Annotated in this window: 53 protein-coding genes and 2 tRNA genes; 13 read left to right on the top strand and 42 right to left on the bottom strand. The window is 31.6% G+C overall.

The genetic code is table 11. From position 1 onward, the window contains the following. Positions 1–3: 3 nt before the first annotated feature. The gene (locus WDZ41_03910) at positions 4–378 is read right to left on the bottom strand and encodes an SUF system NifU family Fe-S cluster assembly protein (protein ID MEX0940480.1); all 375 of its coding nucleotides are present in this window, start codon (positions 376–378) and stop codon (positions 4–6) included. Positions 379–742: 364 nt separating this feature from the next. Here WDZ41_03910 and WDZ41_03905 point away from each other — a divergent pair, with 364 nt between their 5' ends. Together WDZ41_03905 and WDZ41_03900 are read left to right on the top strand one after the other, a co-directional pair. Next, positions 743–1,585, top strand: coding sequence for a hypothetical protein (locus WDZ41_03905; protein ID MEX0940479.1), 843 nt, complete (start codon positions 743–745; stop codon positions 1,583–1,585). A gap of 76 nt (positions 1,586–1,661) precedes the next feature. Then, positions 1,662–2,501: an HAD-IA family hydrolase gene (locus WDZ41_03900; protein MEX0940478.1), complete on the top strand. Its 840-nt coding sequence runs from the start codon at positions 1,662–1,664 to the stop codon at positions 2,499–2,501. On the opposite strand, the gene WDZ41_03895 is transcribed toward WDZ41_03900, so the two are convergent. From WDZ41_03895 to WDZ41_03885, 3 genes are read right to left on the bottom strand one after another with little or no spacing between them, the layout of a single operon-like run. Continuing rightward, positions 2,498–3,298, bottom strand: a complete 801-nt coding sequence (locus WDZ41_03895; GenBank protein MEX0940477.1) for a hypothetical protein — start codon at positions 3,296–3,298, stop codon at positions 2,498–2,500. The genes WDZ41_03900 and WDZ41_03895 overlap by 4 nt on opposite strands. Before the next feature lie 4 nt (positions 3,299–3,302). Next, positions 3,303–4,082: a hypothetical protein gene (locus tag WDZ41_03890; GenBank protein MEX0940476.1), complete on the bottom strand. Its 780-nt coding sequence runs from the start codon at positions 4,080–4,082 to the stop codon at positions 3,303–3,305. After that, positions 4,072–4,824 (bottom strand): ABC transporter ATP-binding protein, encoded by a 753-nt coding sequence (locus WDZ41_03885; GenBank protein MEX0940475.1) that lies wholly within the window; start codon positions 4,822–4,824, stop codon positions 4,072–4,074. The genes WDZ41_03890 and WDZ41_03885 overlap by 11 nt, the downstream gene beginning before the upstream one ends. Positions 4,825–4,980: 156 nt before the next feature. On the opposite strand from WDZ41_03885, the gene WDZ41_03880 reads away from it, so the two are divergent. After that, on the top strand, positions 4,981–5,772 hold the full coding sequence (locus WDZ41_03880; GenBank protein ID MEX0940474.1) for a hypothetical protein: 792 nt from the start codon (positions 4,981–4,983) through the stop codon (positions 5,770–5,772). A gap of 46 nt (positions 5,773–5,818) precedes the next feature. Here WDZ41_03880 and WDZ41_03875 read toward each other — a convergent pair whose 3' ends face one another. From WDZ41_03875 to WDZ41_03865, 3 genes are all read right to left on the bottom strand, one after another. After that, on the bottom strand, positions 5,819–6,421 hold the full coding sequence (locus WDZ41_03875; GenBank protein ID MEX0940473.1) for a hypothetical protein: 603 nt from the start codon (positions 6,419–6,421) through the stop codon (positions 5,819–5,821). 82 nt (positions 6,422–6,503) lie between these two features. After that, on the bottom strand, positions 6,504–7,253 hold the full coding sequence (locus tag WDZ41_03870; protein ID MEX0940472.1) for a hypothetical protein: 750 nt from the start codon (positions 7,251–7,253) through the stop codon (positions 6,504–6,506). An 85-nt stretch (positions 7,254–7,338) separates the two neighbouring features. Continuing rightward, complete coding sequence (locus WDZ41_03865; protein ID MEX0940471.1) at positions 7,339–7,719, bottom strand: hypothetical protein; 381 nt, start codon at positions 7,717–7,719, stop codon at positions 7,339–7,341. Positions 7,720–8,019: 300 nt separating this feature from the next. On the opposite strand from WDZ41_03865, the gene WDZ41_03860 reads away from it, so the two are divergent. After that, entirely contained in the window at positions 8,020–8,454 is a 435-nt protein-coding gene (locus tag WDZ41_03860; protein ID MEX0940470.1) for an HAD-IA family hydrolase, read from the top strand. Here the strand turns inward: WDZ41_03860 and WDZ41_03855 are convergent. Genes WDZ41_03855 through WDZ41_03845 form a run of 3 tightly spaced genes read right to left on the bottom strand, consistent with a single transcriptional unit; the run spans position 8,449 to position 11,384 of the window. Then, positions 8,449–9,231 (bottom strand): TVP38/TMEM64 family protein, encoded by a 783-nt coding sequence (locus tag WDZ41_03855; protein ID MEX0940469.1) that lies wholly within the window; start codon positions 9,229–9,231, stop codon positions 8,449–8,451. The genes WDZ41_03860 and WDZ41_03855 overlap by 6 nt on opposite strands. Further along, a complete protein-coding gene (locus WDZ41_03850) occupies positions 9,231–9,932 on the bottom strand; it encodes a TVP38/TMEM64 family protein (GenBank protein ID MEX0940468.1) in 702 nt (233 codons plus the stop codon). Before WDZ41_03850 ends, WDZ41_03855 begins: the two co-directional genes overlap by 1 nt. A 15-nt stretch (positions 9,933–9,947) precedes the next feature. Next, a complete protein-coding gene (locus WDZ41_03845) occupies positions 9,948–11,384 on the bottom strand; it encodes an NAD(P)/FAD-dependent oxidoreductase (GenBank protein MEX0940467.1) in 1,437 nt (478 codons plus the stop codon). 138 nt (positions 11,385–11,522) lie between these two features. Here WDZ41_03845 and WDZ41_03840 point away from each other — a divergent pair, with 138 nt between their 5' ends. Continuing rightward, positions 11,523–12,107, top strand: coding sequence for a CDP-alcohol phosphatidyltransferase family protein (locus tag WDZ41_03840; protein ID MEX0940466.1), 585 nt, complete (start codon positions 11,523–11,525; stop codon positions 12,105–12,107). Between the two features lie 2 nt (positions 12,108–12,109). Here WDZ41_03840 and WDZ41_03835 read toward each other — a convergent pair whose 3' ends face one another. The 5 genes from WDZ41_03835 to sufB all read right to left on the bottom strand — a co-directional run bounded on the left by WDZ41_03835 (position 12,110) and on the right by sufB (position 22,849). Beyond that, a complete protein-coding gene (locus WDZ41_03835) occupies positions 12,110–13,606 on the bottom strand; it encodes a hypothetical protein (protein MEX0940465.1) in 1,497 nt (498 codons plus the stop codon). Positions 13,607–13,738: 132 nt separating this feature from the next. After that, positions 13,739–14,929, bottom strand: a complete 1,191-nt coding sequence (locus WDZ41_03830; GenBank protein ID MEX0940464.1) for a cysteine desulfurase — start codon at positions 14,927–14,929, stop codon at positions 13,739–13,741. Then, on the bottom strand, positions 14,926–20,499 hold the full coding sequence (locus WDZ41_03825) for a tetratricopeptide repeat protein (GenBank protein ID MEX0940463.1): 5,574 nt from the start codon (positions 20,497–20,499) through the stop codon (positions 14,926–14,928). The genes WDZ41_03830 and WDZ41_03825 overlap by 4 nt, the downstream gene beginning before the upstream one ends. Positions 20,500–20,562: 63 nt before the next feature. Further along, on the bottom strand, positions 20,563–21,522 hold the full coding sequence (locus WDZ41_03820; protein MEX0940462.1) for a SufD family Fe-S cluster assembly protein: 960 nt from the start codon (positions 21,520–21,522) through the stop codon (positions 20,563–20,565). Continuing rightward, a complete protein-coding gene (sufB, locus tag WDZ41_03815) occupies positions 21,515–22,849 on the bottom strand; it encodes a Fe-S cluster assembly protein SufB (GenBank protein MEX0940461.1) in 1,335 nt (444 codons plus the stop codon). The genes WDZ41_03820 and sufB overlap by 8 nt, the downstream gene beginning before the upstream one ends. A 190-nt stretch (positions 22,850–23,039) precedes the next feature. Here sufB and WDZ41_03810 point away from each other — a divergent pair, with 190 nt between their 5' ends. From WDZ41_03810 to WDZ41_03800, 3 genes are read left to right on the top strand one after another with little or no spacing between them, the layout of a single operon-like run. Next, positions 23,040–24,056, top strand: coding sequence for a hypothetical protein (locus WDZ41_03810; GenBank protein MEX0940460.1), 1,017 nt, complete (start codon positions 23,040–23,042; stop codon positions 24,054–24,056). 35 nt (positions 24,057–24,091) lie between these two features. Then, the gene (locus tag WDZ41_03805) at positions 24,092–24,775 is read left to right on the top strand and encodes a hypothetical protein (GenBank protein MEX0940459.1); all 684 of its coding nucleotides are present in this window, start codon (positions 24,092–24,094) and stop codon (positions 24,773–24,775) included. Between the two features lie 46 nt (positions 24,776–24,821). Then, positions 24,822–25,286 carry a hypothetical protein gene (locus WDZ41_03800; protein MEX0940458.1) on the top strand — a complete coding sequence of 155 codons (465 nt, stop codon included), beginning with the start codon at positions 24,822–24,824 and terminating at the stop codon, positions 25,284–25,286. 14 nt (positions 25,287–25,300) lie between these two features. Here WDZ41_03800 and sufC read toward each other — a convergent pair whose 3' ends face one another. Beyond that, entirely contained in the window at positions 25,301–26,044 is a 744-nt protein-coding gene (gene sufC / locus WDZ41_03795) for a Fe-S cluster assembly ATPase SufC (protein ID MEX0940457.1), read from the bottom strand. A gap of 119 nt (positions 26,045–26,163) precedes the next feature. On the opposite strand from sufC, the gene WDZ41_03790 reads away from it, so the two are divergent. Beyond that, positions 26,164–26,889 carry a hypothetical protein gene (locus tag WDZ41_03790; protein ID MEX0940456.1) on the top strand — a complete coding sequence of 242 codons (726 nt, stop codon included), beginning with the start codon at positions 26,164–26,166 and terminating at the stop codon, positions 26,887–26,889. 302 nt (positions 26,890–27,191) lie between these two features. Beyond that, positions 27,192–27,875, top strand: a complete 684-nt coding sequence (locus tag WDZ41_03785; protein ID MEX0940455.1) for a hypothetical protein — start codon at positions 27,192–27,194, stop codon at positions 27,873–27,875. Between the two features lie 2 nt (positions 27,876–27,877). On the opposite strand, the gene WDZ41_03780 is transcribed toward WDZ41_03785, so the two are convergent. The 16 genes from WDZ41_03780 to WDZ41_03705 all read right to left on the bottom strand — a co-directional run bounded on the left by WDZ41_03780 (position 27,878) and on the right by WDZ41_03705 (position 40,288). Continuing rightward, the gene (locus WDZ41_03780; protein MEX0940454.1) at positions 27,878–29,038 is read right to left on the bottom strand and encodes a GspE/PulE family protein; all 1,161 of its coding nucleotides are present in this window, start codon (positions 29,036–29,038) and stop codon (positions 27,878–27,880) included. Further along, a complete protein-coding gene (locus WDZ41_03775) occupies positions 29,039–29,581 on the bottom strand; it encodes a hypothetical protein (GenBank protein MEX0940453.1) in 543 nt (180 codons plus the stop codon). A 12-nt stretch (positions 29,582–29,593) separates the two neighbouring features. Next, entirely contained in the window at positions 29,594–29,992 is a 399-nt protein-coding gene (locus WDZ41_03770) for an FUN14 domain-containing protein (protein MEX0940452.1), read from the bottom strand. 129 nt (positions 29,993–30,121) lie between these two features. Continuing rightward, the gene (locus WDZ41_03765) at positions 30,122–30,421 is read right to left on the bottom strand and encodes an HU family DNA-binding protein (GenBank protein MEX0940451.1); all 300 of its coding nucleotides are present in this window, start codon (positions 30,419–30,421) and stop codon (positions 30,122–30,124) included. Positions 30,422–30,629: 208 nt separating this feature from the next. Then, positions 30,630–30,716 (bottom strand) — tRNA-Leu (locus WDZ41_03760). A gap of 14 nt (positions 30,717–30,730) precedes the next feature. After that, positions 30,731–30,805, bottom strand: a tRNA-Cys gene (locus WDZ41_03755). A 26-nt stretch (positions 30,806–30,831) separates the two neighbouring features. Beyond that, a complete protein-coding gene (locus tag WDZ41_03750) occupies positions 30,832–31,332 on the bottom strand; it encodes a rhodanese-like domain-containing protein (GenBank protein MEX0940450.1) in 501 nt (166 codons plus the stop codon). A gap of 73 nt (positions 31,333–31,405) precedes the next feature. Next, positions 31,406–32,278: a signal peptidase I gene (lepB, locus tag WDZ41_03745; GenBank protein MEX0940449.1), complete on the bottom strand. Its 873-nt coding sequence runs from the start codon at positions 32,276–32,278 to the stop codon at positions 31,406–31,408. A gap of 53 nt (positions 32,279–32,331) precedes the next feature. Beyond that, positions 32,332–32,982, bottom strand: coding sequence for a M23 family metallopeptidase (locus WDZ41_03740; GenBank protein ID MEX0940448.1), 651 nt, complete (start codon positions 32,980–32,982; stop codon positions 32,332–32,334). Between the two features lie 126 nt (positions 32,983–33,108). Then, positions 33,109–33,834 carry a hypothetical protein gene (locus WDZ41_03735; protein ID MEX0940447.1) on the bottom strand — a complete coding sequence of 242 codons (726 nt, stop codon included), beginning with the start codon at positions 33,832–33,834 and terminating at the stop codon, positions 33,109–33,111. Then, entirely contained in the window at positions 33,831–35,543 is a 1,713-nt protein-coding gene (locus WDZ41_03730) for a BatD family protein (GenBank protein ID MEX0940446.1), read from the bottom strand. Before WDZ41_03730 ends, WDZ41_03735 begins: the two co-directional genes overlap by 4 nt. After that, entirely contained in the window at positions 35,524–36,717 is a 1,194-nt protein-coding gene (locus WDZ41_03725; protein ID MEX0940445.1) for a tetratricopeptide repeat protein, read from the bottom strand. The genes WDZ41_03730 and WDZ41_03725 overlap by 20 nt, the downstream gene beginning before the upstream one ends. Continuing rightward, on the bottom strand, positions 36,714–37,715 hold the full coding sequence (locus WDZ41_03720) for a VWA domain-containing protein (protein ID MEX0940444.1): 1,002 nt from the start codon (positions 37,713–37,715) through the stop codon (positions 36,714–36,716). Before WDZ41_03720 ends, WDZ41_03725 begins: the two co-directional genes overlap by 4 nt. Continuing rightward, entirely contained in the window at positions 37,712–38,707 is a 996-nt protein-coding gene (locus WDZ41_03715; protein ID MEX0940443.1) for a VWA domain-containing protein, read from the bottom strand. The genes WDZ41_03720 and WDZ41_03715 overlap by 4 nt, the downstream gene beginning before the upstream one ends. Next, positions 38,704–39,435, bottom strand: coding sequence for a lysophospholipid acyltransferase family protein (locus WDZ41_03710; protein ID MEX0940442.1), 732 nt, complete (start codon positions 39,433–39,435; stop codon positions 38,704–38,706). The genes WDZ41_03715 and WDZ41_03710 overlap by 4 nt, the downstream gene beginning before the upstream one ends. 25 nt (positions 39,436–39,460) lie before the next feature. Next, the gene (locus tag WDZ41_03705) at positions 39,461–40,288 is read right to left on the bottom strand and encodes a hypothetical protein (protein ID MEX0940441.1); all 828 of its coding nucleotides are present in this window, start codon (positions 40,286–40,288) and stop codon (positions 39,461–39,463) included. A 243-nt stretch (positions 40,289–40,531) separates the two neighbouring features. Here WDZ41_03705 and topA point away from each other — a divergent pair, with 243 nt between their 5' ends. Next, a complete protein-coding gene (topA, locus tag WDZ41_03700; protein MEX0940440.1) occupies positions 40,532–42,808 on the top strand; it encodes a type I DNA topoisomerase in 2,277 nt (758 codons plus the stop codon). Beyond that, positions 42,789–43,427 (top strand): FkbM family methyltransferase, encoded by a 639-nt coding sequence (locus WDZ41_03695; GenBank protein ID MEX0940439.1) that lies wholly within the window; start codon positions 42,789–42,791, stop codon positions 43,425–43,427. The genes topA and WDZ41_03695 overlap by 20 nt, the downstream gene beginning before the upstream one ends. Positions 43,428–43,441: 14 nt before the next feature. Here WDZ41_03695 and WDZ41_03690 read toward each other — a convergent pair whose 3' ends face one another. The 5 genes from WDZ41_03690 to WDZ41_03670 form a co-directional block, all read right to left on the bottom strand. Beyond that, positions 43,442–44,050: a hypothetical protein gene (locus WDZ41_03690; GenBank protein MEX0940438.1), complete on the bottom strand. Its 609-nt coding sequence runs from the start codon at positions 44,048–44,050 to the stop codon at positions 43,442–43,444. A gap of 375 nt (positions 44,051–44,425) precedes the next feature. Next, positions 44,426–45,052 carry a hypothetical protein gene (locus WDZ41_03685; protein ID MEX0940437.1) on the bottom strand — a complete coding sequence of 209 codons (627 nt, stop codon included), beginning with the start codon at positions 45,050–45,052 and terminating at the stop codon, positions 44,426–44,428. 5 nt (positions 45,053–45,057) lie between these two features. Further along, the gene (locus WDZ41_03680; protein MEX0940436.1) at positions 45,058–45,693 is read right to left on the bottom strand and encodes a hypothetical protein; all 636 of its coding nucleotides are present in this window, start codon (positions 45,691–45,693) and stop codon (positions 45,058–45,060) included. A 50-nt stretch (positions 45,694–45,743) separates the two neighbouring features. Beyond that, entirely contained in the window at positions 45,744–46,385 is a 642-nt protein-coding gene (locus WDZ41_03675) for a hypothetical protein (protein MEX0940435.1), read from the bottom strand. A gap of 3 nt (positions 46,386–46,388) precedes the next feature. After that, entirely contained in the window at positions 46,389–48,347 is a 1,959-nt protein-coding gene (locus WDZ41_03670; GenBank protein ID MEX0940434.1) for a hypothetical protein, read from the bottom strand. 597 nt (positions 48,348–48,944) lie between these two features. Here WDZ41_03670 and WDZ41_03665 point away from each other — a divergent pair. Next, entirely contained in the window at positions 48,945–49,535 is a 591-nt protein-coding gene (locus WDZ41_03665) for a hypothetical protein (GenBank protein ID MEX0940433.1), read from the top strand. Here the strand turns inward: WDZ41_03665 and WDZ41_03660 are convergent, their stop codons facing one another. From WDZ41_03660 to WDZ41_03640, 5 genes are all read right to left on the bottom strand, one after another. Beyond that, on the bottom strand, positions 49,536–51,422 hold the full coding sequence (locus tag WDZ41_03660; protein ID MEX0940432.1) for a heparinase II/III family protein: 1,887 nt from the start codon (positions 51,420–51,422) through the stop codon (positions 49,536–49,538). 106 nt (positions 51,423–51,528) lie between these two features. Beyond that, positions 51,529–52,803, bottom strand: a complete 1,275-nt coding sequence (locus WDZ41_03655) for a right-handed parallel beta-helix repeat-containing protein (protein ID MEX0940431.1) — start codon at positions 52,801–52,803, stop codon at positions 51,529–51,531. 50 nt (positions 52,804–52,853) lie between these two features. After that, the gene (locus WDZ41_03650; protein ID MEX0940430.1) at positions 52,854–54,134 is read right to left on the bottom strand and encodes a right-handed parallel beta-helix repeat-containing protein; all 1,281 of its coding nucleotides are present in this window, start codon (positions 54,132–54,134) and stop codon (positions 52,854–52,856) included. Positions 54,135–54,141: 7 nt separating this feature from the next. Continuing rightward, a complete protein-coding gene (locus WDZ41_03645; protein MEX0940429.1) occupies positions 54,142–55,449 on the bottom strand; it encodes a hypothetical protein in 1,308 nt (435 codons plus the stop codon). Between the two features lie 7 nt (positions 55,450–55,456). Further along, on the bottom strand, positions 55,457–57,671 hold a 2,215-nt coding region (locus tag WDZ41_03640), incomplete at its 5' end, for a hypothetical protein (protein ID MEX0940428.1).

Here is a 57,671-nt window from a genome sequence, read left to right as displayed (position 1 = left end):
AATTTAAAGCGATTTTTTATAATTCTGCAAGCCTTGCTGTAATGCTTCTAAAGGCAGTAAAGCACATTTTAAACGCATAGGCCCTAATTGCATACCAATTAATTTTTGCATATCTTCTTTATTTAATGCAAGTGCATCTTCAATAGATTTGCCTTCAATCAATTCAGATAATAAGGAAGCACTTGCTTGACTAATGACACAACCTTTTCCCGTAAATTTTACTTGAGTAATTATATCATTATTAACCATGCCTTCAAAAGAAACTTGATCTCCACATGAAGGATTAAATTGCCCAGATGAAAAATCAGGCTTTTCTAACTGCCCTCGATTGCGTGGATGTCGATAATGATCCATTAAAATTTCGCGGTATAAATTCATAAGCTCACTTTTATTCTACTATGCCAAAAAATCCACGGCTTTAAAACTATTAGCCGCTATCCATAGACTTTAATATCTCACCTCAAACAATCTATTGATCAATTTAGGTTAAACCCTGTACAAACTTAAATCAATCTTATTATAATCTATCTGTAATTATTTAAAAGTGTTTTATCTGACGGAGAGAGACAATGGAGAAGGTGCGTCCAATTTCGCTCCTTATTAAATTAGGACTATTGCTTTTACTTGCCTACATCACTCATAATAATTCTGACAATTACGATGTAAAAAAACAACAAAATCCACACTTTATTTATAAAAACAACAAAATTCGACAGAGTTAGCTACAAAAGAAGGAAGCATTGTGTCAAAAAAAATTATTTGTATAGTATTATACTCTTTGTTTTTGTTCCATACTAATAATTCAATGGATTCAATTGATAAAAAAGATATTATAGTTGATCTAATGAATTTTTTAATTGAACCAAACCATTTGCAAGCAGCACGTGAATTTGGGCTTATCAATTCATTAAGTATATTAACTTCTTGGATCAATTCGAAAATAGGTTTTGCTGAACGAACACCAGAAGAATTATTACCTGATTTTTTTTCTTTATTGCAACAAATTGATAATCGTATTCCTCCAATGTCAATTCAGTGGGAGGGTCATCCAGCACCTTACATTCTTTATCAATCATTAATTGGTGAATGCACAAATACTGAAATCTTATCATCTATAAAAGAAGAAATTAAACAGCGAACACCTAAAAATAGTGAACTATTTGTAAAATGTGCCGAAATTATTTTTGACCCTAAAAAAAATACTCAAATTATGCAAATAATTCCTGCTTCGCTTATGTTGCTCAGGCAATTAAAAACGGAAGGGTATACCATTCATATTTTAGCAAATTGGAATCATGAAGCATTTCAAGAGCTACAAAAGCAATTCAGATCTTTATTTGAAGAAATTAATGGTTCAATTAATCTTTCGGGCAAATTCAAAATAATAAAATGCGTATCAATGTATAAAAATTTTTTTTCTAAACGTAATATCGATCCACAAAAAACAATCACTATTGAAACAGAAGAAAATCGAATAAAAGAATTAAAGACTGCTTATCCAATGCTTACTACTTTACTTTGTAAAAATAAAAATTTAAGTCAATTAACCATCGATTTGCAACACTTAAAAGTCCTTTCCAAATAACTAGCCCAGTTGCTTTTCTAAAAGCCTTCCATTAAACTAAATATACTATCAATTACTCTAATGGAGGCTTAAAAGCATGCGCTTTATTACAATAAGAAAATATTTTATTTTCACTATTTTACTATTTTCTGTTTTTTCAAGTCAGGCTGCAATTATTATTTTTGATATGGACGGTGTGCTCGTCAAAAAAAGCAGTTTAATGAGTTGCTGGTATATTGGAATACGAAATTTTTTCGGTTTTTATAACCCTTTCAGTATTCAAGAAAAATTATTTTCTTTCTTAGATCTGCTTGAACCGCGTACTGAGACTACACCAATAGCCATACATAACAATCTAATATTACCACCAATTATGTGTGATTGGTTATGCGGTAGTAAATCAACCCTTGAAATTCGCAATAGTATTGTACAAGGATTACATGATCATCAAGATTTTTTTTATTCAGATACCGAACGCAATCTAATAAGTGCAACTGCCCAATTTATTTTTGATCCTAATATGCTTGCAAAAGTAATTTATCCGGTAAAAGACGGCATTAAGCTCATAAAACAATGCTTTAATAAAAAAGATAAAAATGGCAACCGTACAAATCAAATTTATATACTTTCTAATTGGGATAAAGAATCTTTTGCCTTAATTTATAGTAAGCCAAAAATTAAAAAGATTTTTAAATACATCGATGGCATGGTAATTTCTGGTGAAGTTGGCCTTATGAAGCCTGATCCTGCTATTTTTCATTATTTATTCAAGGAATATAATCTCAATCCTGATGAACAATTGACTGTTTTTATCGATGATCAAAAAATAAACTTGCAAGCAGCCCAACAATTAGGCAAACAAATGCATACTATTCAGTGCAAAAAACTTAATCATAAAAAAGTACATCGTAAGTTAAAACAATTGGCAGTTATTTAAATATGATCAATCTTTTTCTTGAAAAAATAAATCGCCAATAACGTAAAAAAAATCATAAACAAAAATAACATGCTTACACATAGCCAAATTGGTAGAAAAACAACATCGCCAATTATGGCACGCCGTAGTCCTTCAGTTAAATAAATAAGTGGATTTAATAAAATAAAATAACCCAGTAATGGTGAAAATATTTTCATGACATACCATGGAATAAATAAACCACCTAAAGAAATCATTGGATTATTTATCCGCATCCAAAAAATTCCAGTTTTTTTTGTACTTTCTATAAAGCTTAAAACAAAAATATTAAAAGCGGCACAAAATAGCGATCCCATATATAAAACCATGAGTAATGCTGGCCAAGAAAAATGTGCTGCATAAAAATAAGAACCTAATAGCAATCGAGAAACTGGATAAAATAAACAGGAAGTAACGAAAGCTATTAATGATGAAAAAAATATTTTTTCAATTAAAATTAATCGCGGATTAAGAATACTGATTTGATAATCAATAAAGCGATCGTGTTCCAAATCGTAAAGTAAATCTATATTTAGCACAAAAGCTAAAGGAAACAGTGTCCATAAAATACTCCCCACAAAAAACGTTGTTATTTGCTCTGGCGAAGGGTTAATCATATTGCTATTGGGTAAAATATAACCAAAACAAAAAGTTAATGATACAGGAATAAATAAGCCAAAATTAATTGCAACTCGATGCCAATTTTTTGAAAAAATAAAAAAATCTCTATATAAAAACCACCCAAATACATACAAATTACGTTTAATCTGATCAAACATATTATTATACCCAATCAAGTTTTTTTCTAACAACTGTTAGTAACATGAAAATTTCTATACCAATAAAAATACTCAAAAAGGTTATCGATACATAAACCGATAAATATTCTGAGACACCACGCATAGCGGTACGCAATCCTTCATTACAATGAGTTAATGGATTTAAAAGCAATACCATGGCAATTTTAGGAGAAAAAAGATATGCCCTTTTCCATGAATACAAAAGACAACCAAATTGATGTAATGGTGTTAATATTCGCTGCCAAATATTAAATTTAAACCATTCAAATGATACGGAAAAAATCAAGCAAATAAAAAAAAGCGATACGGTTATCATTGAAAATAAATACATAATAATAAATGGAAGCCATTGTATGTGGGAAAAATCTAAACGCACACCTAAAATTAGTTTACCTAACAAAAAAATCGGTATTGTAATGCACATACAATGAATTACATATATTGCGATATATTCTCCAAAAAACCACGGTAATGAAATTGGCAATGTGCGGCGATAATCAATAAAGTGATTAAACTTGATATCGGATAAATCATCTAATGCACGACTAAAGCCAATAAATAAAAAAGTACCAACAATAGTACCCATAAAAGTATCTGCTACCAAATCTTTTGTAAGACCAATTAATGGTCCAAACAAACCAAAAATTAAATTGAAAAAAAAGACCATAACACCGGCATTAATAAGATCATCTTTGAATCGTTTTTTTAATATATATAGATCGCGCCAAAGCAACATACCAAATACTTGAATATTATTCAGCATTTTGTTGCTCCACTAAAGTAAGAAATACTTCTTCGAGTGTTGCTTTTTTGTGTTTTTCTTTCAACTCTTTGACGGTGGCGGTGAGTAAAATTTTTCCGCGGCTCAGCATGCATACCCGGTCTGAAAGAATTTCTGCCTCTTCAAGATAATGAGTAGTTAAAATAACGGTCATTCCCTGATTTTTAAGATCTTTTATAATATTCCATAATTGCCTTCTAATATCAGGGTCTAAGCCTACGGTAGGCTCATCTAAAATGATAATTTCAGGGTTATGCATAAGTGCTCGTGCAATTAAAACCCGTTGTTTATAACCACCAGAAAGAGCATTTACATTAAAGTGTGCATATTTATTTAAAGAAAACTGATCTATAAGATCATGTACTTTTTCAAGAATTTGATCTTTTGGCAACAAAAAATAACGTCCTGCAAAAACTAAATTTTGTTCCACGGTCAGTTGAGTATCTAAATTAGGCCTTTGTGGGCAAAAACCAACTGCACGACGATATGTTGATAAATCTTTATAAATTGATAAGCCTTTATAATAAACATTGCCAGTCGTTGGTGGGTGCAATGTCGCTAAAATTGAAGATAACGTGGTTTTGCCCGCACCATTTACACCTAATAAAGATAGTACTTCACCTTTTTTTATAGTTAATGAAATATCATCAAGTGCACGTACACTTGCTTGTTTTGTGGTATATATTTTACTGAGATCTTTTATATTAATAAGTACATCGTTCATGAATCACCTGTCTTTTGATCAAAATATTCATAATTAAAATATAAAAAATTTTAAATTTTGGCAATAAGGACCATTTATATATTTACTTTTCTAGCTGACAATCCGTATAATAAAAATATAGAAAATGTTCCTCGTATTTTTTAATGGAATAATAATATGAAATATATTCTTAACTTGTATTTGTTGTGCATACTTCCTTTATATGCAACCGAAATACATATATCTATTCATGAAATACACACTATAGGAAGTAAAATTTGGCATAATGAATGCAATGGTACCATTGAAGGGCTCACCAATTGGAATGAAGGAGAAGAATTTGCCTCTCTGGGCATAGGCCATTTTACATGGTATCCACAAGGCACTGCAGCAATTTTTAAAGAAACATTCCCTAAATTACTTTTTTATTTTGAACAAAATAAAAAAATAATTCCTGATTGGCTTAGTAAAGTACAAAAAACCGGTTGCCCATGGCCTGATAGAACTTCATTTATGAATGCACAAAAAAGCGCTCAAATGATTGAACTGCGTACCCTTTTAACAGAAACTATTGATTTACAGGCAAAATTTATTATCGAACGGCTTGGCAAGATAATTGATTCTATCGAAAACAAAATACCCTCAACAACAAAAACACATATAAAAAAGCAATTTCTCCGCGTAGCACAAAGCCCAAATGGGCTGTATGCGTTAATTGATTATGTAAATTTTAAAGGGGAAGGTTTAAACCCAAAAGAAGCGTATAATAATCAAGGCTGGGGCCTCATACAGGTATTAGAAGAAATGAAAGGAACTAAGGAAGGTAAAGCAGCCATTACTGAATTTACAAAATCAGCCAAAAAAATATTGGCTCGTAGAATCCAAAATTCTCCGCCCACTCGCAATGAAAAACGTTGGTTATTAGGTTGGTATAATCGACTAAATACCTATTTACACATAAACGCATAAAAAAGCTTTTAACAAAACTCTTTTTGTAGATATTTTTTCAATTAATTTAAAAATTGCTTTTTAAATATTGAATTGTACCTAAAAGCGATATACCACATAAAAAACTCAAGCAGCATTTAATTGAATTTTTACTAAAAAAACTCTTTATAAAATTTTTTTTGTTAGTATCATTATCTGATTTTTCATAAACCGCCAATTGCTCAGGTCGTTTTTTTTGTTTTAATTCTTCATTAACTTTATCAATATATCCCAATAAGTTTACTTGCGCAGCAAATTTTTTAAAAACAATCGAATCTGGTATCATATTTATTAATAATGGCTCAATCTTTTTAATCGACATTAATTTTTCAATATTATCTGTTATTATAGGTATTAATTGAGCCCATTGATCAGTATCATTGCTGAGTTTTTCCATAACGAATACTTTTCTATTTTTTTCTTTTATATCAGCACCACCAACTAAATAATTTTCTAAAAATTTATCTACTAAATTTCCTCTCCCACTAGCATGACCAAACAATTTTGTACTTGTATAAGCTACTTTAAAATTATCTAATGCTGCTTGATCAATTGACAATTCCCCATTACCATTCATTCCCATCAAAGCATTTACAGCCAAAAAGAAAGAATATACCATAACTTTTTTCATAATTTCTTCCTAATAATAATTAAATTTATGTGAAAAAAGTATAATGTATTACTTTGAGAGCGTCAAAAAAATACGAATAAAACTATGCTTTTACATATCGATGCATTAAAAAATGATACATAGATTGACTAAATACCGTAAAAATAACACCAAACAAACAAGCTATACCATAATTGCGCCAAGTAGAGATTTTTTTTGATCGTTTCATTTTTGGAGGTCTTCCTATATCAAACATCTCTTGTAGTTCTTTTTTTCTGCGCTCATCTCTTTCAAATTCCTCTGATGTTTTTTTTAAATTTATTCTAAGATCTTCAAGCATTGATTTGCAGTGAGGTTTTTCTTCTACTGCCTTTTGCAATATGTCTAAGGCATATTTATAAATTAAGTTTTGTAGTGGATGATTTTCTATGCATGAAAAATTATAAAATGCACGTTGAGCAAGTATAAATGAACGTTCATCCCCTAAACAAAAAAACAATTTCTCTGCACATTCATGTGCTTTTTCTATATTAATTTTATCACTATCTTGGTACTTTTCCAAAGGGATAAGGTTTTGCATTGAATTATTCAATTTTTCCTTAAAAAAGCTAATCTCTCCTTTATTATTCATAACAAATCCTTGATCAATACAATTAATTAGCGTCTGTATTAACCGCACTTCAAAACAATCTTGAAATGAACGACGAAATTCAACAAATTTTTGAAACTTCCTTACTAATTGCCCTGATGTCATCGACTGAACATGAAATTTATTCGCATCTAAAGATAATTGTTCCATGCTCAAAAGTTGAAATTGTATAAAAACACAGAAAATAAGTGCTATTACTCTCATACTACTCCCCCTTTAAATTTATTGCTATTAGAATAGTACAGAAATCAATTGCAATGCTAGATATCTTTGTTATTCAAGAATTAGATTATCTCCAAAAAGTTTGCATTGCATATTGTCCAGCCCAAAGTAAAGCTGCACCAATCAGCATACCACCACCAATTTTAAATATTGATGATCTAGAGAATAAAGAAGTTTCCACCGACTTTTTTTTTAGTTGATCAATTTCTTTTGTTAGTCTTTCTATATATTTTTTTTTAACTTTGTTCTTTTCTTCTTCTTGATTTAGTCGATCAATTTCTCTTGTTAGTTTTTCTATATGTTCTTTATATTGCTTTTCTGAAATTGTTGATTTATTCTCCATAACACATCCAATTTCACCACGTAATTTTATAGTGTCCATTCCATTTGCTAAACCAGTACCCATTATTAAAACGATTAAAAAAGTGATATTCATTAGCTTTTTCATAATTATTTCCTCCAGTAAAATATATTAAATTAAATATACTTGAAATTAATTCAAAAAGCAAAAGCCCGCCCTAAATACCATTTTGTTTCAATATGAAAAACCACCGAACTAAACTAGCGAAGAACCTCTAATATTTCTAATAGAAAATATAAATAACCAATCTACAGATATCTTCATTTTTTAAGTTGTTAAAAAACCAAAAAATTTAGTGATAAAATATTGTTTTTTATTAAATCCTAACTTTTAACAAAAAACTTTATAATCGATTATAATAAATTAAAATAATCAACAAGGAATTTTATGAATAATGAAAATCAGATAAAGCATATTGTTTTTGATCTTTTTGGCGTATTATTGACTATTAATTCTGATAATCAAATTATTCTACTTGAAGAAGGAATATCATTACTCAAACAATGTCTGCACTATGGTTATAATATTTTCTTACTTTCAAACTGTTCATCTTCAACAATGGCAACGCTTAAGCAAAAACATCCCGATATATTTAATATATTTCAAGGGATAGTAATTCCCCGTGATGTGGGCTATAAAAAACCCAATATTAAAATATTTGAACATTTGTTAGAAAAGTTTAATTTAGAAGCTCAAGAATGTTATTTTATTGATGATTCAATAGAAAATATTTTATCTGCTGAATTATTAGGTATGCATGCTATTCTTTATACTAATCCTGAAGCAACATTAAAAACTTTAAATGATAAGAACATTTTATAATTCATTAAGTTTTTCAGATATTTTATTTTTAATAAATAACTCATCTGGTGCTTTTTTACTTACTTTATATTTTTGCTTATTTTTACTAAAATATTTTACTAATTTTATAAATACGGGAACTAAAACTATTTTACATAAAAAGAAAAGAATTAATCCGGAAGCAATTCCCGGTGAAAAAAGTTCATCTGGTGAAGTTAAGAATACCAATTTGCTTCCGGCATAAGCATACATTAATGAAATAGGTATCAAACCTATCAGAGTTACCCAGATATATGTAACAACAGGCAAAATTGTTAAACCTGATAACATATTAATCAAACTAAATGGCAATAAAGCTACCAAACGTACAATTAATAAATAATAATGACCATATCTCATTATTTCTTCATTAAAATTTGTTAATTGTGTTTTGTAGCGCTGCTGTACCCATCCACCAATAAAATAACGACTCGTTAAAAAAAGAATTGTTGCGCCGATAGTTGCCGCAAAAATAGCATAGCAAGTGCCAAAAAATATTCCAAACAATAACCCACCTGCTACGGTAAAAATTGACGAACCGGGTAATGAAAGCGCCATTGCAATAATATAGCTTGTTAGATAAACACTCACGGATAAATAATAATGTTTTGCTACTAAATATTGCAATGTGTGCATATGCTCATGTAGATAACACAGGCTTACAAAATGTGTTAAGCGAAAATAAATAACAATAAAAAAAATAATACCCAGAAAACTTAATCCAATTAATTGTTTTCTAGATATCAATAAACGATTCATTATTCTTCTTTAACTTTAGATAATGGTGTTTTTGTAAATTTACGTATAATTATTGGTAATAATGAAAATAATGCGAGTAACGTAAGCGCAATAATGATAGGCCATGAAAAGACATCTGATGCTTTTTTTATAGTCATAAGTTGCCTACCGGCAAATGCATAGATAAATGAACCGGGTGCTATACCAATAATCGTTGCTAAAGCAAAACGCCACCAAGAAATAGGCGATACGCCAGAAAGCATATTAATTAAACCAAATGGCGTTACGGGTAATAATTGCAAAAATAATAAATAACTTATGCCACGTTGATGAAATTCTTCATTAAATCGACGCAGTGTGGTGCCATATTTTCTTTGAACAAACTCGCGAAATAAATAACGAAATAAAAAAAAGGAAATGCTTGCACCGATTGTTGCACCAGCTATCGAATATAATGCGCCAAGAATTATGCCAAAAAAAAATCCTCCAGCAACATTGAGTGCCGGTGTTACCGGTACTGATGCAGCAACAAAGATGATATATAATGATAAGAAAATAAATAAAGAAAATAAGTAATTTTGAACAATCATTTGTTGAATATATAAACTATTGGCTCGAATATATTCAAGATTGATATAAGAACCAACACCACTAAAACGAATAATTAAAATAATAATTAAAATAGCAAAGCCTAAAATAAGTCTTTTATACAAGGGCTTCATATAAAACCTTTAATGTTATTTTTTCCACCATACAATCAAAGATTGAAGTAGTTTTAAGATACTATTTGCCTTCAGTTTATCGATATATCGATTTTTGGCACTATGCCAAATTAACTCCGAAAATGTTGGATATGGATGTATTACCGGATATAAATCTGCTAAATCTAAACCATATGTTTTACCAACTTGAATTTCACTGATTAAATCTCCGGCTCGTGCACCAAAAATATGCGCACCAATTAGCTTTCCCTTTTTATCACAAATAAATTTTCCCAGTCCTTCTGTTTTTCCTTCCGTATGTGCACGATCTAATTTTGCATAAGGATAACGATAAATTTTTATCTCATCATATGATTCTCGAGCTTCTTGTTCTGTCAATCCTGCAGTTGCTAATTCAGGGTCAGTAAAAGTAACCCATGCAACATTGCGATAATCAACTTTCTTTTTAAAAAATGGAATTAAAGCATTTCGTACTGCGATAGTCGCTTGATAAAAAGCCATATGGCTAAAAAGATACGGGCCAACTACGTCGCCACAAGCATAAATATTTTTTGCCGTCGTCCGTAAGTATTCATCTACAACTAAACGTTCTTTTTCAACAGCTACTTTTGCCCGCTCCAGATATAAACCTTTTATATTCGGCTTTCTACCAACTGCTACTAATAATTGTTTGCCATCTACTTGCTGCTCGCTTCCATCTGAAGCAATACAAATAAGTTGTACCCCGTCTTTCATTTTCAGTGCTTTGGTTGCACGCATGCCTGTTAATACCCGAATACCTTCTTCTTTCAATTTTGGCATTAATAAATCAACCAGTTCTTTATCATCTCTTGGCAATAAACGGTCTTGCATTTCAACGATAGTAACTAAGACACCTAATCTATTAAGCGCCGAAGCTACTTCAACTCCTATAGGACCGCCACCAAGTATAAGAAGATCTTTTGGTAAATGTGGTAGGCTAAAAAGCGTCTGATTTGTTAAATAAGGAATATCATTTAATCCTTCGATAGGTGGAATTAAAGGAGAGGTGCCAGTTGCTAAAATAATTGCTTGTGCCGAAATTGTTTTTCGATCAAATGAAATATGATTATTATCAATCAATACGGGATCCCCAAAAAAAACATCTATCCCTTGTTCTACGAATTTTTCTGGCGTATGCGTTTGATAAATAGTAGAAATAATCGATCTTACATGATTCATTACTTTACTAGTATCAATATTAAAAGGATCAGCTACTAATCCATATTTATCTAAATGTTGCGCCTGAAATACGGCTTCTGATGATTTAATTAATGTTTTACTTGGAATGCATCCAGTCCATGTACATTCGCCACCAAGTTGTTCTTTTTCAATGATCGCCACTTTTTTTTTTAAACCACGCGCAAGTTTTGCAGAAGTCATTCCCGCTGCACCACCACCAATAACAATAAGATCATAATCAAAAGAATTCATTAATCCACTCTCCGATTTGTTTTTCTATTTTCAAAATAAAAACTAACTATTTATAAGAGCAATAATTTTAAGTAGATTTAATATACTATTAGTTTAATCTAAAACAAACATCAAGATAGAAATTTTAAAGGAAATTGCATGATAGAAGCAGAACTTCGTTATTATATACAGCCATTATTTAATTTTGTTGGAGAAACAACGTATTTTAAATTTTTCACACCAAACAAAATAACCGCGCTTGCTTTTATAAGCGGTGTTTTTTCTGGCTGCGCGATTGCTGGCAATTATTTATATCTCGCGTTGATGCTATTATTATTTTCCGGCTTATGTGACGTTATGGATGGTACCATTGCAAGACTAACAAATAATACTCAAAAAGTTGGTGCTTATATTGATCTGATTTCTGACCGTATGGTCGAAGCAGCGGTGATTTTAGGATTTACGATTTTAATGCCCGAAAATTATTTTGCATTTATTCTTTTTTTTGTAGCGGTTTTGTTTCATTTCACTACTTTTTTGGCAACAAGTGTACTTTATGACAATCAAAGTGAAAAGAGCATATATTACGATCATAGTCTGGTAGAACGAGCAGAAGCTTTTTTAGTTTTTAGCCTCATGCTGTTATTTCCAATATATTCATTTTCATTATTAATGATATTTAATACAATAGTTTTTTTTGATGGATTAGCACGTTTTTATCGTATTATTTCTTTATCGAAATAAATTTAACCCACAAAGGCTGACGTAAATCGTTTTGCTATTGATGAAAACCATCCTTGCGATGATGATATTGTTGGTTTTTCTATTTTTAAAGAATTACTTGCACTATCTCCTTGTTGATTTATTTTACCAAGACAGGTTCGCGCTGTTGTAATTCCACTATAATTTTCAGTAAAGCCCAATTTTTTTGCTTCGTTTATAAATTTATTACATCTACTTTTAAGTTTATTGGCATCTGATTCTAAATTTTTTAATGATAACATTAAATTAAGCAATCCTGCCTCAAAAGCAGTAATTTCATCAATCGTATTGCTTATCTTTTTATATTCTGGACTATTTGATTTAACGCTATTTAGCAATTTGCCCAAGGAACTTTTAACTTTAGTTATTTCTGCACTAATTGCTGATATTTGAACTGAATCTTTTTCCTTTTCATATGCATCCAAAAGGTTGGCTCTCTTTTGAATCCATGCAGTTTTTAATGGATTTAACTTTGCATCAACTTCTGATGATTTTTGACCTATCCGATTCGTTATTTTATCTGCTGACAAGATCTCTCCATTTACTTTTAATACTCCAACCGCATATGGTAACCCATTTTTTAATTCTGAATTAGCCGCATCAAATTCTTTTTGTATGCCATCAACATATTGATCAGTAAGATTGTTAGTTTTTTCATTTAAAGATTTATAAAGATAGCTGGTAATAGTAGTAGTAACAATCAAATTACCTAATGATTTTAATATATTCGTTGCACTGGAAGGCTCTGTGGTGATTTCAGGATTTTCTTGATTCATACCTAAGTTCTGTAAAGCTGATTGGCCAAGGCTATATGCAGTTTTAGCTATTAATGGTGTTAGCTTACTTATCACATAAGCACCAATTCCTATGCATGCTGTTTTTACAGCGCCAATTTTTGCATAAGTATTATTGGTATAATGCTGTAATGCTGACTTAATAAACTTCTTTTGTATTTGCTCACTTTTTTGTTCACCACATTCTTGTCTAAGTTTTTGGCTCCATGCGTGCATAAATTCTTCATCGACAAAAATACATTTATTAGTTGGATGTATCATTAGTGCATCATAAGAATGCCCTTTTTGAAATGATATTCTAGAAAGAAAATTTGCAGCAAATCCTTCAATTTTCTTATTCGCATTCTTTTTCTTCTTTATTGGCAAGGTTTTCCATTCTGCAACCTCTAAATCTTTTAATTCATTCCGAATCATAGTTTCTAAATAGGGTGAAACTGATTCATTACCATACCATTTATATTGTAAATCTTGTGAACAAAATTCCGCTGCATCACGAGCAATAGGAAATGCTTGCACACCGGCATCTAAAAAATCGGCCCATAAAGGAGCTTCAGTAGTGCTTTGAAGTTGCTCTTGCTCAACTAAGCTTAAGCCAGCTGGATCATGAGCATCAATAAACTGAAAATTATATGGAAATATAATAAAAGTAGATAAGAAAAGAGGAATAAGTTTTTTCTTTACAAACATGCAATAACCCCCATTAATAATTTTATAACCTTACTAATGAAATTATCAGAAAAACAATAAACCGTCAATCAGGGGGTTATTTTGAGGCTCGGGGTCTAGATTAAAACGAATAAAAACAAACCAAATGTTTTCTCATTGTAACAAAGACATAGCATAAACAAGCCGATCTATTTCTTCCTGTGCATTATAACCGTAAAAGCTTACGCGCACCGAACCATCGATCTGTAATTTTTGCGCAAGTGGCTGCGCACAATAATGACCAGTACGTACACAAATATTATGCTGATCTAAATAAGCACCAATATCATGAAAATGATACTTTTCATGCACAAAACTTACCATATGCCCCATCTGCATAAGTTGCTTAATCGGGCCTAAAATTCTGATATTTGGCAATTCCTGCAAACCGCTAATTAGCTTGGCACACAATGATGCTTCATGCTTTTTTAGTTGTTCAAAATCAACATATTGATTTAAGTAATCAATAGCTGCGCCAAGCCCAATTGCTTGCGCAATAGGCGGCGTACCTGCCTCATAACAATAGGGCGGCTTCAGCCATTCTGATTTTTCATAACCGGCTTGCAAAACCATACCGCCTCCAAATTGATATGGCGGCACTTCTGGTTGTATTTCTTTTTTGATAAACAACACACCAATGCCTGTTGGGCCAAGCATTTTATGCCCTGAAAATGCTAAAAAATCGCAATCATATTGCTTCACATTAATTTTTTTATGCGGCACCGATTGGCACGCATCAATTAAAACTTTAGCACCAACAGCACGCGCTCGCTTAACTATAACTTGAACATCTACCGTAGTACCGATCGCATTCGATACATCTAAGAATGAAACAAGTTTTGTTTTTTGCGTAATAATTGATTCAATATCAGATAAATCAAGCAACCCATTAACCGTGACTGGAATAAATTTGATAGTTAACTTTTTTTTTAATGCAAGCTGCTGCCATGGCAATAAATTAGAATGATGTTCAAGTTGTGTCAAAACAATTTCATCGCCCTCTTGCAACTGCGCTTGCCCCCAGGTTGAAGCAATAAAATTAATACTTTCAGTTGCTCCAGAAGTAAAAACAATCTCATTGCTTTGTGCGTTAATAAACTGTGCTATTTTTTCCCGCGCATCTTCGTAAGCTTGCGTTGCCTTCTCAGCCAGTTGATAAATTCCTCTTTTTATGGGCGCATTTTTAGATGTATAAAATTGAACCATGGCATCAATTACTTGTTGCGGCTTTTGTGAAGTAGCGGCATTATCAAAATAAATTAATGCGGGATCCGATTGTAATAAAGGGAAATCACTACGTTTCATTTTGTCACATCATTATTTTGTTTGTTATATTCGCGGACTAAACGTAAAACTTTTTTATCGTTTAATAGCTCAACATAATCTCTCAATATTTGTTTATATTTTTCCTGCTTTGCATGTTCTTTCAAAAAATTCAAAAATTTATTTGCAACTGATTGTGTATAATTATTTATAAATTTACTTTCTTGCGTATTTTCATCAATAATAATATGCTTAAATGCAATTTTTATTATTTGGAATAATTCTACAATATCTGGTTGTTTTCTTTTTTCTAAAGTAAGCTTTAAATCAATTGACGCACAGGCTCCTTGTGCCACAATCAACTTATTTTTACTATTCGCAGCTTTCTGCAAATAACGACGCGCATTATTAAAAAGATCTCCAATGTCTAAATTGGTAACCAAACGAATTGCTTGAATATTATATCGTGCAAGCAATAAAGATATTCTTTCTGAATTTTTTCTTTCTGCTAATAGTAGTAAATTATCTAATAATAGAGATTTATATATTGTATTCCATGATTCACCCTTAAATTTCTTTTCAAGCTCATCTAAAACATGTTCAAAAAGATCTAATCCCTTATCTTCTGATTCTTCAACACCTAAGCCCTTTAAAAGCATGATGCATTTATATATTAATACCGTTGCATTATTCTGCATTGATTCGTGATTAAAATATTCCCAAGCTTTCTGATATTCTGTACGTTCAAAATAAATTTCTCCTAATTTTTGATAACCGTCATAATATCCTTTTGCTATTGCTTTTTCATATAATTTTATTGCTTCATTAATATTTTTTTTATGCTGAATACCATCCTTATATATCATTGCAAGGGCAGCAATAGCATCTCTATCTTCATTTTCTGCTGCCATCTTCAAATATTTTATTCCTTTTTCTATATTCGGAGTTATTTTTCCTCCACATCCTAATGTATCGGTACCTTTAATTAACCTTCTCCATAAAAAGCGTTGTGCTTCTATATTATTTTTTTGTGCCAATTTTTCGAGCCATTTTAAAGCTAACTCTATTGATTCATCTGAGGATAATTTAGCATTACCATTTAAATAAAAAAAGTTGATTATTTTTACCAATCCCTCATGGCAAGGATCAACATTGAAAGCTTCTTCATATAATTGAGTAATAACTTTATAATCAAATGCATTACTATTAATCCATTGTGCTTTACATAAAATAATACTACATAGATCATATTTATATTTTTTTTGTTCAGATGGATTTTCTTCTTTTAAGAGTGCATATTCTGCATATTCTTTTGCTTTATTATAATAAGTTAAAACATCAAAAGGCACATTAAATATTTGTCGTTTAAATTGCGCACCAAGACAAAAATTTTTGCCAAGAGAATAAGAAATCATGGGATAATTCAATCGATTTTTATCTAAGTATTCAAATAAATTATTTACTTGCGTTTCAACTTCTGGATTAAAATATTCTGAAGCAACAAGTATTTCTATAAAATTGTCAAAACAAGAAAGCAATCGACGTAAAAATTCAAGATTATGCTGTGTTTTAAAAAGTTTTAATTCATAATGAATTAACGGTAAGTATGCAGGGATAGTACAATATAGATTTTTTTGTTTAACCGCATCTTTTTCAATTATAGGTTTCATGCAATTTATTAGACCTAAAAAACCCATTTCTAACATTTCTTGATTTATCTGTGGCACCACATCATTCAAAATTGATAAAACTTCTTCTTGTAAATGCAACTCATTATATTGATGCAGTTTAATTTGTAGATTTTTAATAAAATAATCTAAAAGAATAATCCCTTTTTCTATAGATTGTTCTACTCCGAACCCTTCAATATACATTTTTCCTAAATACGCTTTAGCATGTATATTTCCTAATTCTTCTGCCTTTGTAAACAATTCAAATGCCTTATTGAAAAACCTATTTTGTAAAAAATAAAGTGCTTGAGCGCATTCTTTTTCACCATTATTATTTTCAGGCAAACGATTCTTTATTTCTTGTGGATCTAAAAATTTAATATCTACCTTTAGTTTTTTTAATAAATTATCTATATATAAACAATCAAGAACAGAGCAGTTTTTCCGATGATCAAGTAATAGATTTATTATATGATCCCTTTCAATACCAGCATTTCTTATAATTTCACAACACTCACATTCAAGATCGCCAAGCAACATAGCAGAATGCAGATTTTTATGAGCAGATTTTTTTAGCAGTTCATATCCTTTTTTCCGTTCTTGATCATTTGATTTTATGATTAATTGTTTGCTTAAAGCAAATGAAAAATGCATATTCCCTGTTGTATCCAAATATTCAGCATATGGTTCTGCCTTTTCTAATTGATCATTTTCAATATAATGGCAAACAATAGTCTCACAAATATTTTTTAAATATTTTTGGGCAATTTTTTTTTCATCTTCCTTTAATTCTAAATTCAATGCCTGCTTAAGATATTTTTCTGCTATTATTAATTCCGGCAAGGAATATTCAATTGATTTTTTTTGTTTTTCAATTGCATCAATGTAAATTAAACCAAGCAAATAGGATGCGGATCCATTTTCTTTAGATATGTTGTTTATACGGTCATATAATCCTTCTTTTTTTAAATGAGGTAGGAGTATTATTGGTAATCTACAAAAAAATTGCACTCCTTTTTGGAAATGCTCCAATGCTCTATTTTTGTCTGGATATACATCAAATAAATTATTAACCAATACACAAAATGCCTCTGGATGACCATTTTCCATTAAAAACGTTAATATTTTTATGGCTTCATTTAGGTGTTCTTCTTGATCTGCAAACATTGCCTGACCAAAAAAATATATCGCTTTTTTAATACTTTTTGGATCCATGTTTTGTTCTAACAAATGAACACCGCATTCGAATAGTGCCTTAGCATGTCCTTGATTTGCCGCTTGCATTTTAAATGCAAGCGCTCGTTTTTGATCAGCATTAATGACCGATGAAATACCTTTTTCAAAGATTATTGCCAAGGAATAGGCTATATCTTTATTTTTTGGTGCAAACTTTTCTAATGCTGCAATACTTTGATTCAAAAATTGTACGTCACTCTTATTATTTTCATCAATAGAACAAATAACTGAATCTAAAAGTTGTCCTGCTTTTTCATAGCTTTCTGGATCTTGCAAGTAAACATCAAAAAGCATATTTTTAGCTTTAATATTTTGATTGCTTACTTTTTGTAGTAATTCCATACCCAATTCAAACCATTTTGATGCTGGTTTATTCACTCTAATAAGATATTCTCCAAGTGGATAATATAATTCGGTATCATTATTTTTACATACTGTATCAATTAATTTAGATATAACATTCGATTTTTTTAAGAGATCAAAAGGCTTAGAATCCATTTTATCTAAAACATGGACAATTTTTTTACTAAATAAATGATCATGATTATGGTTTATATAAACATTTAAAATAGTCTCAATTGCATCTACATTTCCTGATTGTGCATATTTAAGTAATTTATTTAATATAATGTCATAATTATATTCATCATTATGTTGAGATAATAATTTTATATAAGTAGAGCATGCTTTTTGTTTATATGATTTTTTCTGCGAACGTTTCTCATAAAATTTAGCGAGTGCTTGGGTAACATCAAATGAAGAGTTACTGCATTTTATTAATAAATTTTCAATATCAAAAATCTCAGCTCTCTGTAATGATTTTTCATTTACCTGATCTTCTGCTTTATTTAAATAATTCAATGCTTCAGATGGTTGTATTGTAATTAACAAATCACACATAGCATAGCAAGCTTCTATATCCCCTAATTGAGCTAATTTTTCAAGAATTTTTCTTGCTTGATCGGTCAATTCGTTTTCTTGTTTATTCTGGGAATCTACATACTTTTTTATAAAATACCATAAATCAACTCCTTTATGAGTAGATTTTTTTTGAACATCTAGAAATACTGCTTGTGGATACTCGTCGCGCAATGCTTTAGCAAAATATTTTCGTGCTTCTTTACCATTATTTTTTATATAGTTTTTGTCAAAAATGAGAAAAAGAACATAAGAAGCTTGTGGATTTTTTGAAGAATTTTTTTTCAACTGAGTGACTATTTGATTCAATATAAATTTATTACTACTTAAAGTTCTTGTCTGTATTAATTTTTCTAATAAATTTAACGAACATTCTTGATTAGTCTTAAACATAGTAATAATTATATACAGTAATTGATCCGGAAATTTGGTATGATTTATATAAAAATTACCAATTGTTTCTTGATATTCCATAAAAATAGATTTAATTTTTTGTAATTCTCCTTGTTTTACTAAATTATCTATCTCAGACAATAAATATGATAATTGTGAACATATTATTGGCTCAGCTAATAAATGTGATAATTGTGAACCTATTTTTGGCTGATATTTTATGAATAAATGATATCGTTTAAATGCTTCTTCATAATTTCCAGCATGCAAAAAAAGATCTGCAATACAATGTTTTACACGCTGTCCGTAATAGCTATTATGCTTTTCAGCATATTCATTTACTTTTCCAAATAAAGAAGTATTTATAAAATTTTTAACTTTTGTTTTATTTTCATCATCTGTTTCCATCAAATAATGCGTAACTTTATCAAACAAATGAATCCCAATTCCGGGTTTACCAGTTTCTAATAAAATTGGTATTAAAAAAGATTGCGCAATAAAATCATTCTTTTTAACCGCAAGTTTTTGCAATATGGCCAAAGCCTTTTGCTTCGATTTTGGTGGTGTATCTGAATCAACAATTAAATCAGCTAATTGCTTAAAACCTTCATATGAATCTTTTTTTATACCTTGACCAGTATAAATCATTGAAGCAGTTTTAATTTTAGCATCCCAATTACCATATTGTGCTGCAACATCAAAACAAATATAAGCCTTCTCTGGCTCAAATAATCTATAATAAATATCTCCTAATAATTTTGTCCAAGATAAATCATTAGTTAATGAATATGCTAAATGACCATAATATAAAGCAGCTTGTTCTTTTCCAAATTCTTTATTATATTCTCGTGCCGCTTTTTTTATTGCTGGTGCGTGTAAATGAACCAATAAATCTTTTGTAACAACTTCTTCTTGCTCGTTAACAAAATCAGCTTGAATAATACTTGGCCAACATGCATTGGCTAAATATTTAAAGGCTTTTTTCCGTTGATTCTCCTCAAAATATTTTTTTGCACATTCTAATTGATGGGGCGGGTATCCAGAAGATTCTAAATATGCTTGCGCCATTTTCAGATTATTTTCTTGCGCATGAATAGTAACTAATCGATCAGTTGCGGCATACTGAAATCCACTTAAATGTAATTCTTTCAACAAAGTCATGCCAAACTTCTTCGCTTTTGGATCGGTATCATCAGCATATTCACAAGCAGTTGAAAAAACTTCATTAAAACCATTGCGACCAAATGCTGCATCAAGCAATCCTGATCCACTAGTCAATTTTGGCTTAATTGACTCAGATATTGTACCTATTTCATTTAATTTTTCATTGCTATAACAAAAAAAAGAACTGATAAGAACTAAGGAAAAGAATAAATTATTAAAATACCAATTCATAAAATGATCTCCCTTTAAAAATTTATTGGCACTTATGGTAGCTTAAATCAACAAGAAAGCCAACTATTCATTGAAAAATTCATTCATGCGAAAATGTATTTTTTCTATAATTGAATCAGATAAATGAACAAAAGCTTGCTTCAAAAATGCTTCTAATAATAATTGTTTTATTTGCTGATATGGTAACCCCCGTGATTGTAAATAAAAAATATCTTCAACATTTAACTGTCCTACTGCACTACCATGTTTACATTGCACCTCGTGCACTTTAACTTCTAATGAAGGAATCGATACCGCTCGTGCTTGATTTCCAAATAATATATTTTTATTAGTTTGTGCTGCTATAGAATTCGCTGCATTTTCATTAATATTAATATTGCCTCGATACGAACAATATGATTGATCGCGCAAAATACCGTTAATAGATAAATTACTTTGAGTATTTTTTGCTTTGTGCTGTTGCTGCGTAATAATTTCGTGCTTTTGATTCTTTTGTAATAAATAAAAACCCGTTATATCTGTACGAGCATTATTGCCAAGTAATTGTACATCGCAGGTAAGTCTGAAATTAGCAGCCCCAGTATCAATTGGAACAAAACAAAAATAACCATTTTCTTTAATTTCCGCCGTACATTGCATTAATTCTTCTGCATCAGATAATGTCGCTTGATCATAAAAATAAGTAAGCTGTGCATTTTCCTGTATTTCAATAAAAATATCACGAACTGCTTTGCCAGCTGATTGTAAGCGTATATCATGAATAATTAGCTGAGCACCGGGCTCTAAGATAATAAATATTTTTTCAATTGCTGCTTGAGCATCGGATAATATAATGGGTTCTTCAACACAGGTATTAGAAGGTACAAAAATTGTTAAAGCTTTTTCTGGAAGTATTAAAGATTTATTTTCAAAATAATTTTGAGCATTGGCATAATTGCTTACAAAATCAGCAATATCTCCCATAAAAAACTCTGCTTTTTTTTCATAAATATTATTAAATGATTGTTTTAATAAATTATCCAATCGATCCTTCCATTTCAAGCTCAATGAGTCGATTAATTTCTACTGCGTATTCCATAGGCAATAATTGCACAAAAGAATCAATAAAGCCATTCACAATTAATGCTTGTGCCTGGGGTTGCGAGAAACCTCTACTCATTAAATAAAAAATATGTTCATCACTTAATGCGCTGACTGAAGCTTCATGCCCAATAGAAACCTCTTCTTCTTTGACATCAATAGTTGGATACGTATCAGAACGCGATTCCTTATCTAATAATAAAGCTTCACACTGCACCGTTGACTTTACGGCAGTTGCTCCTTTTATCACTTTTAATAAGCCACGATAGCTTGCACGGCCACCATCTTTGCTGATCGATTTTGAAATTATATTTGAAGTAGTACGAGGCGCTAAATGAATAACTTTTCCTCCAGCGTCCTGATGTTGACCATTCCCGGCCACCGCAATTGAAATAATTTCTCCTTTGGCTCCCGATTCTTTTAAAATAATAGAAGGATACTTCATTGTGACATAACTACCAAAATTACCATCAATCCATTCCATTTTTGCATCTTTTAAAACGATAGCCCGCTTAGTAACTAAGTTATAAATATTTCTAGCCCAATTTTGGATAGTTGTATATCGCACATGGGCACCCGGCAATACAATAATTTCTACTACCGCACTGTGTAATGAATTAACACTATAAACTGGTGCACTACAGCCTTCAACATAATGAACAAAACTTCCGGGTTCTGCTATAATCAATGTCCGTTCAAATTGTCCCATTTGCGCTTCATTAATTCTAAAGTACGCTTGCAATGGCATATCAATCTGAACCCCTGATGGTACGTATACAAAACTACCACCAGACCAAACCGCAGAATTAAGCGCCGCAAATTTATTATCATGTGGCGGCACCACACTTGCAAAATATTCTTTTATAATTTCGCTATGCGTCGTTAAAGCTTCAGAAATATCAGAAAAAATTACGCCTTGCTCTGCCCATTTTTCTTTTAATTTTTTATATACTAATTCTGATTCAAACTGCGCCCCAACGCCGGCAAGCATTTCTCGTTCGGCTTCTGGAATACCTAATCGTTCAAATGTCTGTTTTATATTTTCTGGTACTTCATCCCATGAACTTTTTTGTTTGTCAATTGGATTCAGATAATAACAAATATCATCTGCATTGAGCTTTGAAAGATCGGCTCCCCAAGTAGGCATTGGCTTTTGTTCAAAAATTTCAAGAGCTTTTAATCGAAATTCAAGCATCCAGCTCGGCTCTTTCTTTCGTTCTGAAATTTCAGCAACTCGTTCTCGGCTTAAACCCTTAGGACTTTTATACATAATTTCGTTTCAATTTGATAATTTTAATAAAAGTTTTTTTGCATATTATCATCTATCAAGCAAAATTGAAAGAAAAATAACCTAATTTGTATGATGCAGTTGAGAAATTGACAATTTGTGTTATATTTAAAAAAAGACAAGATCAATAAAAATAAACACCATGACGATTTATTTTCAATGGAGGAAAATCATGAAATTATTTAAAATTATTTTATTGCCGATGTGTGCAATCTCTACTCCTCCATTATTAGGAATGGAAACAGAAAAAAACGCCTTAGTTGTTCATGAAAATTCTAAATCATTATGGCAAACTTTTAATGTTAACGGTATAAACTTAAATCACTCATGGAAAACAGTACCATTTAAATTAAATGGTGAAAAAATATCTCCAAATGAAGCGCAAAAAATATCTCAAACTTTAAATGACTTATCAATAACTCCGAAACAAACAACAGATATTGGAGAAAGAAAACAAGAAATATTTATCGATCTCACCCCGCTCGCAAAATTACTTACCGGCATATCACTTATGGCTAATGATGGGAAATTACTCGAAACGCTATGGACTGAAAATCAGAATAATTTTCAAAATACATTTATTCCATTAATCTGCAAAACAAAAGTAATTAAGGATGCAATTCTTAAAAAATGCTCCCAAGAAAATAATTCAGATTCAAATTATGCAGTTTACGTTAAAAAACCAAATATTACTGAAAATAATCCTACCGTTTCGCGAGTAGCATTCCAAAATATATTGGAACAATTAAAGCAAATTACTTTCGTTTCAGTAAACGGTAAAATAACTTTAAAAACAAATGATCGAACTATTTTAAAAAATAATATAAATCAGTTAACTGACTTAATAAGTGCATTGGAAAAAAAAATAAACAGACTTTCACAAACAAGATTTGATGATAATGCTTCTGATTTTTTAAGAAATTTACGCGAAATAATCCCTTCGCAATCTAATTTTGATAAATTGAAAAAGAACGAAGAACAATTAACTAAAAAAAATAGTATCTTAGAAAAAAAATTAAATAATGCACAAACTCTTGAACTCGAAAACAATTCTTGGTGGAGAAAACATCTCATATACTGTACAATGAGTGCGGTAGCTACTGGCATTCTTGCACGGCCTTTAATAGAAAAAGCTTTTTTTGGTTTCACGCATGTATGCCGCAATTTATGGCATCGAGCAATTCATTAACAATTAAAAAAACTCTTTAATAATAAGAAAAATTAATGAAAATAAAAATATTTAAAATTTTATTATTTTTTATAGTAAACATTAATTCAATCTATGGAATGGAAGTAACAAATCAAACACCAAAGAAACAACAAAAATTTGGTTTACCCTTGAAAAAAAACAAAAAAGCCCTTAAAGAAGAAAAAATTAAAAAAGAACTCCAAGCTCTTAACAGAGAAAAAGAAAAAATAAATCAGCTTAGGTTAGATTTAATAAATCTTAACAAAGAAATTGAAATTTCTCCTAATATAACAAATCATGAAAAAAAATTAGAAAAAGACAAAGAAATATTAGTCCATGAATTAACAATAATTAAAGAAGAGGCTCAAGAAAATATAGAGACTATTCATATTTTGAACCAAATGAATGAAAATTTGCAGCAAAGTTATGCTCAATTATTCCAAAGAAATCAGAACTTAATAGCAGCAAATCGAACGCCTAATCAAAAATCAGGAATTAGTCTTTGGCATATTGCAGTAGGTTCAATAGTTTTAGCTTGTTGTAATAAAGGATCGTTGTTACCAATTTCAGAACTTTTTAGTATTGGTATTAAGAGCTCTCTTGCGACCTGGCGTGCAAATATAATTGGAAAAGCGGCTTCATTCTTATCTGAAAAAGCGGTTTTACTCTCTTTAGGATGTTGCATTGGCACATTCCGTTGGTTACGTCAGAGAATATAAAAATTATAGAACTAAATATTTTAATCATTATTTTAGAAAGAATTCTATGAAAAATTTATTTAAATTATCAGTATTATTTGTTTTCGTTACTCCTTTAAACAATTCTGCAGGTGGAGTTATGTCCACTCAAGCAAAATCTAACCCTAATCAACAAGGATATTTTAATAACTGGCTAACATCAGCAAATCATATGGTAAACAATTTTTTCCCAAATCTTTCAAAAAAATCCACTTCTAATTTACAAGAACTTAATCAATCTTTTGAAGCACTAAATACTCAAAAAAAAAATACCACCAGATTAGAAGATTTTCAAAAATTGCACAAAGGATATAAATCTTTGTTAAAAGATCAAGATGAACTTAGTAAAAAACGGATTGCGCAAGAAAAGAAAAAAACTCAAATCATTTCAAGAATATGGGCTATAATCGTACTACCAATGATCCCTTTTATGCTATATGGTTTTTTTAAGAATGTATTGAAACCATCACTTAGTTCATTTTTAAAGTATTAAATCAGTGCGATAAACTAATTGAATATTTCATAGCCGCCTTGTTCGATTGCTTCAATTAATTGGTAATTTCCGGATTGCTGCAAAGTACCTTTTTGTAAAATATGTACATAGTCGGGAGTTTTTATATGCTTTAAAATTCGTTGATAATGGGTAATTAATAAAATGCTTAAATCAGGGTTTTGTTCTTGAGCTAATTGAATACCTTCAGCAACCGATTTTAATGCATCAATATCCAAGCCTGAATCAATTTCATCAAGAATCACTAATTTAGGTTTTAACATTAATAACTGTAACAACTCAAAACGTTTTTTTTCACCCCCAGAAAACCCATCATTCAAGTTGCGATAAGCAAATCGTTGATCAATACCAAGCAAATCCATATAATCACACAATTCATCATAGATTTCATCTACACCTTCATTATTTCCTGTAATTGCACGCCGCGCTTCTTTTAAAAAATTAAACACTTGTACACCTGGAATCTCTTGCGGCTGTTGGAATGATAAAAATAATCCCGCTTTTGCTCGCTTATCAGGAGAGATATGCGTGATTTCTTGACTATTTAAAGCAATTAATCCTTTTTTTACTTGATAGCGAGGATGCCCCATTAATGTAAGTGCCAATGTGCTTTTACCGGAGCCATTTGGCCCCATAAGAACATGTAATTCACCTGCACTGATCTCAAGGTTAAAGTCATTTATTATTATTGTATCTTCAACTGCTACTTGAAGATTTTTGATTTCTAAAATTAATTGCATAAAAATTCCAAAATAAGGTTAGTTAAAAACAAAAAATGTTGCTTTCTATACAAATACTTTAACTGTATTTAACGATATTTTAAACTACTTACAGAAAATAAAAATAAATAGGAGTAGATATGAAAAAAAGTATTTTGCTATCTTTCTTACTTTTTAATTTTTCATTATCAGCTATGGATGAAGAAAATCAATTAACTCCTTATCAGCAGACACCTAATCAATCATTTGTAAATTTACAGAAATTTAATAATTTTCTTATAAGTGGGCAAACAGCACAAATAAAAATTAAAATAATACAGGCTTTACCTGAGCAATTTATTGTAAAAATTAATGAACACAAGCTCAACGCAGAACAATCGAATGAATTTAGATCATTATTGCTAAAGCTTACTTGTGATCATAATATTCAATTTACTGAAGAACATGCCAAAAAAGAGCAAATGGAAACAAACATGCTAGATTTTTCTTCTATCGCAAATTTTATAAATGAAAGAACTTATAATAAAATTGAAGAAAAAGTCCTAAAAAAAGTTCAGGATAACCCCGATCAGTTTCCGCAATTAACATTAACATTTAAAGAACAGCTTTTAAACCAAAAAGAATTAACCAAAGAACTGAAAGAAACTGTTTTTTCTGAATATCATAATGAATTTACTCAGCGCATTAAAAATAAGGAGCCATTTTTTAAACGCCATTTTAAAAAAACCTTGTTTATTACCGCAATTTTATGCATTTATTTCCAACCATTTATAAAAAAATCGCTTATGAATATATCCACATTTCTTCTTGATTATTTGCAGTTAAATCTTTTGCACCCCATTCATGCGTACTGGTTGAAAAAATAACATTTTATTTTTAGCTTGAAACAATTGACAATCAAGAAAACCGGGCTACACTAAGCACTAAATCAACAACGAAATACAATTATGAATTTGATAGGAAGTTCAATGAATTTAAAAGCCTACTCATTTGCATTCTTATTTGCCGCATTAGTTAACCCTTTACAGGCAAAAATCGGCAAGCAAAAATTAGCTAATAGATTTTAAAGCGTTAATTCCTTATTAAGTAGCGTTTTTTGTATTTCATTGCATAAAAAAGTAATAAAAATTTTTTAATATTTTGGCAGAAATTAATCAAAGAGGAAATCATGAAGTTTACCTGGAGTGTTATATTCGTAGTTTTGAGTAGTTCATTAATAACATGGGCAATGAAGGGCATGGAAGATAGACGTCAACTAGACAGAGCTACTTCTTTCGAACAATATTGCTTAGCTTTGCAAAAAATTTCTAATCCATCCAAATCTTCAACTATCGTTCCTCCTTTAACTTCACAAATAACTCCACAAAATCCTGATAAATCTGCGTCTACAGATGACCTAGAAAAAACTCCTTCTACCTATATCAAATTCACTTCATCTAATAATATGTTCTCTGACGGGGAACAAAAAGAACTTAATACGGCATTTCAAAATTTAAAAATTTTAAAAAAACAAGATGAAGAATATACTCACGAATGTGACGTTGATGATCTTATGAAATCATTATCTAAAAATTCATTAAACCAAGAAAATCCAATCCAAACTATTTGTACACAATGCGAAAAATATAAAAATCAATTAGACATCGCTCAACAGCAAAAATCTCAATCCTTTTCAAATAAAGCAGAAAATATGCAAAATTTAGAAAATCACCTTAAAAAAGAATATGAAAACAAAATAGCTCGCTTGCATAAAACCTATTTTAGTATCAGTACTTGTCTAGGTTTTGGCTTATTATATTTTGCAACGCCTGCTTTGGGTAAAATAATTCAAGGCTTTCTAAATTCTAAATAATTTTATAAAAGTACGCGGAGCAATTCTTTTAATGAAATTATACCATGCTTAACTTTATCTTTTGCATCATTAAGTAATGTCTGCATACCATCTTTGAGTACTTGATCATGAATACCATTAAATGATGGATGTTGAACAATTAATTCTCGCAAAGCATCAGTCATTATCAAAAGTTCAAAAATACCAGTACGGCCTTTATACCCTAGGCTAAGGCAATGTGTGCAACCTTTGGCATCATAGAGCATATCTAATGAAAGACCAATATTATGCATAACGCTTTTTTCTTGCTCATTAGGACTTCGTAAATATTTACAAGCTGAACACAAGATTCGTACTAATCGTTGTGCTAAAACACCCGTTAATGCAGCATTAATTAAAAATGGTTCGATACCCATATCCATAAGCCGCATAATCACGCTTGGCGCATTATTAGTATGGACGGTACTTAATACCATATGGCCGGTAAGCGCTGCTTCAATTGCAATGCGTGCCGTTTCTTTATCTCGTATTTCACCGATCATAACTACATCCGGATCTTGCCGCAACATAGATCTTATACCACGTGCAAAAGTAAAACCTGCTTGCGGATGAATTTGCCCTTGCGTGATACCTGAAATATTATATTCTACTGGATCTTCAAGTGTAATAATATTTTTTTCAGCAGTATTTAACCATGCAAGTGCACCATATAATGTTGTCGTTTTTCCTGAGCCAGTTGGCCCCGTAACCAAGAAAAAACCATGTTGCTTTTCAATAAGATCTTTTAATCCCTTATATATTGTGCAAGACATACCTAAATTATCTAGTACAATCATTGTATGTGAACGGTCTAAAATACGAATTACAATTTTTTCGCCATATACAGAAGGAAAACTAGATACGCGCAAATCAATTTCTTGATTGTTATATTTAATACGAAATTTGCCATCTTGAGGAATACGTTTTTCAGCAATATCAAGATGACTCATAATTTTAATACGGGAAAGAATCTGCAACGCCCTGGATTGCGCTATAGCTTGTTGATCATACAATAATCCATCGATACGATATCTAACACGTAAATCTTGAGCCGTAGATTCAAAGTGAATATCTGAAGCCGAATATGCAACGGCACTTTGAATAATATCATCAACCAATTGTATGACTGACGATTCTATTGCCATTTAATCCTCTTCTAATTCCTCTAACCAAATATCTTCCGCTTCATCTTGATCACGATATTCCTCTTTTATATCAACATCTTCAGGAACTTGAGTAACTGCAAGCTCATAAAACTCTTTAACCGCATCAGTGATATCCGGTTCAATACCAACCATAAACCGCACATCGTATGACACATTGTCACCTATAATACTTAATAAATCTGGGTTATCTGGTTCACTTGCTATTACAATCAACATGTTTTCATCAACCTCTAATGGAATCATAGCATTGCGTAATAATAGGTCTTTTGGAAATTTACGTACTAAGTGATGATCAAAGAAATGTCCTACCACATCAAAAGCGGGAACTCGATAATATTCACTCAAAGCATTCAGAATGTCTTCTCGGTCAATAAGGCCTTCTTCGAGTAAAAAGTAAACAAATGAAGGCTTTGCGCTGTCATAAAATAGTTTTTTTATTGCTTTCGCTCTATCAGTTTCGATAACGTTATTCTTAACTAAAATATCGGAAAATCCTTCGACAAATGTTTTAAGCTTCGTCATAACAACCTCTGATTAACCGATTTTGTAACCAATAATAAACCCAATTAAACCAATAATCACGCCAACTATATGTTTTTTAGCCCAATTTACATAATCCTGAATAATATTTTCTAAATTAGTAGTAGGCGCGGTACCAAATATATTTCTCAAGGATTGCCATTCGATCGTTATAACATTGAAATAATCAAGACCGATCAATATTACTGCTGCAATAATAAATAATAATATTACTTGCCTGCCAAAGCGTTTGAAAAGAAATCCAAAAAGAACTCCTAATCCAAATGCTACTCCAAATTCAGTCAATTTGGCCCATGTTAAATCAAATTGATTTGCAAATTCATTAAATTTTACTTTAATAACCTCAAACCATCCCTGTGCTGTTTGTGTTGCCTTTTTTGTTTCTAATTCCATGATTTTCCTTTCCCTAAACTCCCCTAAATCAATTTAAGTATAATAAACACATAAAAATGTACGCAAGAATATATAATAAAAAAGGGAGACCAATATTTAGGTCTCCCACAAATATGCGTAATTTTTAATTTATCTAACAAGTTCTTTCAATGCTTTTCCTGGCTTAAACTTAGGAACTTTTTTAGCAGGGATTTGCATTTTTTTACCAGTCGCTGGGTTTACACCAGTACGAGCTTTTCTTTTTAAAACTGAAAAAGTACCAAAGTCAGTCAGAACTACTTGTTTACTTTTTTTTAACGCATCGCTTACAATATCCATGAATGATTCAAGGCAACGCTTGCAAGTTGCTTTTGATTCTTTGGTTCGTTTCGCCATCTCTTCGACGAGCATCGCTTTGTTCATAAAATTCCTTCTTTGGTTATATGCTATCTTTCTTACGTTTGCATTCTATTAGCAAACAAAACAAGTTCTAAATCGTACTTTATAATGCATACAGGTTTTGTCAAGTAATTTTTATAGACTATTTATGCATTTTTTTATGGATAACCTACCACTTTTTTTAATAAAACTTCGAACAAAAAAATAATGGCCTCTGTTATTCAAAAAAATCGCATAACAATCAGCCATATTTTATTTTTGGTGCCGAGAGCCGGACTCGAACCGGCACGGGAAAACTCCCGAAGGATTTTAAGTCCTTTGCGTCTACCTATTCCGCCATCCCGGCATGAAAAGACTTTTTGGAGGCGGCACCCGGATTCGAACCGGGGAATCAGGGTTTTGCAGACCCTTGCCTTACCACTTGGCTATGCCGCCAAAAGGTCGGCAGGAATTTCAACTGCCTAAAGCAAGTCGAATTCTTCCATTTTGCTTTTGAGCTCTTGAGAGGTTATTACTGGTGTATTTGCTTCAGCTTCATATCCTTCAGGTTTTTTAAAACTTGTTAAATAACCTGCCGTGCAAACACCTTCAACTGGATAATCCAATTGCTTCCACTCAGCAGTTCCTCCTTCATATGCCCATACATGCTGAAAGCCCATTTGCTTGAGCATTCGTGCAGATTCACCACTTGCAGTACACATATAATTTCCACAATAAAGCACTATTTGATCTTTTGCTTTATTCCAGTTTTTCTCTGCATGATCCTTAAGCGCATCCATTTCAATATTAACCGATCCCTTAATATGGCAATCATCAAAGTATTTTTTACTTAAAACATTAACCACAATAAGCGATGCTGCTTTTTCATCTTTTTTTTCTTCCCACCAAGTGCAGGAACTTAATAATGTCAAAGTAGAAAGTCCGAACATTACAAAAATGCTATTTCGTATTTCATGCCTCATTAAAATCCTTTTTTTATATTAGATTTTTTTATATACATTCAATGTAGCAAAAAATCTTAAGCATGCAACTTTTTTATTGCATTCGTTGAAAGAATCGATTCCAACGCACGCGTGACCAAAACTCTATTGGATGCTGCAAAATATCAAAAACAAGCCATGGATCGCTACTATCAACTGAAATTATACGCCAAACGATCTTACCATGAATATGTTCAGAATCAAGGGGTCCCCAAAAACGAGAATCGTTACTTGCTCGTCTATTATCTCCCATTACCCAATACTGCGTAGGCCCTAAATACACGTCGTATTCATCAACATTTCGCCCATAGCCGTTAACTTCGGGTACCCCGGGATAACGAATTGCTTCTTGCCCAAACTGATTTAATAAACGAGCCGCTTTTTTTACATTAATAGAATCCATTTTATAAAAAGGTTGATCTTCAAAGTCAACCAATTTATCCCAAGATCTAAATTCAAACGGCGGCATTTTTCCTTCTTTATAAACAGCAATTAGCGGATGTTTATTTACATATGGTTCATCTAATTTTTCATCATTCAAATAAATAACCGGCTTGCCATCTTCAATGATACCTTTTATATGATCTCCTGGTATTCCAATTACTCGCTTAGTCCAATTGCTTGGCCCCCAGACATATTGCTCAAATAATCGCTTATATTTATTATCTGAATATTCAAAAACAGGGTCATTAAAAGATATAATATCACCTCTTTTTGGTGGCCAGAATAATACCGTAAACTTATCGGCAAAAAACCGCTCGCCTACTAACATTGTTGTTTCCATTGAGCCAGTTGGCACTTGATAAAGCCCATAAAAATAGGTGCGGATAACAAATGCTAAAGGTAAAATTATTAAAAATGTTTCAACATATTGAGCAAAAGTTGATTTATTGGGTCGTCTAAACCATTTCCATGTTTTTTGTATCATACTCACGATAAATCCTCTCGGTAACTTTTTTGATCTTTTTGATCTCTTATAGATTAGGTTAAAATTGACAAAGGGTCAATATGCGAGCCTCTTTTCTTTACTTCAAAATGCAAATGATACGCATTTCTACCACCATTTTCACCGCGAACAGCTCCTGTATTGCCCACTGATCCAATTCGTAAGCCAGGTTTAACTTTTTGACCTACTTTAACTAAAATCTCATCCAAATGGGCATAACGAGTATGAAAAATACCATCATCATGAGCAATAAGGATAGTTTTACCGTATCCCTTATTAGAATAACTTGCCTCTATGACAATACCAGCTGAAGCTGCCATAACGGGGGTCCCTTTAGCTGCTGCCATATCAATCCCATAATGGTATCCTAAAATACCATTTTCTTTTTTTCTTGGGCCAAATTTAGAACTTAACCAAAAACTTGAACGTTCAAGCGGCCAGTACATTTTTTGATTTTTTATATGCCTTGATTGCCTTAAAAACCTATTGCGATGAACAGTCGATGGCTTTTCATTTTTACTAATTATGTGCTGCTCAATAGGAATAACAGCGGGCTGAAGTTCTTGTTCTACTTGCCTCATTTGAGAATTACATTCTTGCGCATGTACTAAAAATGTTTGGTATGATCGAGTATAATATTCATATAATTTTTTTTGTTGCAGTAAAAAGCGATACTGCCTATCCATCGAAAGATATTCCAAACAAATAAAAAAAACTAGGCCACATAAAATACCTAGGCTTATGTAAATATAAATATGTAATTTGTGTATATGTTTATGCTTAATGATTATAGGCCTTCATGCTCGATTTTTTTATGTTTCTTTTAATCGCACAACGGCATCATCAGGAATCCAGCCAATATGTATATCATGGTTTATTTTATACCAAGCATTATGTTTTTGTGTTATTACAACTTCTTGCCCTTCATACATAGTTGCTTGCACATTAACACGATTACTTGGGCTTATATACAATGGAGTTTCCTTTATTATAATGCCAATATCTTTAGTTGTAGCAGTATATTTAACAATTAACATAACGGCAAGTGCTAGGGCACTGATACCAAATATAAATGTTAATAAACGAGAGCCTTTTCGTGGGTAAGCACTACCCATTAAAAAGAGAAAAACCCATGCAAGCAAAAACATACATTGCCATAAAAATAATGGGAATGACATACTCCACGCTTGGAGCATATCAAAAAAATTATAGGAACTTGGCATGGTATGTTTCAGTTCTTTGTGTAAATCATCAATATTCTGTTGCGCAAGTCTATGAATAGTAGAATTACCGGTTAATTGGGATCTTCGCCAACAAATCAATGAATCAGCAACGTTTTTTAAATAATAATTACAATTACCCATGTTATACCAAACACTCGGGCCTTTTTGCTCTATCGCCTGATATTGCTTAAGAGCCTCTTCAAAATTATTTTCATGATAAATATGATTTGCTTGTAAAAAAATTTCTTGATCATTTGCTTGTACTTGCATCAAAAAAAGAACCGTAATACTGAGTAAAAAGTATTTTATTTTCATAATATCGTTTTTAAATAATCTAACCATTTTTTTACACGATCAAAAGTTTCATCTTGCTTATTTTGCATTATACCAAATGTATAGCTTAGTAATTCTTCATAAAAAGTATGCCAATTTTCAATTACATCTTGTGGGCAATCAGTCTTTTTTAATTTATTAAGAATAAATTCGTCTGAAAGTTCTTGCATGGGAATCATCCAATAATCAGCAAATAATTGATGTATTAATAAAGATAGCTGCGAAAGATCTTGTGTTATGGTAATTTTTTTTAGCGTAGCATACGCAATTTTAAAAGCATTTTTTTGTCGCATTAATTTAACACGTTCTTGCATACGGTTTAATCGAACACGATATAAAAAGTAACCCATTGATAATGATAATGGCAAACTACATAATAAAAAAAATATATGCCATGGCATTTTACGTTCTCGCTGTGCATGCCATAAACCATCTTCAACAATAGGCAATATAAAATTGTTTGCATTACTATTACTATTACGTGTATTATCTACAGATTGTTTTGGCAATGATGTTGATTCTTTGATCATCGTTTCTACTTCATTGCTCAATAAATCTTGATGTGTCCCCGTTTTTAAATTAAAAAAAGTAAATAATTGTGCAGGTATCTTCCATTCACCTGGTTTAATTCCTTGAATAATATATTCAAAAAACTTTCGCTGATCTCCTTTTGTTTTTGATTCGTCCATATAGCTTTTTGATTCATAATATTTTAATCCATCCGGCATAACTAAATCTATAGAATTTATCGTTTCAAAGTTGCCATTTCCTTCTAAAATTAATCGATACACAATCGCTTCGCCTTCTTGTGCAACTTGATGATCTACTTCAGCTTTAAGCGCATTAAAATCGCCAATGCCATGCACCGGCTTTGTATGCTCCGGCAATGGATCTACTTTTATTTTGATTACATTTGAAAAAGCTTGCTTTTGTTCTAAGCCTCTATCGAAAAAGCGATCAAACATTTCAAACGCCATCGGTCTTTTTTTTCGGGGTATTTTATAAATAGCAGCTATTGAAGGAATAGTTAAAGTTCCTGTTTTTTGGGGAAATAATGTGGTACGCCATTCAATATATTTTGTTGGATTAGTATCGATTACTTCTTCACCAGAAAATGGCCCTTCCAACGGACGTGTATCAAAATCAGGAAATTCTGGTTGTGAAATGCCATCTAAACTTGTTGATTTGCCGGGATAAAAACGTAATGTACATTGAATAGATTCTCCCACAAATACTTGGGCTTTATCAATGAGTAAACGCAAAAAAGGTTCCGTTGCATTGATTATTTGTTGGGCACCAACCCTGATTACTAACGTATTAGATGAAACTCGTCGATTATTAATAGTGGTATGCGCAGGACCAATCAGATATGCTCCTTGTTTTTCTGCACGTAAAATAAATCTAAATATTTTTTTTATTGAACGTTTCCCATTAATTATACTATTAATCGTACTAACATGTGTTTTTTCTTCAATGATAAAAGGTTTTAATCCTTCAATAGAAGGAACTGAAATTGTGCTATTAAGACTATCTTCACTCGTTACGGCAACTTCTATAAAAAAAGGCACATTAACGGCAACCTGCTGAACCGTATCTCCTGCACTATCCATTAATTGCATAGTAATATGTGCAGCAAAACAGAGAGGTATATAAAATAATATTAAAAAGAGGCTACCAATTTTTTTGGCCATGACGCTCCCGCATTTCTTGTTTCATTGTTCCTTTGAGCAATTCTTTAATTGCTTGCGCATCATGTTCTTCTAAAACTTTTAATAACATTTTTTCATTATCATCTAAAATTTCATCTGTTTTATCAAGTGCTTCTTTATCAGCTAAGCCTTCAATATCTTGTTCTTTTTGTTCATCTTCTTTATCTTCAGATGGAGTAGGAGTAGATTCTGGCGATGAGGAATTTTCATCATGATCAGATTTATCATTATTACCGTTTTCGGTATCTTGTTTTTTTTCAGATTGCTGCGCACCTCTATTATTAGACCCTTTTTTTCTTTGCTCATTTTTTTTATCTCCCCCCTGATTTTCACCTTTAGATGCGCCATCTCCATCTTCAGGGTTATTTTCATCTTCTTGGGGTTGGGATTGCTGTTCTTGATCATCTTCTTTTTGCGATGGACTTTCTGAAGATTGTTTTTCCTCAGATGACGTTTCACCATTATTTTGTTCTTGATTTTCGGCGTCTGGATTATCTTGCTTTCCTTTACCGTTATTTTCTTGATCATCACCATCATCTTTAGATTTTTGCTGTTGCGATGATTGCTGCTTATCTTGTTCAGATTGTTGATCTTGTGATTGTTGTTCTTCTTTATTTCCCTGTGGCTGATTATCTTGATCAGATTGTTTTTCTTGCTGCTCGTCTTTTTGTTTCTTTTGTTGAGGCTGCTTATTTTGGTTTTGCTGATTTTCTTCTTGTTGTTGCTGTTGTTCTAAAATCTTTTTGATATTATCAATCATTTTTTTTGCGTATTCATGATCTTTATCTATTTTTAATACTTGCTCGTAGCTTTGCAAGGCTTCCTGAAATTTCTTTAATTGTACTTGCGTATTACCTAAATCAAATGAAGCTTGGATGTTTTCTTGCTTGGATAATGATTCTTTTTCCAGTACTTGAGAAAAATAACCTTCTGCATTTTCAAAATCTTTTTGTGCATACGCCACTTTTGCTAAATTATATAATGCTTTGTAATTGGTATGATCTCTCAAAACTAATTCTTCCAACACCTGTTTTGCTTTTTGAAAATCATTTTGTTCGTATGCTTTAGTGGCTTGATATTCTTTTAAAAACTGCACCGCAAAAAATGTATTACTCGATAATAAAAAAATAAAGATAGTACTATATAATTTCTTCATAATAACCATTCTAATGCAAAACACAGAAACGCTAAAACAACAAAATAGGGATACCGTTCAATTAAGTTATTTACGTGTTTTTCCTCAAATTTTTCTTTTTCAAATTCTCGCACACGTTCTAATAAAGTTTTTATATCATTTCCGGTATCAGTAGCGCGCAAATAAATGCCACCAGATTCGTGAGCCAATGATCTTAAAATACCTTCATTAAGGCGTGAAATAACTATATTTCCTTTTTCATCTTTTTGATGACCTATTTGTTCACCCTGTTCGTTTAATACTGGTATAGGAGCGCCTTCTAATGTGCCAAGGCCTATAGTAAAGATAGTTAATCCTTCTTGCAATGCACGAGATCTAATATCAGCTAAATTGCTTGAAAAGTCTTCACCATCAGTAAGTACTACCACTAACTTATGTTTTTTAGTTGGCATCCCTTCAAAAATAGTTAATGCTTGCTTAATTGCTTGATCTAAAGAAGTGGTCCCTGAAGAAATGGTCTGTGCATCAAGTTGATCTAAAAAAAGAAAAAAAGCCCCATAATCAGTTGTTAATGGACATTGCACAATAGTAGAACCTGAAAATAAAATAAGCCCTATGCGTTCTGCATTTAATTGATTAACTAATTGTTTAATTTTTTCTTTAGCAAACGAAAGCCGATTAGGCAAACGATCTTCTGCTAACATACTGCGCGATACATCAAGCGCAATTAGTAAATCTCTGCCCTCTTGTTCAATTAATTGTTCTTTTTTACCCCATGCCGGCTGTAAAAGCGCTAAAAAAATAAATACCACGCCCAGAATCAATAAAAACATTTTAATAATTTGCTTTGTTTTCGAATAATTAAGCAATAATGTATGCTGATTACCAATAAGCTTAGATATAATTTGAGAACGATTATGATATTGCCAGAAAATAAGTACTACAAATGGTATTAATAAAAAAATCCATTTTAAATATTGCACCGCTTGCCATGTTATTCCAAAAAATTCACTTGTCATATACTAAACCACACAAAAGATGTTACCAATAATTCAATTAAAAAAATTCCTAATGCCATCAGCGCAAATGGTAATACTAAATCAGTATACTGCGTAAAAATAGGTGCTTCATATTCAGTTTTTTCTAACTGATTAATGGTATTATAAATACGCTTCATATCTTCCGGCTTTTCAGCTAAATAAAATTGCCCACCAGTATTACCGGCAATTTCTTGCAATAAAGCAGTATTTAAGCGAAAGCCCATTGGCCTTATTCCAAATAAAGGATCGTGCCAGAATCCACCCTGTTCATTGCCAATACCGATAGTATATACTTTTATACCAAGTTTTTTTACCAAGTTAATCGCTAACTGCGGTTGCAAATCAAGCCCAAGTGTTGGCTCACCATCAGTAAGCACAATCATAACTTTGCTTTTTGCTTTTGCATTTTTAAGCCGTTTTGCTGCCATACATATGGCGATACTCAAAACGGTGCCATCAGGATCAATCATTCCTAACTCTAATTTATCAATAATTTCTGTCAAAATATGTTTATCTAATGTAAGTGGACACCGAGAAATCGCATCTTTGCCAAAAATTACAAGCCCAATTTGATCATTTTCTCTTTGCTCAATAAAACTTATGGCTTCTTTTTTTGCTACCTCAAAACGGCTTCGTCTATCACGCACATCATCAAAGCATTGCATACTACCTGATGCATCAAGCACCATCATGATATCAATACCCTCAGTCTGTACTTTTGACTTCACATTAACTAATTGTGGTCGCGCTAAAAAAAGCACTAAAGAGTACAATAAAGCAGCACGTAATAAAAAAGGAACTACTTTGAAAATAATACTTGTTTTTTGTTCGGTCTTTTTTAATGCAGAAGTTAGTGAATAAGAAAGCATTATTGGTTTATACCAAAACCAACGAATTAATGCTAAAAAAATAACGAAAAAAATACCACCTATGGCTATCCAAGGATGTTTAAACCAAAAAAAAGAATTCACTTGAGCCCTTGTTCTCTTTGCTTAAACCAATTATACACGCGTTCCACAAAATCATCTTCTTGTTCATCTGGTTCAAATGTAAATGAACGGCCCACAATAATATGAATAGGATGCGGTCTTACAAAAAAAGATCCCGGTGGATATACTTTGTTTACACCAAACATAAACACTGGCACAACCGGTCGTCCAGTTTTTTTGGCAAGTATTGCAAATCCATGCAAAAATTTATGGATTTTATTGTCAATATATCTTCCTCCCTCAGGAAAAATCATCACATGACTTTTATGTTTTTGTATAATTTTAAATGCAGTATCTAATGAACTTATCAATCTTCGTAGCCCACTATGATCAACCACTACATTCATTCTGCGCACGATAAAACCAAAAAAAGGGATTTTTGCAAAACGAGCTAAAAATAACCAGATATGTGGATATGAATTTACTAAAGAACCAAGTAATGGGATATCTAATGATGATTGATGATTCGCAACAATAATTGCCGCTTTATCTGGTATATTTTCTTTGCCCTCAATAGTAATTGGCAAAAAAGTTGCCCAAACAATTCCTTTATAAAAAATATTTAAAAACCAATAATATACTTTATTATCATAACGCCATTTTGCTGGCAAACAAGCAATAATAAAGCAAGGGATTGAACAAATCAAAAATACAATACCAACAATCATATACCCTACAAGTGAACGAAAAAAGAGCCATACCTTATTCATCAATAATTCCCAGATTTAATCTTATTTATTTAATCCTCACAAAAAGATCGTAATCTTCATGTGCTTTTTTGGTGTAAATAATGCTAAAACATGATGCAACTAATATATAATAAACAAAAAATAACACTTTATTAATAAGGTATTGTAATCCGAATGGTATAGATAGATATGAAAATAAAATAAATAATGGATAAGCAACTAAAAAACCAATCAATATGAAAAAAAACATTAAAATTAATGAAAGTGGGTACGTATAAAATGCCATCCTAACTCCACGAATAATAGCGTTTAACGCACCAACCAAACCACCTGCTGAATCAAAATAAAAAAAACCAATATATAAAAAAAGTGGCGATGGTAAAAAAACAAATAAACTAATATCTTCAAATAAAAACAAAAAGCGTTCTATTAAAAGAACAACAAACTTCGATTGAAAAATCATGTATAAAATTACGGTTGTAAACCATTGAACAATAGCAATGCTAAAAAGTATAAGTAATAGCATAAAAAAGCTCGAAATATAACGGGAAAAGTATTTACAATTCTTCAACGATAATGAAGGCCGTACTACAAGAAATACAAAACAAACAAGAATATAATCGATAGCACCAATAAAATATGGTGATAAAAAAAAGTCCGCATATTCTCCAAAAACAGCTTGGGTCATCCAAACAAAAGGAACAATAAGGAGCACCCACCCAAATTTTTTAAAAAAATTTTTAGCAGCTTTTACAAAAGCATTTAGGCTCGCCAAAACAAACTGCTTTCCTTTTTCTGGGCTAAATATTAATAAAGAACTTGCCCACTGTTGACCAACGGTACCAAACCAAGAAAATAGTCCTTGAAAACTCATATGGATCCTTTCTTTATCTCTTGGCTCATATTACCTTCTTGCTTGACAGTCGGCAAGCTTTTCCTTTATAAGTAGAAAATCATCAAGAAGATGCCTCAACAAAATATTCTAAAATGAATTTTGCACCAAGTTTGACTTTTTGTAAATTTTTATTTTACTATAATTATTGAGTGCGCTAATATAGCCAGAGAAGTTTATTCAGCTATAATTTAAATAATAAAGGTTAAAATCAGCAAAAAAGCCATGAAAAAGCTATTAATTGTAGAATCACCGGCAAAAATCAAAACCATCTCTAAATTTTTAGGGAAGGATTTCAAGATAATGTCCACAGTAGGACATATTAAGGATCTTCCTCCTAAAAAGATTGGCGTTACCGTCAATGATGGCATTGATATTGAATATACCGTGCTTGAAAACAAAGATAAAATTATTGCTGATATCTGTAAAGAAGCACAAAAAGCTGATTTAGTATACCTTGCTCCCGATCCTGATAGAGAAGGAGAAATTATTGCTTGGCATATTGGCCAAGAAATTGAAAAAGTTTTTAAAAATAAAGATCAGATTTACCGTATCTGGTTTAATGAAATCACTAAACCAGCGATAACTGAAGCTTTAGAGCATCCTTCAAGTGTTGATATGCAAAAAGTAGCTGCTCAGCAAGCACGCCGTGTTCTTGATCGCTGGGTAGGTTATGAAGTCTCTCCTGTTTTATGGAAAAAAATAGCCAAGGGGCTTTCAGCTGGCCGTGTTCAATCAGTTGCTCTCAAGCTCATTTGCGACCGTGAATTAGAAATTCGTGCTTTTAAACCAAAAGAATATTGGTCAATTGAAGGTACTTTTAAGCATAACAAATCAACGTTTGCCGCCCTACTCACTCAAATAAATAAGAAAAAAATTGATATAAAAAATGAAAAACAAACAAAGGAAATTCTTTCTCAACTGCCAAAAGTATCCTTTGTTATTGATAAAATTGAAGATAAAGAACGAATAAAAAAGGCTGCACCGCCATTTATGACAAGTACTTTGCAACAAGCAGCATATAACCAACTTGGATTTACGGTTAAAAAAACTATGCAACTTGCGCAAAATTTATATGAGGGTATTCCATTAGAAGATCCTCAAACACCCGTTGCTTTAATTACCTATATGCGTACTGATTCATTACGGCTTTCTGATACTGCCATTAAACAAGCGCGGTCTTATATTGATAAAACTTTTGGTGGCAAATATTTACCTTCAAAAGCACAAAATTACACAAAAGCTAAAGGTAAAGCGCAAGATGCCCATGAAGCAATTCGTCCTATTGATACGCAATTAAGCCCTGAATATGTAAAAAAATTTATTTCTGCTGATGCTGCAAAATTATATGAACTTATTTGGAAGCGCTTTGTTGCATGCCAAATGAATCCAGCACAATATGCACAACGGCAAGTAACTATTCAAGGCGATAAATTTACATTTAAAGTTACAGGTTCAACTCTTATTTTTGATGGCTTTTTAAAAGTATATAGCGCTGTGGAAGAAGATGATCAAGAAGAGAAAACGGTTAAATTACCCAAAGATTTAAAAGAAAAAGATCCGGTTGATTTAATTAAAACAGATCCAAAGCAACATTTTACTCAACCACCTGCACGATTTACTGAAGCATCTTTAGTTAAAGCATTAGAAAAAGAGGGCATCGGCAGACCGAGTACCTATGCCACGATTTTAAATACCATTCGTGCACGGGCATATACCACACTTGAAAAAAAGAAATTTATGCCAACAGAGTTAGGCATGACAGTAACAAAACTATTAACTGAAAATCTTCCTAAAATAATGGATTTAAAATTCACCGCGCACATGGAAGAAGATCTTGATAAAATTGCACAAGGCCAACTTGATCGTGATACTTTACTTAAAGAATTTTATAAAGAATTTCAGCAAGACCTTGAAGCTTTCAGAGGCGAAAAAGGCAAAAAACATGCTGAGCCAACTGATATCACATGCCCGAAATGCAAAAAAAATAAGCTTGCCATTCGTATTTCGCGCACTGGCCCATTCTTAGGCTGCTTAGATTATCCAGAATGCAAATTCACGAGCAATTTTAAACGGTTAGAAGATGGCACCATCCAAATGGTAAAAACAGAATCACCAGAATTGCTTGATGAAATTTGCCCAAAATGTAATAAAAATAAACTCCGTAAAATGGTTGGCAAATTTGGGCCATTTATTGCCTGCTCTGGTTACCCAGAATGTAAATATATCCAACAAACAAAAGCAAAATTCAAATGCCCGCTTGATAAAGGCGAAGTAGTCAGAAAACAATGGAAAGGTAATATTTTTTGGGGATGCGCAAACTATCCAAAATGTAAATTTGTAGTATTTGGTGACATTCAAGAAACAAAATGCCCTTCATGCGGCCTTCCCTTTTTAATCAAAAAAGTGGATAAACAAGGCAATCGAATTTTAATGTGTTCTAACAAAGAATGTGGTTATAAAGTTGTACAAGAAAACAATAATGAACCAGCAGAAGCCTAAACAATTCTCACGTGAATTACTCAAAACATTACTTCCTGAAGACGCAATAATCATTGAAGCTGGCGCCCACATAGGCCGAGATACATTAAAATTAAGCACACTTTTTCCGAACGGTACTATTCACGCGTTTGAACCCGTTCCTTATTTATTTGCAGAATTAAAAAAAGCTACCGAAAATAGAAAAAATATTCATTGTTATAATTATGCATTGAGTAATAAAACTGGCACTGAAATAATGTTTGTGAGCAGTGAACAATGCACGGCATTAAGTTCTTTATTAAAACCAGCTGAAATTGCGCAAGAAAAACCCGATATATCTTTTATTCCTACAACAGTTAATACCATCACACTTGATGATTGGACACAAAAATATAATATTGATCATGTCGATTTTCTTTGGCTTGATTTACAAGGCCATGAATTAACAGCGTTACAAGCGGCCCCCAATATATTAAAAACAGCAAAAGCGTTACTTATAGAAGTTTCATTAACTGAACGATACAAAGAAAACCCATTGTATCCTCAAGTCAAAACATGGCTCGAAAAACAAGGGTTTTCAGTGTATATCGAAAATTTACATCATAATACATGGGGCAATGTTTTATTTGTGAAAAACTAGGCATTAATAATTTTTTACATGCCTCTACCTAAATAATGCATCCAAAACAAAGTATAAAAAGATGGTTTACCATTGCTCCGAACACGACATAAAAAATAATGTGTTGCAGCAAGAGTCGTTATTGCTGCATGCATTTTAAATTCAAATGACTCAGGGCCCATTCTATAATAAGCAAATGGTAAAAAAACTATTGCACTTATTAATGCATAAAGCCTCGTCTTATAAGATAAATATAATTGATGCCAAGGAGTTTCAAAATGATCACTTGCATACCAACCTATATCCTGGATTTGATCTTTAAATCCTTCTGAAAAAACTTTTTCATATACAATTGATGACCATTTGCTCAATCGTTTTCTTAATTCTTTAGATGTTAATTCAGGAATTTTAAGCAATTTTTTTCTTACAGGAGTATTTTCATAATCACTTTTTGTAAATTTTTGCTTAAAACTTATAGAATTCCCTTGTAATATATTTGGTGAACTATCAACTCGAGCTAATATTTTAGTTTTTCTTTTTAATTCTGGTAAGCTACTAGCGCGAATTAATGTTTTATGCTTTCCTTCCATACACAAATTAACATGTGATGAAAAGAACAAAGCAATCAATATTATTAAGACCATTTTTTTTCTTTCTTATTCAAATTTTTGCCTATTTCTTCTTGTTGCTTACTAAATTCTTTTTCACTATCTAAATCAAATAAAACAATAGGCTCATTATTATTGTTAATATTATTGGTATCTTGATTTCCTATTATTTGCTGCGCAGAAATAATCGAATTACCTTCTTCATCTAGGTTTCACCATATCTTTTATTAATATCAAGCCATAATGCAAACGATTCTTTTGGAGAATTTTCAAATTTTTTCGAATACCCTTCAAATCTAAATAATGCGTTATCTGCAACATGCCCAAGATAATGTCAAAATAATCACTGCTTATATTCTCTTGTTTAAAATCTTATAAGCAAAAAAGCTATAAGAATGGCACTATTTTATATTACCATTTCTCAAGAAAAATAGCGCCAAAAGAATAAGCTAGATGAGATCCAAAAATAGCAAATCCAATAATAGGAGCAATATCAGGAGAAATCGAATCAGAATATTTTCTCATACAATCGTATACTCCAAGTGCTACAAAAGGTACAATTCCAATTGATACAACATAAAGTCCAACCATCCGAAATATATAAGTTCCTGGAGTTTTATAACGTGGCTTAATATATAATCTAGTAAAAACATACCTAAAAAATCTACTTGGTTCCCTGAAGGGTTTAATTATTGGCTTTAATATTTTTGGAATTGGAAATTTCCTCCTAGGATTTAGCCTTTTAGCGAATTTTCCTTGACTATCAGAAAAACCCTTTTCCTTCTGAAGCTGTGCTAATTTTTCATGCAAGAAATTTTCAGCTCTTTCTTTTACATTAGTTGAATTATTTGTTTTATGTACATTTTCAAGAATTTTTTCTTGATTTTTTCGGTTAGCATTTATGCTTTCCCTTGGTAATCTATCCGGCAAACTATTAGCCCGTACTCGTGACCGAATTAACTCCTTAGGAATTTCTTCCATACACAAATTAACATGTGAAGAAAATAACAAAGTAATAAATATTGTCAAAACAACCATTTATATTACCATTTATCCATAAATGCTCCAACTGTATAAGCTAGATGAGACCCATAAATTATAAACCCAAAATTTGAAAATTCAAAAGGAGTAACTTGCCAAGGAGAAATTGATCCGGGTCTGTATTTTTCCATCAGATACTCTCCCGCTACTACTATAAGAGGTACAATTAAAATTGATACAACTAAAAGGCTACCACTTCGAAGCCACCTCGCAATATTATCATTATAAGGTTGTTTAGTATATAACCTTTTTAAAACCTCCCCAAAAAATCTAGCCGGTTTTTTAAAGGGTTTAGTTATTGGCTTTAATATTTTTGGAATTGGAAATTTCCTTCTAGGATTTATCGTTTTAGCGAATCTTCTTTGACTCTCAGAAAATCCCTCTTCCTTCTGAAGCTGTGCTGATTTTTCATGCAAAGAATTTCCAGCACTTTTTTCTACACCAGTTGGATAATTTTTTTCATGTATATTTTTAAGCGTTTCTTTTGGATTTTTTCGATTAAAATTTATGATTTCATCTTGTAAATCCCTTGGTAATCTATTAATTTGAGCTTCATAAGATGTTAATTTATTTCCTTCCATGCAAAAATTAGCGCCTGAAGAAAATAACAAGGTAATAAATATTGTCAAAACAATCATTTTTTTACTTTCTCATTTAAAACCAATAAAATAAACACTATTTTTTTATATTAGCATTTCTCAAAAAGTGCGCCGAACGTATAGGCTAGATGAGTCCCAAAAAGTCCAACACTAAAAGCAGGGGCCAATGCTGGGGAAATTGAATCAGAACCATATTTTTGTAACAAATAACTTCCTGCAAATGATATAGGATATATAATAATAATAGATATAACCGAAAGTCCCAAAAAACGAAGCATCGATGCTATTGGATCATGAGAAGTAGGCTTAGTATAAGCGCTAACTGCCATTTGAATAAAAAGATTATTTTTAAATCTTTCAATTCGTTCTCTTAATATTTTTGGAAGACACGATTGCTTCCTAGGATTAAACATTTCACCTCTTATTCTTTCCGTTTCAGAAAAAACTCTCTCATTTTGAAGTTGTGCTAATTTTTCACTTGAAAATTTTTCTTCTGCCTTGGTTTGACAATTTGTTTCAAGTATACTTTTTTTATTATCAATCTGATTATGTTTTTCATTGTTTAGAGAATTTTGAATTATTTCTTCTTGGTTTTCATGCCCAAATTTTGCATTTTTTTCAAGGCATAGCCTCTTCAATTGAGCTTCATAAGATATTAATTTATTTCCTTCCATGCAAAAGTTAATGCCTGAAGAAAATAACAAAGTAATAAATATTGTCAAAATAATCATTGCTTATGCTTTCTTATTTAAAGTTTTGCTGATTTCTTCTTGCTGCCGACTAAATTCTTTTTCACTATCTAAATCAAATAAAACAATATTATTGTTATTAATATCTTGATTTCCTATTATTTGCGCAGAAGTAATTAAATTACCTTTTTCATCTATATTTTCACCATATCTCTTATTGATATTATCCAGCCATAATACAAACGATTCTTCTGGAGAGTTTTCAAACTTTTTTGAATTTCCTTCAAATCTAAATAATGCGTTATTAGCTATATGCCCAGGATAATGTTTTTCTAATCTTTCTTCAATTTCTGGTAAAAATTGAATGACATCAGTTACTTCTTTATGTTTTAATGATTTCCCATCTAAGCCAATCTGAATTCCAATCATTTTTTTATCAGCCTGATTAGGGAAAATATTAGAATGATTCAATGGTCTATTCATTAATGTACTTGCTAATGGTAAAGCAACGAGCGTACCCCCTATAGCCATTGTTACAATAACACCCCCTAAAATTGCCGCCGATTTTGCATTCATAGCCAAATCTAAAGATTTTAAACGTTGACTAGTAACACCGACAACAAAACTTGCTCCTTGCACAGCCCCGACTCTAACAGTTTTCAATGTAGGATATAAAACTTTCTCAGGAATTCTTCCTAATCTTGTTGTCCAATCATTAGGGCCATGCAAATATATTAAATTGTCAAAGTTTATGGGCTGATTAAATGGTTCATCTGGACGGATGGGGCATGCAAAATATGTTAATGAATTAATGCTTTTACCTAATTTGCCATTATTTGTTCTAATCTCTTCTAGTTTATGCGTCATATTACTAATCATAGTACATCCATGGCTATGTCCAAGACACCAAATAAATGCATTAGGATATTTATCTATTTTTTTATCTAAAATCTTAGCAAGTGCCTCTGATGCTAATTGTCTTCCCTCTTCTTCTTGTAAAGCACCATTCCATTGAAAAGATAACAAATGCAATATTTTGTTTTCTTTTTCAGCACGCTTTTCACCACATCTTTTAAAATATTGATAATTTTTTTCTATTGGATTCGTATCATCATAAAACCCTGATTCCTCATGAGATGTTGTTCCATGGATTACTACCATGATGATAACATCAGCATCTTTACCAACTCCTTTTGGTCGGTAAATATCTTTTCTGCGAATTTCCCCTGCTTTAACACCACCATTAAGAACACTTAAACCATTATAAATATAACTATAACCTTTATTAATAACTCCCTTGTTAAATCTATTTACCCATCCTTCTTTTTTTTCTTTGTATTTTTGATTAAATAAATATTGCTTCCACTGTTTTTCAGGTCTAATATTCTCATTATTTGCTTGCCGATTTATCTTTATTTCTTCTTTTAATTTTTGTTGTTCTTCTTTTAGCTGGCGTTCTAGCGCAATTTTTTTGAACACCGCATCCATTAAAGGATTAGAGGTTGAAGGAAATTTATCAGCAATAAATCCACAAGACATATCATCCGGATCATAAATTTGATCATAGATCATGGTACCTGTTTCATCTTTAGGAACTTTGGGCATTTCTATATTATTTTCTGGATTATATATTACTTGCCTTAAATTTTTTATCTTTATTTCTATTGCTTTTAATTGTTTTACTTTTTCTTGTATAATCTTGATTCTTTCAAGATTCTTATCAATTTTTCCAGAATATTCTAAAGCCTCACTTTTAAATTGATTTAACATTTCATTACTATTAATTTGATTATTTAAAACACGGTGGTGACTTATATGAGCATCAAATAGATGCTTCCCGGTTACTACTTCTGGTAGATAAAGATGTGGCTGCATAGACTGTAAGGTCTGCATTCCGCTTCTTTTGGCAAAATTTATAACACTACCACTTTCCATAGAAAATATATGGTGCATATTTGCAAACAAAATGATATTGGCAACTAAAATAACTAACTTTTTTTGCATGAAATCTCCTAATGGCTCATACTTTTTTTGAAACTTATTACTTGCAATCTAAATAGTTAAAACGTGATATAAAACTTAAAGAAATATTTTTGAAAAATGAGGAATAGATATGAAAAAAAATATTGAAGCAGTAAACATATAGTTACCTCTTAGCTTGTAAGCAATATTAATATTTTGATGTTTGAATATTTTTAAATAACTTTTTATTATCTTTTATTTTCCTGTAGCTGATAACAAAAATTACTTAAAGAAATTAGTAAGTAAAAAGCAATAACGCTAATTGCATAACATTGATGTAGTCTCCCTATTGCCATTTGTTAATTTTTGATAATTTTCAAGACATGAGAAATAGGTAGATTATACAATTTTTAAACAAAATCAATCATTAATTTACAATCAATGAAAAATATCATCATTACATTACTTTTAAAAAATGATTACAAAATTTACAAAAAATTACTTAATGAAATGCAAAAATTTAATTAGTTATTGAAAACAATAGGCATGCTCTTGCATATTTTCTTTTTTGCTTGTAATAATTAATAATACATTATTAAAACTTGATAATATTTTAGATAAAAAAAGACGAAATTAACTATGAAAAAAATGATTTTATTCACTCTCTTTTTAATTATTTTTTCTAATCAATTAAAATGCATGAATAACTCTAATCTTTCAAGCAATACAGCTTCCGGAAAAGAAGAATTTTTGGATCCTGAAGATCCTTTGTTTATGCTTGATAATAACTGCCCTCTAGCGAAAAAAATAAATCAACAGTTGCTTAATCCAAATATTGAACAGGCAGATTATAATAAGAAATTTTTAAATATCGTATATAAAGAAATATTTCCTCAAGCAAAATATCAGTATCACTCAGAAAATCTCTTACAACCTTTTATTGATACACTGAGTGAACGTGATGAGAAAAATAAGAAAGAAATCATTGGCAACTTATATCCTATTTTATTTGAAGAACAAATACCAGTGGATGCAAATAGTGAAATACTTATGACTGACTTAAAAACTCGTTTTCAACAAAAAAATATTTCTCATCAAGAATTTCTTAAAACAATTGATCAAAAGATAAAAGAACAGCAAAAACGCGTTAGTACTGCATTTGCTGAAGGTATTCTAACTTGTTTAGCCGTTGTCTGTATTTTCTGGATAAAAAGTTATTTTTCTAAATAATCAAAGCAACTCAATTTTAATAACAACTTCATCAAAAGAAAATAATTTTACTGCTTGCAAGCGCTGCGTATTTTCCTTATGGCCATAAGCAGATGAATAAAAACCATCCTGCATAGAAAAATCGATATTTGCAGTAAACTTTGCAAATGGTTTTCTGCTATAAAATAATACCCATGAACTTTGTTGTTTTTGCGCTGAAATATACGGCGCCAATGTAAAGTTCCAAGCACTTTTTAAATTTTTTTCTTGATATGCCTTTGATTTTTCCCATTGATCAAAAATAATTAAGGAATTTTGCAATTCATCAAAAATAATCTTGCGGTGCGCTTGTAAGCCTAACAATTGATATAAATTATGAACTGTATTCAATTCGTTTTCAGTTTCATGCATTTCTAAATTATTTTCTGGTAAATCTAAGCAAAACAACTGTTCATCCAATGTTATTGGTTCAATTCCTTCTACATAAAAAGTATTATGAACATTCACTGATCGGAATCGGTTACGCCAAATTGCAGATGGTGTATATACATAGCTTCCGGGATCAACAAAAATATCAATACCATTGATTGCTAGTGTAATGCTACCAATATCGTTATGAAAATGGCCAGAAGGTTGCATTTTTTTATAAGCATGTTGACGCAATGAAATATGCCATTGCGGTGTTTTTATGATTGATAAACCAAATTCCGGAAAATGTTGTGTCGTAAGGCGTCTATCGTTTTTCATATTATCAATCAACGATTGCTCAATGCCTAAAAGTATTTTTCCTGAATCATTATCACCAATCTGAATAAGATTACCGCCATATGGCGTACACCAATCTAAAAAGATAAACATTTTCTTTAATTTTTTATGAAATGAATCTGATAATTGAAACCCAAGCTCTTGCGCAATAATTGAAAATAAATAAAAAATTTCAGTAACTAATTTATGATAGTAAGTAGAACCCTCATAATCAGAACCTTCATCAAAAACTTGTTTATCAAATTCTTTTAACATTTCTTGATAACACCAATTTGTTTTCTGTTCAATCCCTTGCAACGATTGGAAAAAATAACATAAATAAAAGTAGCCAATTAAATCAGAAAGATAATGATTAGAAGTCCGTGAATCATACACTTCCCAATTATTTTCTAGATAAATCATATGATCATACAATGAACAAATAAATTGTTGCCAAAATTCATCTTTAATTTCAGCATCTTTAAAAAAATAAAACCCATATATTAAATTAATTGCACGAATGCCCACATCCATCGGGCAAACCCAATTTGGCCCTAATAAATAAAAATTTTCTTTGAGCCAATCTTCAATTAAATACATAAAACTATCAGCATATTTTTGTTCATGCGTAGTTGCATAACTTTTACCCAATGCATATAAAAACTGAAAGCGCGATAGTTCCCACGGTAATTTAATATCTTTTACTTTTTTTTCTGTTTTTCCCGATTCAATTTTTATTTCTTGATAAAAAAGGTCTTTATCAAAATAAGTTTCCGCAGAAGAATCTTTATATGTAAGACGAAAATCAGCATGCCACGGCATTTGCTCAAATTTTTGCAATCCTGAGCCTAAAAGATCAAAAGATTTATGAACCGTTTCTTCAGATATTTTACTTAATTCATTTTCTGATACTTGGAAAAAATATGTATCATCTAAATGCTTAAAAGGTAACGTTTTTAATAATTGAAAAAAGTTGAAAAAAGATGTGTGTTTATATTTTTTTGCCAAATTATGCCATTGCGTATGGGCTTTTTTTTGCTGAGCGCGATGTTTAATATAATAATAGAATGCAGCTGTTTTTAAGCGATTTTGTATAACTAAAAAACTGTTATATGGCCCCAACTGCCAACATTTTTTTGCATAACGATATAATTTGGATTCCATTATTATTCTTTCATACATATTTTTGGCAAGTAATTTTAATATGTATAAACAAATAAAAAAAGGCGAGAAAAATTTCTCGCCTTATAAAAGCTTTAATAAAAATAATTTATGGTCCAACCGTAAATTCAATATTAAAATATTTGCTTATATCAGCAATTGCAGAAAAATCGCCCACTTGAGCGGTTACAACAGGAAAAGTTCCCATAGTTCGCGTGACATTAAAGCCACCAGATGTATTATTAAATGCACTATTGCCTGCAATTAAATTCGTTGTATTTGTTACCGTATCACGTAATCCATAGCCAGTTAAACCAGTATTGCTATTAAGTTGATTGCAAGAAATATCACATTGTTGGGCAGTATCAAGAAAAATTCCTAATCCTTCGCCTGATGCACCACCATTATTTCCACGACTTTCTGATCTAAAAATTGATGAACGTAATTCATTATTCCTAAATGCAAATCCTGCTGCGCGAACGTCGCCAATATTATTTTGTGAAAGACACTGAATAAATAAATTACCATTACCAGCGTTACTTTCAAAACCAAATGCTTGGGCCAATAAATTAGTATTATGTTTTGATAAACAATTTTCTAAATTACTGTGAGTCGATTGATCAAGTAAAAAACCTGCTGCTCTACTGGTGCTTGCGGCATCTCGTGCAACCGTATTTAAAACATCACAATCTTCAATTGTCGTCCATTGTGATTGAATAACGGCAATACCAACTCCTAATTGATCACCACCATTGGCAACTGCTTGGCAATTACTCATTCTGCACACCCGACAAAACTCCAAACTCGCCCCAAAACCATTTGCAGTAGTTCCTGCATCATTTGCTTGGAAAATTACATTGTCAATCGAAATGTTTTCACTTTCAATCAATCGCAATCCATAAGCCGCATTAGCATCAGCACCAGTACACGAATCAATAAAACAGTTGGTAATCAATCCATTTGTAATACTATTGGCAACTGTTCCTTCAAATAATATTCCACCTTCATCACAATCGACTATTTCAATATTTTCAATATTAATATTGCTACAGCCCTCTAAAACATTTATTCCTTTACCCGTTAATGAACGAATTGTGGCGTTTCTGATAGTAATGTTATTTAAGCCGCAATTAACTCGTATCCCAGTCAAACCACCAACCTGATTACCGGCTGTTTGAAACAAAATACCATTATGAAAATCAACAATTACATCACTACTATCTATGCACACGATTGCATCATTTACATCAGTAGGATCACCTTCAATATCAGAAAGATCATAAACTCCTGGTGCATCTATCGAAAAGCAAATTGACTGCGCTTGTAAAGGTATCAAAATAACATTTGTTATAATGAGTACTAATAAACATTTTTTTATAAACATATTCTCCTTTAAGTAAACATTGTTAAAAAAATATCGATCATTCCTTTTTATTATGGGCTTAAATCAAGATTATCTAAATCGCCAGCAGATAATGATGGCAAAGCTATTACCGAATTTGATAAGCTACCGATTATGGTGGGCAGTGTAATACCAATCGGGTAGGTAATGGAATAGTTTGTGCCATTATTAAAAGCTCGATTACGAATGAATAATGTTGTACTTGGATTACGATCATCCACAATACCAAAACTCGATGAAACGCCAATATTATTCATTATATCATTCTCAATAATATAGCCATTATTATTTAAAGAACCTAAGAAATGAATTCCATAAGCCGTTCCAGATGAAGTGGTTTGATTACCTGAGCTTACTGATTGCGTTATAGAAGGATTATCTTCTGCAACAATTTCAAAACCAGCTGCCTCAGTTGCTCCGGTATTCATTTGTGCAATACACCGTTTAAAAATATTGGAAGAACTTGATTGCGCGGAAAATCCTAACGCCTTTTGCTGCAAATGCGTATTTTGTATACTTTGATTTTCCTCAAATAAAATACTATTTGATTGCAACGAGCGAAAGCCGGCTGATAAAGAAGAAGCATTAGCACTGCGTGCAATGGTGTGAAACGCTCTAGAATTTTGTAAAACAACATTGTCTGAGGTCTCGATAAAAAAACCCGCGCCTATTTCATTACCACCATTTTCTCGCGCAATACAACCCTCAACTGAACCAAATGTGGAAGAAGTTATCCAAACCCCATAGCCTGAAGCAATAGTATTAGCATCATTTTGACACAAAATCGAATTTTTAATCTGAAAGTTTTGTGATTGTTCTAATTTAATACCAAATGCGGGATTAGAGTTAGCGCCAGTGCAAGATAAAATCGTTACTTGCTCAATAGAAATTTTATCGATGCCGGTTCCAGAGCTACTTCCATCAAATAAAATACCGCCCGCATCACAACTATCAACAGTAATATTTTTAATTCGAATATTTCGGCATCCATCACCAACTTGAATACCATTCCCGGTTAATCCAATAACAGCGCCATTTATTATTTCAACATCTTCAATATTCGACTGAATAGTGATGCCAGTTAACCCACCAATCATATTAGATGACGCTTGATCTAATGTATAACCTGCTAAATCTAAAATAACTCTGCTTACTTCAATACTAATAATAGTATCATTTACAATAGTTGGATTGGCAAAAATATTTGATCGATATCGATAAACTCCCGGTGAAGTGATTCTATCAGCGATCGACATTGCTGATAACCATGAATAACAATTGAAAAAAATAAATATTACTAAAAACTTTTTCATCTCGTCCTTAGGTTGGTGTTATTGCAACGTTTGACCATGGCGTATTGGCTGTATTAAGATTCCCAGTATTGAGCTGTACTTGCGAGCCAAGCGGCACGCCCATCATTTGATTGCCTGCCGTGTTACCATTATCAAAAGCAAAATTTTGTAGATAAAGATTGATCAGGCCACTTTCGTCCCGAATACCAAATGAATTGGCATCATCCAAACCAGTATTACGCAAAAAGCTATTGCGCGAAAAGCTCCAGGACTCTCCTCCTAAATCGGTTACATGTAAACCTATCGCTAATCCTTGAGAAGCTGCATTATCCACGCTAGAAGATCCGTTTATTATACTATCATTAGCCCTATTAACTCTAAAGCCAATATTGGTCCCCGTTATCGCAATATTATCTGCTGCCGCACAGCGTTCAAATATATTTGCTACAATGTCAGTAGGCGAAACAGTACCACAAATATCAAAACCAATAACATCAACTCCACCGCGTAAAACTACTGCATTACAATTATTAAAAATATTACGATTGGATCCATTTGTAACTTCAAAACCAATTATATTATTAGTTGCACTACTAGAAAGAATATTGCATGCATCTAAATTATTTCCAGTACAACTATCGGTAAGTATAAATCCCTTTAAATCATTTAATAGCGATTGATGTGATAGAATATTAAATCTCTGCACCAAACTACTTTCTGTATGAATCAGATGTAAGCAATTCAATTCTAAGCCAAAATTATTTGTCATTAAAATATTGCTAACTAAACAAGCACTAGTATCACTTAAGCAACATACATTTATTTCATCAACATTTACATTTCCTGAATTATTTATAATCGTATTATTAAAAAATATGTTATCCCCAAAACTAATTTTTATAACATTTGTTGCTGTAACAAGCGCACAAGCGCTAACCGTAAGATTTTGTAATCCAATATTGCTTATTGCTTGCGACACATCAGTTCCAGTACCACGTAATTCAATCGCCGAGCCGTTACATTGTGCAATAGTAATATCTATAAATTGTATTGATCGACATCCCTCTTCGATAATGACTCCTGATCCATTTACTCCCGCAATAGTACCATTTTTAACTGAAACACCACTCACTCCTGCTTTAATTACAATTCCATCGAAAAAGCTCGATACAACAGACTCATTCAAATCCAAAGAAACATTATTCGCTTGAATGATAACGGCATCAGTCGTTGTTTCAAGCAAATCGCCACCTAATTGAAATCTGCCGGATTGATCAATAAGAAATCCATTCAATACCGTACTCATAAAAAAAACTATCATGAAAAATAAATTCATTATATTCCTAAATTATCCGTATGTTAGAAAACTCTATATCATCACCATTCAAATTCGATATGGTGACATCACGAACTGAACCATTTGGTACACCACCAGGGCTTGATCCTGCACCCGCAGTACTAACAATTTGTGTTTGCCTTATTGGCGTTACCGGTCCATTGCGTATTGCAACATTTGAAACATATGCATTATTTTCATTCCCACCAGAATCGCTCACCGTTCTAAAACCAAATGAGCGATCATCATTAAATGCATTATTACTAGTTGCTATATTGTTAAAAAATTCACAATTTTTATTACCGGTTCCTGAAGCTCCTGAAGTACTTATATTAAAACCAGCCGTTATATTTGTTGTACCATCACCTGGAGCACGATTATAGCGTGCTTTGCATTCAATGATGCTACAAAAAGTAATGCGATCAAAATTAAAGCCGAATGCATTGGCAGTACTCACGGCAGAAATCGCTACATTATTCTCTGCCAAGCAAAAGCGTAAAATATTTCTGGTAACGCCCACTGATAGTTCAAACCCACGTAATGAACCATTCGTACTTACATTATTGAAAACACTACAATTATTACACATATTTCCTTGCACATGAGGTCCACCTTGCATGACAAAGCCTACAAAATTATTTTGAACACTATTAGTTAGTATTAAACATTCTGTGAAAATACATTCTTGACTGTTATTGATATTAAAACCTGTGAAAGTAAGTGCCATATTGCAATTGACTGCAACATTTTCGAATATACATTTGGTTGAGGTTACAATATTAACTGCAATTAACCCAGTAGTTAATGAACCATTATCATTAATACAACAATCAATAACTTTGATATCTTGCACAAATGATAATGTAAGCGCAAAATCGGCTGAAACGCTCGTGCAACATGAAGTAATATTACATTGATTAATTTCTGATTTAGTAATATCAATAGTATCAGAAGTTCCTAAAAATTCGATACCACGGATACCACAATTAAAAATAACTAAATCATCTAGTGCAATTAATTCACATGCACGATCACTGGGGGTAACACTGTTAGTACCTACCGTTATTCCTGCACGGCTAAAATCGGTTACGGAACCATTACGAATAACAACATTTCTTCTTGGATCTGCCGCAGAACCACCACGTATTCTAAACCCATCCACCCCGCTTGTTGCATTTCCCTGACTCAAACTACGATCACACATATCAATTATTACATCATCCGCTGCAATTTCGATTGCTGGCTGGCCACTAACAGGAGAAAAGACTATATTTTCAGCAAACACATAATACCCTGACGAAGTAATAATATAAGTGGTAGTACCAATATCCATTTGTGTTATGACAGTTGGAGTACAAACACCTGCAAGAATCGTTTCTAATTGTTGCGTATTAGCATCAAGTACCGTAAATGTTCCGCTAAAATCTGCATTTATTTCAGCTAAAATCGTCCAGGTTTCAAAAAACTTATCGCACAGAATCGTTTGCGTATCAAAGATATCAATTTCAATTTCATCTAAAACAGTGAATGTGGATTGGCAACAATCTAGAATTTCATCAAGCACTGTAAATACTGTACTTAAATCTACTGAAGCTGTTATCTGTAAATTATCTAGAATCGTCCAAGTTTCAAAAAACTTATCGCACAGAATCGTTTGCGTATCAAAGATATCAATTTCAATTTCATCTAAAACGGTGAATGTGGATTGGCAACAATCTAGAATTTCATCAAGCACTGTAAAAGTTCCGTTAAAATCATTATTTATTTCTGCTAAAATCGTCCAGGTTTCAAAAAACTTATCGCACAGAATCGTTTGCGTATCAAAGATATCAATTTCAATTTCATCTAAAACGGTGAATGTGGATTGGCAACAATCTAGAATTTCATCAAGCACTGTAAAAGTTCCGTTAAAATCATTATTTATTTCTGCTAAAATCGTCCAGGTTTCAAAAAACTTATCGCACAGAATCGTTTGCGTATCAAAGATATCAATTTCAATTTCATCTAAAACAGTGAATGTGGATTGGCAACAATCTAGAATTTCTTCAAGAACGGTAAATGTTCCGTTAAAATCATTATTTATTTCTGCTAAAATCGTCCAAGTTTCAAAAAACTTATCGCACAGAATCGTTTGGGTGTCAAAGATATCAATCTCTATTTCATCTAGAACAGTGAATGTGGATTGGCAACAATCTAGAATTTCATCAAGCACTGTAAATACT

It is taken from the genome of Candidatus Babeliales bacterium, assembly GCA_040879965.1.
GTDB lineage: Bacteria > Babelota > Babeliae > Babelales > JACPOV01 > JBBDJI01.
The sequence above is the reverse complement of the archived record's forward strand: the minus strand, read 5'-3'. Positions and strand labels throughout refer to the sequence as shown.

Excerpts from the sequence above, each read along its gene's own strand:
- WDZ41_03770 (MEX0940452.1), bottom strand. The coding sequence starts at position 29,992 with ATGGAATTAGAAACAAAAAAGGCAACACAAACAGCACAGGGATGGTTT.
- WDZ41_03860 (MEX0940470.1), top strand. The coding sequence starts at position 8,020 with ATGAATAATGAAAATCAGATAAAGCATATTGTTTTTGATCTTTTTGGC.
- WDZ41_03775 (MEX0940453.1), bottom strand. The coding sequence starts at position 29,581 with ATGACGAAGCTTAAAACATTTGTCGAAGGATTTTCCGATATTTTAGTT.
- WDZ41_03680 (MEX0940436.1), bottom strand. The coding sequence starts at position 45,693 with ATGATTGTTTTGACAATATTTATTACCTTGTTATTTTCTTCAGGCGCT.
- WDZ41_03825 (MEX0940463.1), bottom strand. The coding sequence starts at position 20,499 with ATGAATTGGTATTTTAATAATTTATTCTTTTCCTTAGTTCTTATCAGT.
- WDZ41_03880 (MEX0940474.1), top strand. The coding sequence starts at position 4,981 with ATGAAATATATTCTTAACTTGTATTTGTTGTGCATACTTCCTTTATAT.
- WDZ41_03670 (MEX0940434.1), bottom strand. The coding sequence starts at position 48,347 with ATGCAAAAAAAGTTAGTTATTTTAGTTGCCAATATCATTTTGTTTGCA.
- WDZ41_03690 (MEX0940438.1), bottom strand. The coding sequence starts at position 44,050 with ATGGTCTTAATAATATTGATTGCTTTGTTCTTTTCATCACATGTTAAT.
- WDZ41_03895 (MEX0940477.1), bottom strand. The coding sequence starts at position 3,298 with ATGTTTGATCAGATTAAACGTAATTTGTATGTATTTGGGTGGTTTTTA.
- lepB (MEX0940449.1), bottom strand. The coding sequence starts at position 32,278 with ATGATACAAAAAACATGGAAATGGTTTAGACGACCCAATAAATCAACT.
- WDZ41_03830 (MEX0940464.1), bottom strand. The coding sequence starts at position 14,929 with ATGAAACGTAGTGATTTCCCTTTATTACAATCGGATCCCGCATTAATT.
- WDZ41_03805 (MEX0940459.1), top strand. The coding sequence starts at position 24,092 with ATGAAAATAAAAATATTTAAAATTTTATTATTTTTTATAGTAAACATT.
- sufC (MEX0940457.1), bottom strand. The coding sequence starts at position 26,044 with ATGCAATTAATTTTAGAAATCAAAAATCTTCAAGTAGCAGTTGAAGAT.
- WDZ41_03900 (MEX0940478.1), top strand. The coding sequence starts at position 1,662 with ATGCGCTTTATTACAATAAGAAAATATTTTATTTTCACTATTTTACTA.
- WDZ41_03875 (MEX0940473.1), bottom strand. The coding sequence starts at position 6,421 with ATGAAAAAAGTTATGGTATATTCTTTCTTTTTGGCTGTAAATGCTTTG.
- WDZ41_03695 (MEX0940439.1), top strand. The coding sequence starts at position 42,789 with ATGAACCAGCAGAAGCCTAAACAATTCTCACGTGAATTACTCAAAACA.
- WDZ41_03735 (MEX0940447.1), bottom strand. The coding sequence starts at position 33,834 with ATGAAAATAAAATACTTTTTACTCAGTATTACGGTTCTTTTTTTGATG.
- WDZ41_03740 (MEX0940448.1), bottom strand. The coding sequence starts at position 32,982 with ATGGATAGGCAGTATCGCTTTTTACTGCAACAAAAAAAATTATATGAA.
- WDZ41_03675 (MEX0940435.1), bottom strand. The coding sequence starts at position 46,385 with ATGATTATTTTGACAATATTTATTACTTTGTTATTTTCTTCAGGCATT.
- WDZ41_03645 (MEX0940429.1), bottom strand. The coding sequence starts at position 55,449 with ATGAATTTATTTTTCATGATAGTTTTTTTTATGAGTACGGTATTGAAT.
- WDZ41_03750 (MEX0940450.1), bottom strand. The coding sequence starts at position 31,332 with ATGAGGCATGAAATACGAAATAGCATTTTTGTAATGTTCGGACTTTCT.
- WDZ41_03650 (MEX0940430.1), bottom strand. The coding sequence starts at position 54,134 with ATGAAAAAGTTTTTAGTAATATTTATTTTTTTCAATTGTTATTCATGG.
- WDZ41_03685 (MEX0940437.1), bottom strand. The coding sequence starts at position 45,052 with ATGGTTGTTTTGACAATATTTATTACTTTGTTATTTTCTTCACATGTT.
- WDZ41_03785 (MEX0940455.1), top strand. The coding sequence starts at position 27,192 with ATGAAGTTTACCTGGAGTGTTATATTCGTAGTTTTGAGTAGTTCATTA.
- WDZ41_03730 (MEX0940446.1), bottom strand. The coding sequence starts at position 35,543 with ATGGCCAAAAAAATTGGTAGCCTCTTTTTAATATTATTTTATATACCT.
- WDZ41_03840 (MEX0940466.1), top strand. The coding sequence starts at position 11,523 with ATGATAGAAGCAGAACTTCGTTATTATATACAGCCATTATTTAATTTT.
- WDZ41_03660 (MEX0940432.1), bottom strand. The coding sequence starts at position 51,422 with ATGGAATCCAAATTATATCGTTATGCAAAAAAATGTTGGCAGTTGGGG.
- WDZ41_03810 (MEX0940460.1), top strand. The coding sequence starts at position 23,040 with ATGAAATTATTTAAAATTATTTTATTGCCGATGTGTGCAATCTCTACT.
- WDZ41_03780 (MEX0940454.1), bottom strand. The coding sequence starts at position 29,038 with ATGGCAATAGAATCGTCAGTCATACAATTGGTTGATGATATTATTCAA.
- WDZ41_03910 (MEX0940480.1), bottom strand. The coding sequence starts at position 378 with ATGAATTTATACCGCGAAATTTTAATGGATCATTATCGACATCCACGC.
- WDZ41_03890 (MEX0940476.1), bottom strand. The coding sequence starts at position 4,082 with ATGCTGAATAATATTCAAGTATTTGGTATGTTGCTTTGGCGCGATCTA.
- WDZ41_03705 (MEX0940441.1), bottom strand. The coding sequence starts at position 40,288 with ATGAGTTTTCAAGGACTATTTTCTTGGTTTGGTACCGTTGGTCAACAG.
- WDZ41_03720 (MEX0940444.1), bottom strand. The coding sequence starts at position 37,715 with ATGACAAGTGAATTTTTTGGAATAACATGGCAAGCGGTGCAATATTTA.
- WDZ41_03710 (MEX0940442.1), bottom strand. The coding sequence starts at position 39,435 with ATGAATAAGGTATGGCTCTTTTTTCGTTCACTTGTAGGGTATATGATT.
- WDZ41_03835 (MEX0940465.1), bottom strand. The coding sequence starts at position 13,606 with ATGTTTGTAAAGAAAAAACTTATTCCTCTTTTCTTATCTACTTTTATT.
- WDZ41_03850 (MEX0940468.1), bottom strand. The coding sequence starts at position 9,932 with ATGAAGCCCTTGTATAAAAGACTTATTTTAGGCTTTGCTATTTTAATT.
- sufB (MEX0940461.1), bottom strand. The coding sequence starts at position 22,849 with ATGTATAAAAGTCCTAAGGGTTTAAGCCGAGAACGAGTTGCTGAAATT.
- topA (MEX0940440.1), top strand. The coding sequence starts at position 40,532 with ATGAAAAAGCTATTAATTGTAGAATCACCGGCAAAAATCAAAACCATC.
- WDZ41_03870 (MEX0940472.1), bottom strand. The coding sequence starts at position 7,253 with ATGAGAGTAATAGCACTTATTTTCTGTGTTTTTATACAATTTCAACTT.
- WDZ41_03790 (MEX0940456.1), top strand. The coding sequence starts at position 26,164 with ATGAAAAAAAGTATTTTGCTATCTTTCTTACTTTTTAATTTTTCATTA.
- WDZ41_03885 (MEX0940475.1), bottom strand. The coding sequence starts at position 4,824 with ATGAACGATGTACTTATTAATATAAAAGATCTCAGTAAAATATATACC.
- WDZ41_03725 (MEX0940445.1), bottom strand. The coding sequence starts at position 36,717 with ATGAAGAAATTATATAGTACTATCTTTATTTTTTTATTATCGAGTAAT.
- WDZ41_03655 (MEX0940431.1), bottom strand. The coding sequence starts at position 52,803 with ATGTTTATAAAAAAATGTTTATTAGTACTCATTATAACAAATGTTATT.
- WDZ41_03845 (MEX0940467.1), bottom strand. The coding sequence starts at position 11,384 with ATGAATTCTTTTGATTATGATCTTATTGTTATTGGTGGTGGTGCAGCG.
- WDZ41_03800 (MEX0940458.1), top strand. The coding sequence starts at position 24,822 with ATGAAAAATTTATTTAAATTATCAGTATTATTTGTTTTCGTTACTCCT.
- WDZ41_03665 (MEX0940433.1), top strand. The coding sequence starts at position 48,945 with ATGAAAAAAATGATTTTATTCACTCTCTTTTTAATTATTTTTTCTAAT.
- WDZ41_03855 (MEX0940469.1), bottom strand. The coding sequence starts at position 9,231 with ATGAATCGTTTATTGATATCTAGAAAACAATTAATTGGATTAAGTTTT.
- WDZ41_03865 (MEX0940471.1), bottom strand. The coding sequence starts at position 7,719 with ATGAAAAAGCTAATGAATATCACTTTTTTAATCGTTTTAATAATGGGT.